Source organism: Bacillus paramobilis, assembly GCF_038096195.1.
GTDB lineage: Bacteria > Bacillota > Bacilli > Bacillales > Bacillaceae_G > Bacillus_A > Bacillus_A mobilis.
Window position 1 is genome coordinate 57672 of the sequence record NZ_CP151108.1, and the last position, 57671, is coordinate 115342.

Genomic DNA, 57671 nt, shown 5'->3' on the forward strand with positions numbered 1-57671 from the left:
TTAATACATTCATTCCTTCGTCTAATACAATTTCAGGATGTGTATGATTTAAGGCTTTGAACATATGGTACATTTTAGATAAGTGATTGTTTGATTCAAGCACACGGGAACGAAGTGTAATACGTGTTTCATCCAATTGTTTAATAACATATTTTAGCTCTTTATTTTCAGATTTGAGTTCAGTATTTACCATATGTATATCTTCATAACGTTCTTTTTGTGAAGTACTCATTAATCCGCAATATAAACTAATCACAAGCAAGAAAATCCAACTTATCCAATCATCTGATGAATAAAAGTAAAGTAGTACATCATCGCCTTTATATATACCCCTTATAAAAATATAAATTATTGATTCTAGAAATGTGAAAAGTGCGATCGATATACCGTATCGGCTAGAAATAATTAATGTAATAAATAAAAGTATGAAATATTCATGTGTAGATGTAAAAAAATCGGTTAATATTGAGAGAACAAATAGAGCAATAAAGAGAATAGTAGGTTCAATTAATTTCATAAATAAATTGGATTGCTTATAGTGCATAAATAGACCCCTTCTTTCATTTACCAATTTAGCTCCGAGGAATAATACATGAAGTAAAATAAACAGGTATTTTAAAATATATATTTTCTGCAGAATACAAATTATTTTATCAATAGGGATATAGTAAATTCAAGAGAAATAAATTCTAAATTTTGTTAATTCATGTTGCTTTTGAGAAATTTCTATAAAATAGAGATATTTCACTAAATTTTCAAGGTATAAAAAGTGAAAAGATTACTATAGTAGTATAGGAGGTAATACAATTATGAGTTGGAAACGTTCCATCTGTTTTTTTTCTATATTTTCTTTTATTTTTTCTTCAAATACAGCAGCGCAAGTAAATGCTGTGAATCCAGTTTTGAAAAATGTAAAAAGCTATAAAATTTATTATGGCGAAGCAAATGAGCAAGTAATTAAAAGACTTTCGAAGTATGACATGGTTATTATCGAGCCTTATGCATTTACAAGGGAGCAAGTTCAACAATTAAAAAAATCAGGAACTGTGGTTCTCGGCTATGTTAGTGTTTTAGAATTAGAAGTTTGGCATAAATCACAAGTAATGGAGTCAGATTATTATTATAGAGACAGCGAAAAAATGAAAATTGAAAAGTGGGATACATATATTATGAATTTAGCTGACAATCATTACCGGAGTATTATCATTAACAAAGTAAAACAGCAAATTGTTGGGAAAGGTATAGATGGGGTATTTTTAGACACTGTTGGTGATATTGATGATTATTTTTATGATCAGGCAGCCTTACAAGAAAAGTTTAGATTGGCTTATGTAAATTTATTAAAGGAAATTAAAAGTGTTGATTCTAATTTATTACTTGTACAGAATTGGGGATTTGAAACGATTAAAAGCGCAGCTTTAAATTTTATTCATGGTGTACTATGGGAAGATTTTAATAAACAAGTTATTGCAGAAGATCAATGGAGCCAAGGTTGGATGCGTTATTTTAAAAAACAGGGCAATAAAATTGTAACGTTTACTGTAACTCCAGATGATATATCAAAAAAATATAGTACTATAAATGGATTTATTCCTACAATAAATCCAAATGACATTTATAATAATTAAAATAGTACTGAATATGTCCCCTGAGATCAATAATACTCTTTTTTCTAGAGTAGGAAAAAGAGTATTATTGATTTAGCAGTTATCAGATTTACTATGGATGATAATATGGACGCGTAATATTTTCATTAATTTTAACAAGTTGTTTATGATACACAGTATTACCTTCTTGGCTTGTATAAGGTGGTAAGCTTCGTCCGAAACAATTTGCAATAATATTGGAGTGAGGAGGATAAGAAATACGAATTTCATACAAATTAATAGCTTCATCTAAATTTATAATGTTTATTACTGCTGAAACTGTTGCAGGCTCTCTTGCTAATACACCTGTTGAAAGAATAACAGATTGATGTGGATAATGAAGAGGTATAAATATCAGAACTTTCTAATTTAATATGATTGTACAATATTCTATGTAAATCATTAATAGAGTAAGATAGGGAGAATGCATTATTCTATCAATTTTTTATAGAGATAAAAAATGTAATATTGAATAATATTCCAATACTTGTATCATTGTTAAAGTACGTTTATAATCAAATAATCTTATTAGCCTTTTGATTGAATTACGTATTATTGAAAGCGTTTTTATTATGTGGTACATTTCGATTGACATCATTACTGTATGACATGTATGACACGGTTTTTTTATTGTTTTTTAAGGTAGGAAGTCTGACTTGTTTACAAAAAAACTTTGTATGTAGTTGTAAGTAAGAAGGAGAATAAGGAATAATATAACTTTTATAAGACGGGGAGGGTACAGTGTGAAAATGTAAGGTTTTCACATGAGGATATATGGGTTACGTAGGATTATTACTTTCGGGTGCAGCTTTATTTTTAAATAGTCTTGTTATATTAGGAAAAGCAGAGATGAAAAGTGCGGGTGTTTTTAATTTATTTGTGGGTGCACTACAAATTATTATTCCGTTCTATTTGATCATGATTTCTGACCAAAGCAATTGGACAGTGTATTCATATGCAGCTACTTTCTTATTTGGATTAACCTATTTATATGTAGGTGTTACCTTTATAAAAGGAATGGATAGTAGTGGTCTAGGATGGTTTTGTATGTGGGTAGCAATTATTGCTTTATTCTATATGGTTGTTTCATTTGTTCAATTCCACGATGTTGTTAATGCGTTAACATGGTTTATGTGGGCATTACTTTGGTATTTATTCTTTGTATTAAATACACAAAAGAAGAATATCAATCAATATCTTGGAAGAATTGCCTTCGTACAATCATGGGTAACATTGACGTTGCCTTCACTCTTTTATTTTATGGGAGTATGGGGAGAGGGATTCGTATATGAACTATGGGTTTATGTATCCGTAATTTCTATTTTATACTTCTGTTATTGTATTTATAAATATCGAGTACGTTAATATATTTTCTGTAGAAAAGCATGGAATCGTTAAACGAATTCCATGCTTTTTATATATTAGCATTTATAATAGAGAGGTAGTATTTTACAATTTATCAAAATGGGGATGATGAATTTGAAAAAAGTATTGGTGCTAGGGGGAACAAGATTTTTTGGTAAACATTTAGTAGAAGTGCTTTTGCAAGAGGGACACGATGTAACGATTGCGACGAGAGGGATTACAGAAGATCCTTTTGGACGTGCAGTAAAAAGGCTGATTGTCGATAGAGAAGATGAAAAACAACTAGCAGAGCGTCTAGAAGATAAAAGTTATGATATCGTATACGATAATTTATGTTATAGCTCGAATGCAGCGAAGGTAATATGTGAAGTGTTACGAGGAAAAACGAAGAAATACGTTATGACATCTTCAATGGCTGTTTACGAGCCAGCAATAGGCTTGTTAGAAGAGAACTTTAATCCGTATGAGTATGCCGTTACGTATGGGGATAGGAAGAATTTTAATTATGGTGAAGGCAAGCGATTAGCTGAAGCTACTGTATTTCAACAAGCAACATTCCCAGTTGTTGCAGTGCGTTTTCCAGTTGTTATTGGAGAAAACGATTATACGAAAAGGTTACAATTTTACGTTGAACATATTGTGAAGCAAGGGCCTATCGTGGTGAATCATTTAGATGGAGAGTTGTCGTTTATACATGAAGAAGAAGCAGGCCAATTTTTAGCTTGGTGCGGGGTGGAAAGTATAGAAGGGCCAATCAATGCTTGTAGTAATGGAGTAGTTTCTACTAGAGAAATCATTCATTTCATAGAAGAAAATACGGGAATAAAAGCACTCGTTCAAGAAGTAGGAGATAATGTAGCGCCTTACAATGAGGTAATTAATTGTACATTACACAATGGAAAAGCTAGTGAATTAGGATTCCCGTTCCGAGAGTTGAAAATAGACATAGAACAAGTATTATGTTATTACATACATACAATGAAATAATCATAAATCCCCCGGTGGCAATCCGGGGGATTCTGGAGGATTTCGACAATACTAATTTTACATTACCAAATTTACCTTATACGCACGACTAATGTTTTTGTGATTGAATTGCTTGTAAATACTTTTCGTTTACCCGGTCCCAGTTCACTGTATGCCACCAATTGGTAACAAATTCTGGACGCCGATTTTGATACTTTAAATAATAGGCGTGTTCCCATACATCGATAACGAGTAATGGAATTTTACCTTCTTGCAAAGGTGTATCTTGATTGGGTGTACTCATAACGGAAAGTTCCTCACCGTCCATAACAAGCCATCCATAGCCACTTCCAAAACGACTAATAGCTGCTTTGGAAAGTTGATCTTTTAAGTTGTCAAAGGTATTGAAATAATAATCAATTACTTTTGCAACGTCTCCATTAGGCTCACCGCCACCTCGCGGGCTCATTACTTCCCAAAAAAGACTATGACAATAGTGACCACCGCCGTTATTTCTGACAGCTGTAGCAATTTCCTTTGGTAAAATGTCTAAATTACATAGTAACTCTTCTAAAGACTTATTATGTAATTCCGTATAGTTTTCTAAAGCGGCATTCAAGTTATTTACGTATGTCGCATGATGTTTTCCGTGATGAATAGAAAGTGTGTCGCTATCGATATATGGCTCTAGTTCATCATAGTCATATGAAAGCTTTGGCAATTGAAATGAAGACATAACATTACCTCCTTTCTCTTTAAAAAGTTGGTCTAGGTAAAAATAATTTACCTGAGTCAAAAATACACCTATTTTTTATGCAAGTCAATAGTAATGTCTTTAATTTTCTGAAAAATATTACAATAAAAGTAACACTTCGACTTTCATTTGTGACTCTTATTCTTTTTGCTTATACTGTAAAGTAGAACGTTTTGTTGAAATAGAAGGAGATCGTTTATGAGTAAAACGAAACAATTAATAGAGGAAGCGAGTCAGTTTATTACGATTTGCTATAAAGAGCTTAATAAAGAGCAATTCATAGAAGAGCGTGTGAAAGAAATTCAAGTTGAGATAGAGAAGACGGGGACGTATGAGCATACATTTGAAGAACTTGTTCATGGATCGCGAATGGCATGGCGCAATAGTAATCGATGTATCGGAAGATTATTTTGGAGTAAGATGCACATATTAGATGCACGTGAAGTAAATGATGAGGAAGGTGTATACAATGCATTAATGCATCATATTAAATATGCAACGAACGATGGGAAAGTGAAACCGACAATTACAATTTTTAAGCAATATCAAGGTGAAGAAAATAATATACGAATTTATAATCACCAGTTGATTCGATATGCAGGATATAAAACAGAAATGGGAGTGATCGGTGACTCTCATTCCGCTGCGTTCACGGATTTTTGTCAGGAACTTGGCTGGCAAGGAGAAGGTACGAATTTCGATGTATTGCCACTTGTTTTTTCTGTCGATGGAAAAGAACCTGTATATAAAGAAATTCCTAAAAAAGAAGTGAAAGAGGTACCGATTGAACATCCAGAGTACCCAATCTCATCTTTAGGAGCAAAATGGTATGGGGTTCCAATGATTTCAGATATGCGCTTAGAAATTGGCGGTATTTCCTATACAGCGGCTCCGTTCAATGGATGGTATATGGGGACGGAGATTGGGGCTCGTAACTTAGCGGATCATGATCGTTATAATTTACTGCCGGCTGTTGCGGAGATGATGGAGTTAGATACATCTAGAAACGGTACGTTATGGAAAGACAAGGCACTAATTGAGTTGAATATTGCTGTATTATATTCCTTCAAAAAACAAGGAGTTAGTATTGTAGATCATCATACAGCTGCACAACAATTTCAACAATTTGAGAAGCAAGAAGCATCATGTGGACGGGTTGTCACTGGCAATTGGGTGTGGCTCATTCCACCGTTGTCGCCAGCTACCACTCATATTTATCATAAACCGTATCCGAATGAAATTTTGAAGCCGAATTTCTTTCATAAATGATATTTAGTATAGTTTTTTTATGCAAAATATAATTTTTTTTAATTACTGTTACGTAGCAAATGGAAGCCTTTACTATCGGTTATTTTTGGAAGGGGCTTTTTGAACCAAGGAGTTCCTTATGTTATAATCAAATTTCTGTTTCGAAGACCTTATAGAAATATAAGGTCTTTTGTTTTGCTTTTTTATGTAATAGGAATAGAAATTTTCTTTTAAATAAGGGATTTAGCATATTTTTAGGGACAACATAAGTGTGTAGAAAATCGATGAATTATTATGCTTATATAATCATTATGTTTTGGGTGTAAACAATAAAACATAATAAAGTTGTTTTTTTAGATTGCTGAGGAAGGAGGAAGTGTAAATGAGAATGAAGAGTCGAAAAACAGATTGGCCTGTATTTCTTATTAGTGGTGGCTCACTTTTATTATTTGTAATTGCAGTTATTTTAAATAAAAGTTACGTAGAGGGAGTCATTAATAGCAGTTTTGCGGCTTCAATTAAATATTTTGGTGCCTTTTGGCAGGTTTTATTAATTGGTACATTTGTTGTTGCAATGTGTATGGCGTTTTCGAAATATGGGAGAGTTAAACTTGGGGGGCTAGAAAAACCTGAGATTAGTACGACAAAGTGGCTCGCTATTATTATGTCTACATTACTTGCCGGAGGTGGCGTTTTTTGGGCAGCTGCAGAGCCGATGTACCACTTGATGACGGTGCCACCAATACATGAAGGTATATCTGCTGGAACGCAAGAAGCAGTCATGCCTGCTTTAGCACAAAGTTATATGCATTGGGGTTTCCTTGCTTGGACGATTTTAGGAACAATTAGTGCGGTAGTTATGATGTATGGACATTATCATAAAGGTATGCCGTTAAAACCTCGAACGCTTTTATATCCCATCTTTGGGGAGAAATTGCGAAAGAGTTGGCTTGGAACAACGATCGATGTGTTTGCAATTATTGCGGTAGCTGCAGGGACAATTGGTCCAATTGGATTTTTAGGACTACAAGCAAGTTATGGATTACAAGCATTGTTTGACATTCCTGATGTGTTTACTACTCAATTAGCCATTATTGTTTGTGTAGTAGCTGTTTCTACTATATCTGCGGTAACAGGAATTGATAAAGGGATTCAAATTATAAGTGACTTAAATGTTAGGTTAGCAGTTTTATTAATGGTATTCGTATTACTGTTTGGACCAGGTGGATTTATTATCGATTCATTTGTTTCTTCGTTTGGCTTTTATATAAATGAATTTATTCCAATGAGCACATATCGTGGGGATACAGGTTGGTTAGGATCGTGGACAATCTTTTTCTGGGGATGGTTTATTGGATACGGACCGATGATGGCAATTTTAGTGAGCCGTATTTCAAGAGGAAGAACAATCCGAGAAATCATCGTTGCAATTGGAATTATTGCACCTATTATTACAACGTTTTGGTTTACTATACTAGGGGGATCAGGTGTGTTTTATGAGTTAATGAATCCTGGTTCTATCTCGACCGCATTAAGTGAATCTGGTATGCCAGCGGCTATGATTGCAATTACAGAGCAACTACCACTATCTAATATTATTGGACCTGCATTTCTTTTATTAACAATTTTATTTGTAGTGACAACAGGAGATTCAATGGCTTATTCGATTTCAATGGCAGTGACTGGAGATGGAGATCCTAGAATTAGCTTGCGAGTGTTTTGGTCGCTTATTATGGGCGCAGTTGCAGCGATTCTTTTATACATGGGTGAGGGAAGTATTAACGCCTTACAATCATTCATCGTAGTAACAGCTGTCCCAGTATCCATTCTGTTATTCCCAATGCTATGGCTAGCGCCTAAAGTTGCAGGGGAATTAGCATTAAAACAAGGTATTGTAAAAGAAGAAGAGAAAACTTCCTTCTTGTTCCAAAAAGCTAGTAAATCAAAATAAAGAATTGTATTTATATAAAAAGAGGAAGCATTTCATTTGAGATGCTTCCTCTTTACTATTTATTTAACTACTTTTCTCGAAGGGGATAGTACTCTGTACAATTTCAATCTATTCTAATACTTTATCTTTCGTTTCTGGGACACATAATAGCATTGTAACTAAACCGATTGGATAGATAATGAAGATGAGAGACAACGCTCCCATTAAGTTACCACCTGTAGCAAGTAATCCGATAATAACAGGTCCAAATCCAGCTAAACCACGTCCTGTACCGAAAATAAAGTTCTCTGCTGTCGATCGAGCTTCAGCAGGATAGTTTTCAGCTAAAACTGCTCCGAATCCTCCCATCATGCCATTTGCAAAGAATCCAAGCAATGCACTTCCCCATAACAATAAGGTTGAGTCTGTGAATAAGAAGAAGTAAATGAGACAGTATATAGTACCACCGACATAATAGATTGTAAAAGTTTTACGGCGACCAATTTTATCGGCTAGAATGCCAAAAGTTGCAATTCCAATTAGCATGCCGATCGTAGAGATGAACATCCAACCGCTCGCTTTTGCTAATGTGTAGTTATATTTATTCGCTAAAATAGTTGGCATCCACGTAAAAATTCCATAATATCCGAAGTTCTGGATAAATGACATAATAATAAGACCAATGGTTGTTATCGTTACTTTTTTATTGGCGAATAACTTTCGAAGTGGGAACTTTTTCATTTGCTTTAGTTGTTCTGCCTCAGTAGTTGTTAAATTACCTTCAGCTTCTTTTTGTAACAACTCTTTTTTGTATCGTTGTTTTTGTTCCCATATTTTCGGTTCACTTAAACTTTTGCGTACATAGACAGCTAGTAGAGCGGGAATGAGTCCAAATAAGAAAACAGCTCTCCATCCGAAATGCGGGACGATAAATGCTGGAAGGAGTGAAGCGACTAGTACGCCAAATTGCCATCCCAGTGCAACAACGGATGTCGCCTTAGCGCGCATTTCTTTAGACCATGTTTCAGTTACGATGGCCATCCCAATCCCGAATTCACCACCAACTCCCATTCCAACTAAAAAGCGAAGAATTAATAATTGCCAATAATCTGTTGCGAAATAAATAAGTGCTGTTGCTAGTGAGAATAGTAAGATTGTGAAGGCCATCGTACGGATACGCCCAAATAAATCAGCAATAAATCCAAATAAATAAGACCCAATTAGCATTCCTATTGTGGTAGCTAATGTTAAGTTTCCACCTTCAACAGGGCTTAAATGAAATTCTTTTAAAATGTAGACGAGCACGAAAGATAAGAGCAACATATCTAAACCTTCTGCTGCATACCCTAGCGCAGAACCAAACAATGTTTTATATCTTTTCTCTTTCGTCTCCTCTGTTGTTGATTGTACATCAGTAGTGACGTTCATCATTACTCCTCCTTATTTTCTTCTACAGTCGCTATGGAAGAATAACAAAAGGCCTTCTCACCTGATATGATGAGAAGGCCAAAAAGTCATACGTATTCCTAAAAAAGGACATACGTATAGTATATTCCGACTTCCTTCTCAACCTCACGGGGTTGGGTTAAAGGACTGTATTATATTACTTTATTTTTAGCACTCTTCTATTACATTGTCAAATAAAGAGAGCGTTATTATGTGTGAAATATTTCAAAAGATATTTCATTCTCCTTGACGCACACTTCATTATTTTCCCATAATAAAAATAACTCATATAAAAAGGAATGAATCACAGATGCTAAATTTAGTACTTATGATGATTGAACGTGTCGGACTTATTGTTATTTTAGGATTTTTACTTTCTCATATTAAAACGTTCAGGCGCCTTCTTCATAGACAAGATGGGTATGTAGATAAGCTTAAGCTTATTTGTATTTTTTCAGTGTTTACAATTGTAAGCAATTACACAGGAATTGAAATTGCTGGGAATACAATTATGAAAGAAAATTGGCTACAAGGTGTTTCGTCATCTAGTACAATTGCGAATACACGTATTATGGGTGTTGGAATTAGTGGATTGCTTGGTGGTCCTATCGTCGGCATTGGAGTGGGATCGATTGCGGGTATTCACCGTTATATGCTTGGCGGGACGACAGCACTAAGTTGTGCAATTTCATCAATTTTAGCAGGTGTTATAACAGGGTATATTGGATACATTTTTAAAAAATATAATCGTGCAATTACGCCTAAATTTTCAGCGATTTTAAGTGTGTTTATCGTTTCTTTAGAGATGATTATGATCCTATTAATCGTAGAGGATGGGATTAGTATCGTGAAAACAATTGCGATACCAATGATACTTGTAAATAGTTTCGGGAGTTTTATTTTACTTTCTATGATACAAGCTATTTTGCGCCAGGAAGAAAATGCGAAAGCCTTGCAAACGCATAAAGTATTACGAATTGCTGATAAAACATTACCATATTTTCGCCGCGGACTAACAGAAGATTCTTGTAAACATGTGGCACAAATTATTCACCGCTTTACGGGAACAGATGCGGTATCCTTAACAGATACAGAGAAAATATTAGCTCACGTTGGATTAGCATCAGATCACCATATTCCTTCACATAGTTTAATAACGGGTTTATCAAAATCAGTCTTAAAAACAGGGAAAATAATGAAAGCGAAATCACGTGAAAGTATTAATTGTCAGCAGGAAAGATGTCCATTACAAGCGGCAGTTGTTATTCCACTAACTTCACATGGGAATACGATAGGAACATTAAAACTTTATTTTAAAAACTCTAATCAATTAAGTCGTGTGGAAGAAGAGCTAGCGGAAGGGCTAGCGAAAATATTCTCTACACAGCTTGAGTTAGGTGAAGCAGAGTTACAAAGTAAGTTATTGCAAGATGCCGAAATAAAAGCATTACAAGCACAAATAAATCCGCATTTTTTATTTAATGCAATTAATACTGTATCGGCTTTATGTCGAACAGATGTAGAAAAAGCGAGAAAATTATTATTGCAGCTTAGCGTGTATTTTCGTTGTAATTTGCAAGGGGCACGCCAATTGCTTATCCCATTAGAACAAGAGTTAAATCATGTACATGCATATTTATCGTTAGAACAAGCGAGGTTTCCGAATAAGTATGAAGTGAAGATGTACGTTGAGGAAGAGTTAAAGACGACCTTAGTTCCACCATTTGTACTGCAGCTATTAGTTGAAAATGCATTGCGCCATGCTTTTCCGAAAAAGCAGCCAGTGTGCGAAGTTGAGGTACATGTGTTTGAAAAGGAGGGGATGGTGCATTTTGAAGTCCAAGATAATGGACAAGGAATTGAGGATGAACGTCTTGGACAATTAGGGAAAATGGTAGTTCCATCAAAGAAAGGGACTGGAACAGCTTTATATAATATTAATGAACGACTTATCGGGTTATTCGGGAAAGAGACAATGCTTCAAATTGAAAGTAAATTAGAGCAAGGGACAAAGTTCCTCTTTGTAATTCCGAAAAAAGTAGGGGAGGAAAAACGGAGTGTTAAAAGTATTGGTAGTTGATGATGAAATGTTAGCGCGTGATGAATTGAAATATTTATTAGAGCAAACGAAAGAAGTAGAGATAATTGGTGAGGCGGATTGTGTAGAGGATGCATTAGAGGAATTAATGAAAAATAAACCAGATATTGTTTTCCTAGACATTCAGTTATCTGATGATAACGGATTTGAAATTGCAAATATATTAAAGAAGATGAAAAATCCCCCTGCAATTGTGTTTGCTACTGCCTATGATCAATATGCGCTGCAAGCATTTGAAGTAGATGCGTTAGACTACATTTTAAAGCCATTTGATGAAGAACGTATCGTACAGACATTAAAGAAATATAAAAAGCAAAAACAAATAAAATTAGAAACGAAACAAGAAGTAAAGAGTGTAGATGTAACGACCGAGATGCATAAATTAGCATTACCAATTGAAGAATCGATTGTGCTTGTGAATATTGAAGATATTATATATGTAGGACTTGTGGACGGAAAAGTGACAGTAAAAACGACGAGAGAGACATATGTAACACACGATACACTTGTCATTTTGGAAAAGAAGTTGCCGCAAGCAAGTTTTATGCGTGTCCATCGTAGTTTTATTGCAAATATTAATCATATTACAGAAATACAACCATGGTTCAATTCTACATATAATTTAATTATGAAAGAAGGATCAAAAGTACCTGTTAGCCGTACATATGCAAAAGAACTCAAAAAGCTACTTCGTATTTAAGAAGTAGCTTTTTGTATTTCATCTGCCTATTTCTGTAATTAATTTTGTATATTTGACGTTCTGTTATGTAAACGCTTACAGATTTATTTGTATCTTATACAATTAAGGTACCAAATCGAAAGAGGTGGCCAAAATGAGTACGAAAAAAGTATATAGTTTCTTATCACAAGCATTCATATTTTCAGCTATTATGTTAGTTTCTAATATTATTGCAACGCATTTACCAATTCCGATGCCTTCATCGGTGATCGGATTAGTCATTCTATTTAGCCTATTATGTTTGAAAGTTATTAAATTAGAACAAGTTGAATCACTTGGAACAGCTTTAACAGGTATTATCGGATTTCTTTTCGTCCCATCAGGTATTTCAGTTATTAATTCTCTCGGTGTAATGGGACAATATTTTGTACAAATTTTAACTGTAATTGTTGTAGCAACAATTATTTTACTCGCTGTAACAGGGTTATTTGCACAATTCATTTTAGGAAAAGATGACGAAGAAATAGAAGATACGAAAGAATTGAAAGTAGTAAATAAAGGACGCAAGCATGGAAAAGTTGCATAACCAATTTAGTATATATTGTTAGGAGGGAATGAACATGGCAAGCACAATGACTCCATATTTCGGAATCGTCGTTTCATTAATAGCATACGGAATCGGAACATTATTATTTAAGCATTCAAAAGGATTCTTCTTATTCACACCATTATTCGTAGCGATGGTGTTAGGGATTGTCTTTCTAAAAGTAGGTAATTTTACTTTTGAAGAATATAATACTGGCGGAAAAATGATTAGCTTCTTCTTAGAACCAGCAACAATCGCGTTTGCAATTCCATTATATAAACAAGTGGATAAGTTGAAAAAATATTGGTGGCAAATTTTATCGGCTATCGTAGTTGGGTCTATTTGTTCAGTAATTGTCGTGTTCATTGTTGCCAAAGCAATTGGTCTAGATACAGCGGTAATGAATTCCATGTTACCACAAGCAGCAACAACAGCAATCGCGTTACCGATCTCTGAAAGTATTGGTGGTATACCAGCAATTACATCGTTTGCAGTTATTTTTAACGCAGTTATTGTATACGCATTAGGAGCGTTATTCTTAAAAACATTTAGAGTAAAACATCCAATTGCAAAAGGTTTAGCACTTGGAACAGCAGGTCATGCATTAGGAGTGGCAGTAGGAATTGAAATGGGTGAAGTAGAGGCAGCTATGGCAAGTATTGCTGTAACAGTAGTGGGGGTTGTAACTGTAGTTGTCATACCGATGTTTATGCCATTCATTGGCTAGTAAAACTTACTTAAAAAAATGAGAAAAGCAAGCTATTTGTAGGACAGATTTCTACTGATAGCTTGCTTTTTATGTTACAGTAGTGGTAAGACCTATCTTAACAAAATGTAAGTTTCCTTAAATCTTCATTAATACTGTGTAGAATACGTTTTGAATTAGGTCATTGTATTGTAAAATAAGAAGTAAGCTACTATAGGATCTGCTAAGGGAGACATATAATAAGCTTATAAAAATCTTCATATGAATGAATAACTAAAAGTAGAAAAGAGAGAAAAATCTACTTATTAACGTTTTACTTTATAGGACAGGAGAGAGTACTCGTCGATTATGCAAATAAAAAACCTGTTTCAAAGCAAAGGATTTCAGAGGTTTCTCGTATTAGTAATACTTGCTCTCGTGTTATACGGGCTGCAAAGTATGTTGAATTTAATTTTAATTACGTTTATTCTCACGTATTTAATGGATCGATTTCAAAAGTTTATTTCTCGCAAATTAGATCATTTCATGCCCATTAACCGAAAAATTATTATAGCATTTCTATATGTCATGTTAATTGGTGGAATTGCTATTACGCTATTTAAATATTTACCGGTATTAACGATACAAATTTCACAATTGATTTATCAATTTAACGTATTTTTAAGAAACCCACCGGATAGTGAATTAATTAAGTATGCAGTGAATGCTGTCAATCATATGGAACTTTCGAAATATGTAGGACAAGGCGTTGACATTTTGTATAAATCGATTACGAATGTTGGGAAATTTGGCCTTCAAGTGTTACTTTCTTTAATATTAAGTTTATTTTTCTTATTGGAGAAGGCTCGTATTGTTGCTTTTACTGCAAAATTTAAAGAAAGCCGACTTGCAATTTTCTATACTGAAATTGAGTACTTCGGTAAGAAATTTGCACGTTCATTCGGAAAAGTAATCGAAGCACAATTTTTAATTGCAGTTGTTAACTGTGTTTTATCCGTTATTGCACTATGGATATTAGGATTCCCGCAATTATTAGGTTTAGCGTTAATGATTTTCTTGCTCGGTTTAATTCCAGTAGCTGGGGTTATCATTTCGTTATTCCCGCTTTGTATGATTGCTTACAATATCGGCGGTATTATGTACGTTGTTTATATTTTAATTATCGTAACAGTAATTCATGCGCTTGAAAGTTACGTGTTAAATCCGAAGTTTATGTCGCAAAAAACAAACTTACCGATTTTCTATACGTTTATGGTATTAATCTTCTCAGAACACTTCTTAGGTGTATGGGGACTAATTATCGGTATTCCAATCTTCATTTTCTTATTAGATGTCTTAGATGTGACAAGTGATGAAATGGAGAATGACGCCAGAAAAAATAAGGTGAAGTAAAGAAAAGCATCGATGTTCGATGCTTTTTCTTTTATAACATGATGTTTTTTATGACATACTGTAAGCAGAAGATAGGATAGGGGTGAAAGAATGGCTGTAAATGAAAAGGTAGAGTTAGCTACATTTGCTGGAGGGTGCTTTTGGTGTATGGTTTCGCCGTTTGAAGAGATGGAAGGAATTATAGAGGTTGTTTCTGGCTATACGGGTGGTCGTAAAGAGAATCCAACGTATAAAGAGGTATGTTCGGAAACGACGGGACATTATGAGGCAGTACAAATTACATTTGACGCAAATAAAATGCCGTATGAGGAGTTATTAAATATATATTGGAGACAAATTGATCCGACTGATGTAGGTGGACAATTCCACGACCGCGGACAGTCTTACGAAACAGTGATTTTTTATCATAATGAAGAACAGCATAAAAAAGCAGAGGCTTCAAAAGAAGAGCTTGCAAAGAGCGGGCGTTTTTCAAAACCAATTGCGACAAAAATATTGCCAGCTACGCCGTTTTATCTGGCTGAGGAATATCACCAAGGATATCATAAGAAAAATACATTCCGCTACGAGTTATACCGTAAAGGCTCAGGGCGAGATGCTTTTATTAAACAACATTGGCCAAAAGATAATGATCATTTAAAAGAAAAACTAAATGAGATGCAATTTTATGTAACGCAGGAAAATGGAACGGAACCACCATTTCAAAATGAGTATTGGAATCATAAAGAAGAAGGTCTTTATGTAGACATCGTTTCAGGAGAACCGTTATTTACTTCTTTAGATAAGTTTGATAGCGGGTGTGGATGGCCTAGTTTTACGAAGCCAGTTATGTCAGCTAGTGTGAAAGAAAAAATGGATGTGAGTCATAATATGACGCGAACAGAAGTGAGAAGTAAGGAAGGAGATTCACATCTGGGGCACGTATTTCCAGACGGTCCAGGACCAGATGGCCTTCGTTACTGTATTAACTCCGCAGCTCTTCGATTTATTCCAAAAGAGGAATTAGAAAAAGAAGGATATGGTGATTTCCTAATCGTATTTGGGAATAAAAAATAACCTCGCAGTTTGCGAGGTTATTTTTTTTATTTCACTTTTTTCTTTTTGAACTTGCTTACTACTTCATAAACGATTGGTACAATAAGAAGTGTTAGTAACGTTGAACTTGTTAATCCACCAATTACTGTTACACCAAGTCCTTTAGAAATTAAGCCGCTACCTTCAAATCCTAATGCAAGTGGGATAAGAGCGCCGATTGTTGCAATTGCAGTCATTAAAATCGGGCGAAGGCGTGTTGCACCAGCTTCTAATAAAGCTTCACGTGTTGATAGACCTTCATTTTCTTTATGAATAACGCGGTCGATAAGCACGATTGCGTTTGTTACAACGATACCGATTAACATAAGCGCACCAATCATCGCAGAGACACTTAACGTTTCGCCCGAGATTAATAAGGCAACAAGAGCTCCGATAATTGTAAATGGTAGCGAGAATAAAATTGCGAATGGTGCAAGGGCACCGCCAAATGTAACGACAAGAACGAAGTATACGATGGCAATCGCAGCTAACATCGCTAAGCCAAGTTGCTTGAATGATTCTTCAATATCTTTTGTAACGCCGCCCATAGAAACATCTACGCCCGAAGGCAGATCCATTTTATCTACTTCTTTTTGAACAGCGGCGGATGCTTTTGAAACGTCATCAGATGTTAGTTTTGCGCTTACTTCCGCATAAACACGGCCATCGCGGTGTTTTACTGTATTCGAAGTTTCACCTTCTTTTACAGTCATAACATCTTTCACAGCCACTTCAGTACCAAGTGGTGTTGTAATTTTTCGATTTGTTAAGTCATCGATTGTTTCATAATTTTGTTTTTCAGCTTCTACATATACATTGACATCTTTACCGTCTTTTTTAATTGTTGTCAGAACAGGGCGATCATGTGGATTAGAAAGTCCCATTCCAATTTGCGCAGCCGTTAGACCCATTTTACTTAGTTTTTCTTGATCTGCGACTAAAGTGTACTCTGCGTACGTTTTTGCAATACTAGAGTCTACATCTTTTAAGTCTTTACTTTTCTTCATGATATTTTGAATATCTTTTACGACAGGCTTAATGTCTTCCGAGCTATCTCCGTAAACGTATAGTTTAATTTCATTACTACCGCCACTCGCTCCGAAATCTTGGTTTTTCCATTCGCCTTTTCCAGACATCTTCTGTAAATCTTTAACGACTTGCTCTTTCTCTTTTTCAAAGTTTTTTGTGTCGTTATCATATTGTACGAAGAACATTGCTTGATTTGATTGACCAGGGCTCATTGGATTTTCTCCACCTAATGAGAACTGAATTGTTTTCACGTCTTTATTATCTTGGAAATGCTTCTCAGCTTTCGTTGCAATTTTTTCAACATCTTCTAACGTTTGCCCTGGTTCAGGATTGTACGTTGTAATGATCATTTTTTCTTCTTCGGCTGGTAAGAAACTTACACCGATAATTGGCACTAGTGCAAGACTACCAACTAATAGAAGGACAGCGATACTTGATGTAATAATTTTATGATTTAAAGCCCATGCAAGTATGCGTTTATACCAGTTCGCTAATTTACTTGGTTTTTCTTCATGATGTACTTCTTTTTCCCTCATGCTCTCTTTCTTAAATAAAGAGTGAGCTAGCATCGGTACGATTGTAACTGCTACTAGTAACGATGCTAATAAAGCGAAGACGATAGTTAAGGCAAATGGTAAGAACATTTCACCAATCATACCTTTTACTAGTCCAAGCGGTAAGAATACAGCAATCGTTACAATGGTAGAAGACATAATTGGGATGAACATTTCCTTCGTAGCTTCACGAATTAAATCTTTTCCGCGTAGTTTCTCTTCTGATAACGACATTCGTCGGTAAATATTTTCAATAACAACAATGGAGTCATCAACAACGCGTCCAATAGCGACTGTCATTGCTCCAAGTGTCATAATGTTAAGCGTAATATCCATTTGTTTTATGACTAATACAGCAATTAATAAAGAAAGTGGTATGGAAACGACAGAGATTAATGTTGTTCGGATATTTCGTAAGAACAGCATAATAATAACAATCGCAAAGATAGCACCAAAAATGGCTTTGCTCAGCATTGTTTCTACTGATTTCTCAATCGGTGCACCTTGGTCAAATGTTGAAATAATCTCTAAGTCTTTATATTTTTTCTCAAGGTCTTTTACTTTATCTTTCACTGCATTTACAACATCAACTGTATTCGCGTCAGCAGCCTTTACAATTTGAATTCCAATTGCTTCTTTTCCATTTGTTCGAGAAATAGATTCTGCTTTTCCGACTTCCTTAATTTCAGCAATTTCGTCTAATGTAACTGTCGGAATCCCGTTCATAGCGGCTGGATTCATTTGTGGTGTTTTTGCACCGGCACCGGCGTTTTGACTACCTTGGCCGCTTGGTGATGAAGGAACAGCTGGGATTTTTAATTCTTTCAATGCTTTAATTGTTGTAATATTTCCATCTACAACAACTGATTTTTCTGTGTCTTTAAATGTATATAAGCCAAGTGGCAACGATACGTCCGATCCTTTAATTACATTTTTTACAGTATCTTCACTTAAACCTAATTCTTTCATCTTATCTGTCTTGAAGACAAGTTGTACTTCATCTACTTGTTGACCTGAAATTTGAACAGATGCAACACCATCAAGTCCTTTTAATCCTGGCACAACATTCTTCTCTACATTTTCAGTTAAGGTAGCTAAAGATTCATTTTTACTTGCTACGCTTAACGAAATAACTGGAAAGGCATTGAAGTTTACACGTGAAACTTTCGGATCCTTTACGCCTTCTGGCAGTTTCACATTTGCGAGAGCTTCTTTAATTTCTGTTTCAGCCTTTTCCATATTTTTATCAAAATCATATTCTACCTGAATAGAAGATGCGTTTTGAAAAGACGATGAACTAACAACGTTTACACCACTTAAGTTTTGCAGTTGCTCTTCCATCGGTTTTGAAATTTTGTCAGCTACTTCTTCTGGTGTAGCACCAGGATAAACCGTAGTTACTGTTACAACAGGTGTTGTAATATCAGGAATTGTTTCCAGCTTCATATTCAGCCCAGAATAAATACCTGCAATGGTAACAATAATGGTTAGTAGCCAAACTGCGAACTTATTTTTTAACGAGAAATTAATAATTTTGTTCATGTTTGCGCTCCCTTTGTATTGTATTGACCAACTGGTCAGTCTAATACATAATATAACTGACTGATTGGTCAGTCGTCAATGAAAAGGGATGGTATAATAAAGTGAAACTTTAATCAGTGGGGATTTTTTCATTCCACTGATTATTAGTTGAACCAATCGGGCTTTTACGGGCAGCCCGCTCCCCACCGAACTTCTTTGTTTGCGCTGAATTTTGAGGCGGGGGCTTACTGCCCGGCGAATAGCAGGATAAATTCATAATAAGATGCGAGATTAAATTTAGGAGAGAAAATATGAAAGAAAAAGAACGTTTAATTATAGAGATGGCTATGAAGTTATTTGCGACTAAGGGTGTAAATGCGACATCAGTACAGGAAATTGTGACTGCTTGTGGCATATCTAAGGGAGCTTTCTATTTATACTTTAAATCGAAAGAGGAGCTTTTATTAGCAACACTTCGATATTACTATGACAAGATTCAAAATAAAATGATGGATATTGAAAAAGAATCGTTATTACCGCGTGAAAAATTTGCAAAACAATTGCATTGCCAGTTTAACGATATACAAAAGCATAAAGAATTTATTATTATGCACGCGAGGGAAAATGCTATACCTTTTAATAAAGAAGTAGAAGAGTTTATGATGCGGATGAAGTTAGAGTCTCATGCATTTTACCGGAATAGTTTACTGTCTATTTATGGTGAGAAGGTTATGCCTTATTTATTAGATTTAGTTATTATGGTAGAAGGCATATGCCGTGGATATTTAGAGTTAATTATTTTACAAGCGTCAGAAATTGACTTATCTTATGTTTCTGCTTTTATTTTGAAAAGAGTAGATGATTTAGTAGATGGATTGGTAGAATCTTCGGAAGAACCTGTGTTACATGAAGAAAAGCTGGGAGAATTCCTTTGCAAATCAGAGCTCATTAAGGAGCAGGTTAAGGAACACTTTTTAAAAGAAATTATCGTTTTTAAACGCACATTAGCTGATCAATTAGAAAATGAGGAATTGCTTGTTACATTAGATGTTTTGGAGGCAGAAATGAGATTGCAAAATCCAAGGATCCCGGTCATCCAAGGGATGTTATCTAATTTAGAGGTATATCAAAATTTAAAAGAATTTCGTTTGAGGCTTATGGGGTATTACAATATAAAAAGGTAACAATGATAGTTTTCATTGTTACCTTTATTATTATGCATTCACTTTTTCTTTTGTTTGTGTAGTCTCTTCTTGCTCGATATTGATTGTTTCTTTCACAATATAAATCGGACGGTTTTTACTCTCGTCATAAATACGAGCAATATATTGGCCAACGATTCCAAGACCAAGCAACTGAATACCGCTAAAGAATGTAATAGCGACCATAATAGATGCCCAACCTGTTTGTGTACCAGAGCCAATAATTTTCACAGTAATTGTATATAGTAAGACAATTATTGAAATAAGAACTGATAATAAGCCTAAAGTCATAACGATACGTAACGGTTTTGTTGAAAACGCAATAATGCCATCAGATGCAAATTTAATCATTTTCTTCAATGGATATTTTGTTTCACCAGCAAAGCGCTCATCGCGTTCATATTCAACGTACGTTTGGCGGAAGCCAACCCAAGACATCATCCCACGAATGAAACGATTGCGCTCAGTCATTTGATTGAAAACATCAGCTACTTTACGATCGATGATTCGGAAATCACCAGTATCTTTTGGGATATCGATATCAGACATGTAGTTTAAGAATTTATAGAAATATTTAGCTGTTAAAAGTTTAAACCAAGTTTCACCTTTACGTTGTTTACGTTTCGCATAAACAACTTCATATCCTTCTTCCCATTTTGCAATAAGTTCAGGAATAACTTCAGGTGGATCTTGTAAGTCTGCATCGATAATTACAATAGCGTCACCTTTTGCAGCAGCAATACCAGCTGTAACGGCTATTTGGTGCCCAAAATTACGTGCGAAATTGACGATTTTTGTACGGTAATCATTTGCTGCAATCTCAGATAAGATCTCCATTGTACGGTCTGTGCTACCGTCGTTTACAAAGACAAACTCGTAATTAATATCATTTTGAAGCATAACGGACTTTAAACGGTTATAACATTCCTGTGCTACTTCTTCCTCGAAGTACATAGGAACTACAACCGAAATTAATTTTTGCATGTTGTATCCTCCGTAGTTTTAATAAGTTGTTTAAGTTTAATTAGTAGCCTTTTCAGTTTGGTTGAATGTCCAAATTTTATTAAGGACAAAATTGATAACCATTCCGACACCAATTGCGAAAATCTGTGCAATTAACGCATTAAGGGTAAGTTTATCTACTAATATAAATAAACATAATGTATTAAAAGCAAATACAATTAAATTTACAGTTAGAAATTTAAAGAACATTGACGTGCTTTTATTATTAGGTTTAAACACCCAATTTTTATTCCAATAGTAGCTATTGGCAACACCAATTGAATAGGCAATGGTATTCGCAATAAGGTAGTTCACCCCAAATTTTAATAATATCCAAAAGCTAATAATTGTAATGAGCGTATTAAAGATTCCTACTAAACCAAACTTTAAGAGTTTCTCCATAATAGTATCCTCATCTTTATAAAATATATAAATAAAACAGGAAATGTAGAAAGGTTATTCGTACATAACAAATACTTATTATAGCATATTTTATGCTGAAACGTTATTTATTTTGATTAGAGTGATTTTTTGAGTAATTAGAAAAAATAGGGATTATATACAAAATATAGATAAATATATGATATGCTTTACGTACCACCGACAATTAAAAAGTATAGTGCGAACAAAAATAACATGTGTATTTTTGGTTTTGTGGTAAAAATGAATAGTCCTAAATTTTCATTATGTTTTTGTAATGGGGATAACGTTATTCTTAATACTAATCTTTAAAGGAGTAAATTGTTTTGAAATTATTTTTTAAAGGCATGTCTAATTTTTCTACACGTGCGGTATATGTTATATACGTTTTTTTTACTTTAGCATTACTTATTAATTATTTTTCAGATACTCAAAAGTATAATTATGTAACATTATTAGTGGGTGTTTTATTATTATCTATAGTGGGAAGTTTTATCCTTAGAAAAAGTTCGCTGTATCTAGAAAAATTAAGTGAAAAAAAATGCTTTTTTGTTTTAGTAATCGTTTGTTTTGCATTCAAATTAGCATGGGTGCTTAGGTACCAAATTCAACCATTGGTTGATTATGCTACATTTTATTATACTGCAGAAGCACTAAGTGAAAACTTTGTCATTGATAATAGATACATCGCATTATTTCCACATATTTTTGGATATGCTTCGTTTTTAAGTATTTTCATGAAAATCTTTGGATCTAGTTATATGATACCACCTATTTTAAATGTTATTTTAACTACAATATCAATGGGGTTAATATATGCTATATCTAGAAAAATTGGTGGGGTTAAAACGGCAATAACAGCAAGTGTTTTATGGATAGCGTTACCTTCTCAAACGATTTATAATATGTTTGCAATGTCAGAACCGCTCTATTGTACAGTACTGTTGTTGATTTGGCTTATTATGATAATGACTCATGAAAAAATCGCCAATATAAATATAAAACGATTACTTGTTTATTCCGTTTTAATAGCAGCGTTACTTGCATTTATGAATATGGTGCGACCAATTGCAGCAGTTCCAATTATTGCTCTATTGATATGGTTTTTTATTATAGATACAAAGCATGTAGGGAATAAAAAAATATGGCTAAATAAGATAACGTATGTAGGAGTTATTGTTGTAGGATACCTTATTTTTTCTTCCGCAATAAATCAGTATATAACAGTACGTTTAGGTGAAGAGATAGCGTCAACCCCAGGGTATAACATTTATGTAGGATTTAATGAAGAAAGCTCGGGGAAATGGAATCGACCCGATGCTGAACTATTGTTTCATTATAGTAATAAACCAGGATGGAATGCGAATGATGCTCAACAAAAAATGCTAGAAGAAGCAAAAGAGAGGGTAAAAAATGATAATATTGATTTTGTGAAATTATTCTCCAATAAATTCTTTGAGCTTTTAGGTGAGGATAGTGCAGCAGTTTCCTATGCTGATCCTGCATTAGATCATATAGTACGATATACAGTAGCATCTAATATGTTTTATTACTTCTTAATTGTTACTTCATTAGTAGGTGTATTGGTGGCTATTAAAAATAAAAACAAATCGTCTCTATTTATTATTTGCTTATACGCGATAGGATTAATAATGGCACAGTTGTTAGTAGAAGTGGCATCAAGATATCATTATTCAGCCACCATTTCAATGATCATTTTGGCTGCATTTGGTATAAATTATGCTTACAATAAAAAAGAAAATATAGATATACATGAAAAGGCATGAGCTCGGTATTGCACCGGGCTCATGCCTTTTTAATTCATTTTAATGTGTTTTGTTGATTAACTTTTCACTGGTTCAAGTTTAGTTTTGTGCTTTGGAGGTTTTTCTGTTTGATATAAATCGATAGCATAAATATAGTCCATAACTTTGAATGATTGTAAAGCTAGGAATGATAAAGTATCGATATCTTGTTTGGTATTCAATTAAGAAGTGAACAGTTACATAACCAATTATTAATAGTAAAAATATTGTGTAATGCGTGTTGTTTTGCTTAGTCAATATGAGATAAAGAAGTGCTAGCGTACCAAATAGCATAGCTGTCATATACATATACTTTTCATATTTCATAAGGTCGTTTTGTAAAGTAATCATATTATTATCTGTGTTCCCCAGTGTTAGTAGACTCCATGATGGGGCGGAGTCGTAATCTGCCCACATGAGCGTGAACTTATCACCGAATAAAGATAAAACCTTCTGTGGATCAGCTAGTCGCTCTTGAATCAGTTTCTTTTCAGCTGCTTTTCGTTCTTCACCAATCTCAAAGGACATCATATATTCTGCATCTGCTGTAGAGTAACCACCTTTTGTTTCATGATTAAGTCCTACTGTGAATTTCCAGAGAGGGTCACGGTTGGATAGTGGGTATTGTGTAATTCCGGCAGATATAAATGAATAACTTATAATGTAATGAACAAGGTAAAATACGATGAAAATCCCACAAAGTTTTTTAATAGAAGTGAAAATATCTCGTTTCGATTTCCCTAACATACCGTGTAAAAAGAAATAAATAGTTACTGCAATTAGGATGATGCCACCAAGTGGGCGCATGATGTCTCCTAAAGAAAGAGAGATCCCTATAAAAATCCACATATATTTATGACTTAAGCCTTTTGTAATTAATAAATAAAACCCAAGATAAAATAGGAATGTGGCAAGGTGTTGATTTGTTAGGACTGAGCTTAATACAATACTTGGGATATATAATGCATATATTAATCCCGCCACGCGTCCAGTCCACTCATTAAATATGTGAGAAGTTATTTTGTAAACTAATAATGTTGTTCCTGTGCAATATAACACATTTAAGAACTTTAGAAAGAAAGTCCCCTCACCGAATAAATTAATAATTAAAGCTTGATACATTGTAAATCCAAGCTGATAAACCCAAGAAGTATAATATATACTTTGAGCAAAACTAAAATCTCCTTTAGTTGCTTGCACGGCTCCATTGTACATCATAGCAAAATCTGATTCGATAGGAGTTTGGATATTAAGAAACCAGATGAATCGAATAGAGAAGGCTAAAATGATAAGTGCAATAGTAAATATTAGTTTTGACATATATTTATTGGTAATATAGCCAATGAGTATAAATAGAAAGCCTATTAAAATGATGCTTGGGATTATAATAAGTAAACGAGTGTCGGCCTGTGCTCTAACCACGGATACTGAGTCCCATGTAATAGCTGCAGAAATAATTAGACATAGCACTAATAAGCATTTCACAAAAAATGTATTGAGTTTTAGAAAAAATGTACTTTGCATTATATATAAAAACTCCTTATCAAACCTTATGGTATTTTAAAACGAAATCCCTTGACACGCTAAATAGCAGTGTAAAGGGATGTTTTTTAGGGGATTAAGAATTTTCTTGGGCCCATTTTTCTACATCCCAAGTTTTTGTTATCCAATCTTCATAAAAGTCTGGTTCGTGGCATACAAGAAGAATTGTTCCTTTGTATGCTTTCATCGCTTTTTTCAGCTCATCTTTTGCTGTAACATCAAGGTGGTTTGTTGGCTCATCAAAGAGTAGCCAGTTACTTTCTTCGCCCATTAGTTTACATAAACGAACTTTTGCTTGTTCGCCACCGCTTAATTGATTCAGTGGACGAGAGATATGTTCGTTTTTTAAACCGCATTTCGCTAACATTGCACGTACTTGATGTTGGTCTAAGCTAGGGAATGTATTCCAAACATCATCAATTGGTGTTATATTATCGGCTTTTACTTCTTGCTCGAAGTAGGATGGGTTTAAGAAGTCACCAAGACTTGTTTTCCCGCTTAATGGTTTGATTTTACCTAAAATCGTTTTTAATAGTGTTGACTTACCGACACCATTACATCCAACAATTGCAATTTTTTCACCGCGTTCAATTGTCATTGTTAATTTCGGTAATAATGGATGTGTATATCCAATCTCTACATTTTCTCCTTCAAAGACGAATCGACTACTTGCACGACTTTCTTTAAATGAGAATTCAGGTTTAATTGCTGTTTCAGGACGATCGATACGTTCCATACGATCGAGTTGTTTTTGACGACTCTTTGCACGACCTGTCGTTGAGTAACGAGCCTTATTTTTCGCAATAAAATCTTCTTGTTTTTTAATAAACTCTTTTTGTTTTTCGTAAGCATTAATATGTTGATTTTTATTAATTTCCGCTAGTTCTAGGAATTTTTCATATGTCGCTGTATAACGCGTCATTTTTGTAAACTCTAGATGGAAAATAACATCGACACATTTATTCATAAATTCCGTATCATGGGAAATTAATAGGAATGCATGTGGATATTCTTTTAAATAATTTGTTAACCAATGAATATGTTCAACGTCTAAATAGTTGGTAGGTTCATCTAATAGTAATACTTCTGGTTGTTCAAGTAGTAACTTTGCAAGTAATACTTTTGTACGTTGTCCACCACTTAACGCTGCAACATCACGATCTAGGCCAATTGCGTCGATTCCAAGACCACGTGCTGCTTCTTCAATTTTCATATCTAATAAATAGAAGCCACCAGCTTCAAGGGCATCTTGAATTTCTGCCATTTGCTCAAGAAGTTCCTCTAATTCTTCCGGTGTAGCAGTTCCCATTTTTTCTGTAACTTCATTTAAAGCTTTTTCTTTTTCAAATAAAGGTAAAAACGCATCTGCTAATACGTCACGAATCGTGCGACCGGGTGTTAAAATGGTATGTTGGTCTAAGTAACCATAATTTGTACCAGGTGTCCATTCTACACGACCTTCGTCATGGATAAGCTGACCAGTAATTATATTCATAAATGTTGATTTACCAACACCGTTTGCTCCAACTAATCCAACATGTTCTCCTGCGAGTAAGCGCATAGATACATCTTTAAATAATGTACGATCACCAAATGTATGACCTAATTTTTCAACAGTTAATAAGCTCATAATGTCCTCCGTTCATTTCTAAATAGTGTCTTGAATCATGATACTAAATTCTTTGATATAATGCTATCATTTCAAAAATATATAATGTAATTGACCAGCGGGGGATGCGATTATAAAAGAATAATGGGTTATTTTTCAAGAAATAAGCGATGCAAGAGAAATAAAAAAACAAGATGTAACCATTTAATAAAAGTGGTTACATCTTGTTTTTTATTTTAAATATCCACGAACAATACCGCGTAAGCGATTTGCGTGGAATTTACGCTTATCATTAGAAATGTTTTGTGTCATACGGAATGATGCGGCAGCGACAGCACGTAAGAAATAGGGGAATCCATAGTGTAAGCGAATAACCCTACCAAAACCACCAGCATAAGAAATAGCACGTTTTAATGATTGTTCATTAATAATTTCCTCTTTTACAGGATGGTATACGAACAGATCTTTTCTAAATAAACCAGTATAATTTTGTTTCATACCACGTAGTACAAAGTCAGTTTCTTCACCAGCTCCATAAATCGTTCCAGAACCAACACCTAAATCTTCATCAAATGTACCTACATCTCGTACAAATTGTTTTGTGAAGAATAGTGTGAAAGAAGGTCCCATGAATCCATATTTATTATTTAAAATAATATCTGAATTCGGTGCGTGTATTAAAGAACCTGTCCCTTCCACATTTGTAGTGTTTGTTGAGATGAAATGAACATCTTTATTAGAATTGAAAGTTTCTAATATACTCTCTAAAACATTTGTTTCATAAATACAATCATCATCTGGAAAAGCGATGAAATCACCATCTGCTACTTTTAAGCCTGCATTTCGAGCTCTCGATAGACCTTTAATAGGTGTGTAAATGTAATGAATAGAAAATTTATCTTTATATGCATCAAATAAATCAGAGATTGGCGTATCATTTTGATCTACTACGATAAGTTCAAAGTTTTTGTAAGTTTGTTGTTCAAGTGATTTTAGTAAGTCAAGAATATCATCACGTCTGCCACAAGTAGCCATGATTAAAGAAAATTTCAAGTTTAACAGCTCCTTTTAGAGATTACGATTAAGCTTTTTTGAATCGTGCTAATATCTTTTCAAGTAGTGAAAAGAGAATTTCATCCTTTGTTATAAAGAGGATAAGAGCATATGTTAATCCACACGTCATTATTACTAGGATAACTTGTAGTATTTGTCCAGATACGAGCATATCAATAACGAATGCTATCGGGACAAATGTTAGTGAATAAAATAGATATTTAAGTTTTTGTATATCGAATAACGTATAATTCACTTTTAATTTCTTTTTCACATAAATATATTCAAATGTGATTAAGAAACAATTCGCAATTGTTGTTGTGAAAATTGCGGTTGTTGGTGTAAGTACATGGAAATATATTAGTGCAATATTGGATGATAAGTTGATAAATCCACAAATGAATAAAAATCGCACTAAAATGCTTTCTTTCTTTTTTACATAAATAATTTGATTCGATAAAATGGACTCAATACCGACTGTAATCATATAAAAGGCGAAAACAATTAATGTATTACCAGCCTCAGCAAATTGTTGTCCACCGTAAATAACAACAGCTCCATGAGCAATGAGCATTAAACCAATTGAGGCGGGGAATAGGGTAATGAAATATACTTTTGAAATTTTGTTTAATAATGATTCGTATTCCATTTCAGATGCGTTCCCTGATAAGTAAGACAGTCTTGGAACGGTTACTTGTACAACACTTAACATAAGTGTATTAATAATCATCATAATTTGAAAAGCCATTACGTAATATGCAACTTCTTCTTTTCCAACATATACACCTAAAACAAGACGATCTAATTGAGTATATAAAATATTAGCATTTGAAAAAATCAAGACTAATAGTAACGGTTTTAAATGAGGAATAATCGTTAAGTCGGAAAAATCAAATTTCACTTGGCGTTTCACATATATAAAGCTAATAGAGTGGTTTAAAAATGTCGATAATACTAATAAACCAGCATATGTTTTGTAATCGTCGACCCCATGAATGAAAGAGAAAAGAAGTACGACATAGATTAAGCGAACGATAACTGTTTTTTTAGTGATGAAGTCATAATTTTCATATGCCTCATTGAACCATTCCACATAAAACATATTAGATATAAAATTAAAACCGAAAATAAGAAGAACAGGAAATAGACTTTCATGTCCGTATCCAATATAACTAAAGAGCACAAAGCCTGATAAAGCCAAAATACTAGTTGTGAAATTAATTACATAGAGACTTGTAAATAATTTAGAAACTTTCTTTTTATCGTTTTTAATTAAGCTAATTTCACGTAAACCATATTGATATACACCAAATACGGCGAACACGAAGAAGTAATTGAAAAAAGTTTCAGCAACGTTAACGGTTCCGATTGAATTGGCTCCTAATGTTCGATATGCGTAAGGACCAACTAAAATTGGAAGTATAATATTAAACGTGTTGAGCAGTATTTTATAAAAAATATTTGAAGCAATTGATTTCTGCATAATTTCACCTTTCCATTAAAATAATCCAGTTTCATTAAAATACTTGCTATGTCATAGTAAGGTTTTTTAACCACAGTTAATTCTTTCAATATAATGAAGTGTAAGGTGTTTTCTACACAGTTTACAAATCCTTAAATTGTTTTGTTGACCACCCGTATAAGTGTACCCTACATAAACTTTGTAAAGCAACTGTTGATGGCATAGAACCGTGTTATAAATGGGTTTTTATTCATAAAAAAAGCTAAGGCTGAGCAGGTATGTATAAAAATATTACATAATATGTGTGAAAAGGGGTAATGGTTGTATGAAGGTGTGGAATTGCTTATAAAAATGAGCGAATACATGATAGGTATTCGCTCAGAAGATGTTTTAATGGTGAAGGTCTATATACTCCAAGGTTTACTTAAAGTTAGAACTTCAGCCATTTCCTTGCTTTTTACACGTCCTTTTTTTCTACTTTCAGCACGCTCAGAACCAGTTGTGTGTAGCCAATGTTCTTCTTCCGTTTCAGGTAGCACTTGTGGAACAGAAGAAGGTTTTCCATCTTTTAATGCAACGAATGTAATGAAACATGTTGCAGCTATTCTACGTTCGCCTGCTAATAAATTCTCTGCAATTACTTTTACGAACACTTCCATTGAAGATTTTCCTGTATAACATACGAATGCTTCGTAACAAACAGAATCTGCTTGGTGAATGGGAGTTAAAAAATCAACCGAATCGATAGATGCTGTTACGCAATGTTTACGGCTATGTCTTGCAGCTGCAATTGAAGCGATACTATCAATTTCTGCTAATAATTTTCCTCCGAAAAGTGTTTGATGATTATTTAAATCATTCGGAAAAACACGTGTTGTTTTAATTGCTTTGGATTCTCGCATGAATTTCTTTTCCATATGGTCAGCCCCTATTTTCTGTTTTCAATCAGAATGACATGTATTGTAAGTGGAGTACAAATAAAAATCGATAGATATTTAATGAAGTAAAGTAAAGAATTCCAGAAGAGGGTTAGTAAAACTTCTGTATTTGTATTCATGTAACTGAAAGAAAATTTATTACTATATAAAGTGTAGTGTAAAAGAGGATTCGCTTACATTGCAAGTGAAAAAATCAGGACCCTGTATTTGTCATAGAAATTCCCTATCAGCTGTGTACCTATTCATGATAGAATCGTTTTGTTATGAATGGAAATAGAGGTGCAATGGACATATGAATCATATACAAACAAATTTTTCGTCTTTTTTCAGTAAAATAATGATTGGTGCGATGCTCGCATTTTTTGTTTATAGTTGTTGGTCAGCGTTTGAAACAAGTAAACAATTTTTTGGCGACAGTACAACAAGTGTAACAATCGTATTGGTTATTTTTGTTATTCTCATGCTGTTAGTGGCATCGATTTTACAGTATCGTTTTACAGATAAACAATTTCTTGTTTTCCTTATAAGTACATCTATAATTGTGAGACTTAGCATGGTTCTATTTGTAGATGTTCCGATAATTGGCGATATGAAAGCTATGTTTGAGTCTGCAAAGCAGATTGCAATCGGTAATAACGTAGAGAACATAGCGCAGTTACCTTTTATTATTTATGAATCAATTATTATTCGTGTATTTGGTGATACAGTATTCGCATTGCAGTTATTTAATATTTTATTTTGCACAGGGACTGCATTTTTCATTTATCGTATTGCAGCAATGGTTTTTGGAGAAGAATGCGGCCGTATTGCGTCTGTATTTTACGCTTTATATATTCCGAATATATTTATGAGTTCCTTATTAACATCAGAATCGCTCGCGATATTTTTATTTTATTTGGCTTGCTACATACTTTTATATAAAGGTTTAGATCATCCTTATATGTGGGTACTTTCAGCAATTTTATTTGCATGCAGTAATATGATTTTCCCAATGGGATTATTTCTTCCTATTTTTATTGCTGTATATGTGTTGTTAATTGAATTCTTTCAATCAGCAATGAAGCAAAAAGTACTATTAAAGATGATAGGGATACTTATTCTATTTTATAGTGCCCATTTTGGTGTGAGTTATGGAATTCAAACGATGGGAATGTCACAATATACAATTTCAAATGAGACATATGTACAATCTGTTTTAATTGGAAAAAGTAAAAATGAGGAAAAAATAACAAAGAACCAAAGCGTAACAGAGCATATTGATCAAAGGCTAAAAGAGATTGAAGAAGAAAGATTTAAACTTTTAAAGCCAGTAATTAATCAATTCTCAGGTGAGGGAATACATTCTATTCTATTTAAATGTGAAAAACTTATATATATAGCGGTAACGTTATTTATGTCTATAGCTTTATTACACTTTCTTATTAAGAAACAACAAAACGAAGGGTATATGTTGTTCGTTTTGTTAATTAGCGGATACGTATTGTTAAGGCTCTTCCAAGTAGATATGGCATATTACAACCTTATGGTGCCAGCTTTGTTTATTTTACAAAGCTTTGGTGTTTATATGAGTTATGTGTATTGTCAAAAAATATTCTTCAGAAAATAAAAAGAATCCAGTTTGGATTCTTTTTTGTATGAATGGAAGATGAGGAATAAGAGTCAGCAGAGATGAAGAACCTCTACTGACATAAGCTTCACCCTATCGATTCAGTTCTAGTTGTAAACTATCAGCTGTTAGAGCCATTTTTGAGGAATCGTCTTGAATTCCTTTCATTACTTGTGAAATGGTTTCTAGCTCATTTTCAATTTTTTTATTCTGTTCTTTCGAGTTAGACATGTCTTTTACAATCTCTTGGAAGTATTGATCTGTTGCAGACATACTATCCGTTCCTTCAGATACGAGGGAGCTAATCTGTTTCACTGAAGAAGAGACACGAATAATTTGTTCATTTGTTTTTTCAACGAGCTTCGTAACGTTGAATATAGATTCTTTCGTTTGCTCCGATAACTTTCGAATCTCTCCAGCTACAACAGAAAAACCTTTGCCAAATTCCCCAGCACGCGCAGATTCAATTGCAGCGTTTAGTGCGAGCAAATTTGTTTGCTCTGCAATTGATTTGACAATATCTATAATCTCGTTAATTTTGTTAGAAATGTCGAGAAGTTCATGAGTATCTGTAATAATCGTTTCCATGTTTGTTTGAATGTATTCCATTCGTTTATTTTGCTGATTTAATTGTTCTTTCCCTTTATTCGCTTTTTCTTCTGATGTTGTAGCTAATGATGTACCTGTTTTGGCAATTTCTACAATAGTTTCAGATTTAGTGGTTAACTGTTGAATAGAAGCGCTCGTTTTTTCAGATACAGATGCTAATTCTGTTGCAATATGTGTAATGGTCATAGTTGTTAGTTCTTTTTCTTTTTCATGCTCTTTTTGTATTCTTTCATATTCAGATTCATAAGCTGCAATAACGAGTTCTTGTTCAAGTGTGAACAATTTGTTTATTACGTTTATAGAATAAGAGAAATCATCAATTGTTGTAATTTTTGTTTGCAAAATCTTCATGATAGAGCGGAATAATTCTTGATAAGCGGCTGTATACCATTTTCTATGTAAACCAATTTGTACATGTCTTTTGGCAATTCTAACGCGTTGTTCAATAAAATCTTCATGCATATCTCCGCTGAATAACTCTTTTATATGTGTTTTTAAAGTTTGCTTTAGTTTTGGAATAGAGCTATAACGTTCAATAATAGTAGTTAAATTAGGCTGCTTTGTAATATTTGCATAGAATTTTTCCGTAATCCAATCAATTTCTTCATAAATAAAGGGCTGTAGTACCTTTACGATTTGTAAATCTTCTTTTGAAATATGCAGCATATCCATTTGAATTTTTAGTTCAGAATTAGTAGGCACGTTAAAAGTGATTTGTTGATCCTTACTTAATTCAAGTATACTGGCGTTTGTTTTATTTGTATGTTTTTTAAAAACCCCAAGCATCGTTCTTCCCCCTGTGTATAAAGCGTTTTCATTTTTTAGTTCTAATATAATTATATATTTTTATATACAATTACTCTATATTAGTGTGTAGAATAGTATATAAATTAAGAGAATTCTATGCAGAATTCTCTTAATGGCCTTTATTAATTTTAGCATGTGTTTTAAAGAAAACTGGGAAATGTACATTATATATTACAGTGACAACACGAATAATGAATGTTACTAATAAACAGACATAGAAGGCTAATACGTGTGCCCCCATTGCATATGTGATTAGGAAACTAATTGCTCCTAAAATAGAAGCGATTGCGTAAATCTCTTTTCGGAATACGTAGGGGATATCTTGAGCACAAATGTCACGCAAAATACCGCCGCCAATACCTGTAATGACTCCCATTGAAACAACTAAAAATGAGGCGTCAACATGATGTGACATTGCCGCATTTGCACCAATAGCTGTAAAAACACCTAAGCCAACAGCATCAGAAAGCATAATGACGACTTGCAGTTTATTGATACGCTCAAAAAACATACAAGTAAATAATGCTGATAATACACTTACGAAAAAGTAAATGGGTTTAACAAATGCGACAGGAGGCAGGTTACCGATCATAATATCACGAATAATACCGCCGCCGAGCGCTGTAGCTACAGCTAAACAAAGGACACCGAATAAATCTAAATCTTTTTTTAAACCAACTAATGTACCAGAAATAGCAGCGGCGATAATGCCAAGAAACGTAAATATGTCGATTAATAACATTGCTGTAATCCCTTCCTCCTAAAGATGTTCCAGAGAAAAAATATACACTAAAGTTATGTAAATAACAATGCATTTTCTTTACATGTAGAAAAAAAGAAAAAATGAGGAAAGAAAGCGCTTGAAAATGCAAATGTGCTTTTTTCTATAAGGTAAGGTTGGGGAGAAATGTGAGACGTTTAATTAAAAAATATATGTTATAATAAATATTTGAGATAAGAAAAAATATTAACAGTATAGATTGAAATTAGGTAATAGTTATGGAGGTTCTAGATGTTAAGCGAAAATAGTAAAAGTAATAAATTTGAAAATTTCCTATTAATCTTTATTTTGTTGCAACCAATTTTAGATTTGCTCACGGCATTCTGTATAATGGTTTTAAAAATTGATACGACCATTGGAGTTATTACACGCTTATTCGTTATGTTCCTAAGCGGAATATATATTTTAATTCAAACGAAGAAACAAGGAAATATAAAATATATATTGTATATAATTTTAGTAGGAATAGTCTTCACCATCGGATTGGTAAATAATAAACTTACAAAAGATCCTATGGTACTTTCAGAGGAAATTAAATTTATAGCAAAAGCATTATATCCGTTTGTTATGCTTACTTGTTATGTGTTTGTATTTAAGTCTTTAAAAGAAAAAAGCCATTCAAATTCAAAAATGCGTGACTATATTACGTATGCATCGCTAATTATAGGGGTAGTCATGGTAGCTTCGATTACTACTGGAACAGATTATAATAGTTATGAATGGGTAAAGTTAGGATCACGCGGCTGGTTTTATGCAGGTAACGAGCTAGGATCTATTTTAGCCATCATGTGTCCAATTGTTATTTTGTATTCAATTGAAAAAACAAAAAGTATAGGTAAAGCGTACTATTGGATTCCTTCCATTTTAGTTGTTTATTCATTATTTGCAATTGGGACAAAGGTTGGCGTAGGAGCAATCTTTGGATCAATGGCTATCGCAGTTGTTATGTGCTTTATTCAAGCATTTACACAGCGTAAAGATGGAAAGAAACATGCCTATTTATTAAATGGTTTCCTTGCAATAACTGTATTAGTAGGCATATTGGCATATACACCTTTTTCACCATTTATGAAAAATATGGGATTCCATTTCCAATTAATTGAACAAGAACAGAGTGCGAAAAAGGAAGAGAAAAAGAAGGAGGAAGCTAAAGAGCACAAACCTCCTGTGACAGAGCAAGAAAAAGAGAAAGAGAAAGCAAAAGAAAAAGTAGCAGAGAAAAAAGAAGAAACGCAAGCTCTTATTTTTAGTGGGCGTCAATTATTTGAACAGATGTATAAAGATTTCTATAATGAAGCCCCAATGTCTCAAAAATTATTAGGGATGGGTTATGCTGGTAACTATAAAGAACAGCCGAAATTAATTGAACGTGACTTCCACGATTGGTTCTATTCTTTCGGAATCATAGGGTTCGTTTTACTTGTAATTCCATTCTTATACTTCGGTATTAAATTTATTGCATGTATATTTACTAAATTTAAACAAATCTTCACAGTGAAATATGCAATGGTGATTGCAGCGATACTTCTAGGATTAGGTATCTCATTTATGGCTGGTCATATTTTAATTGCACCTGGAGTGAGTTTCTACTTAGTATTAATCATGGCATATTTAATAGTTGACTTGGAAATTGAATGATAGAAAAATAAAAGCTAGCATATGTTAGCTTTTATTTTGTTATAGTAAATAAAAAGAAAAAATGGGGGATGTAAGAAATGAAAGTGTTGCATATGAATGCTGGTGCAGAAGAAGGTGGGGGAAAAACACATATTATTTCACTTTTATCTCAATTTTCAAAGGAAGAAGTGGAATTAATGGTATTTGAAGAAGGTGCGATTGCTAGAGAGGCGAGAAACCTTGGTATTCAAGTGCATGTTTTTACCCAATCATCTCGGTACGACCTATCAATTCTTTCAAAAATAAAAGCATTTATTAATGAAAATCAATTTGACATTGTGCATACACATGGCGCACGAGCAAATTTCTATCTCTCCCTCTTGAAAAAAGGTATAAAAGCGAAATGGATAATGACTGTCCACAGTGATCCAACTTTGGATTTTATGAAGAGGGGATTAAAAGGATGGGTATTTACAAAGTTAAATTTACGTTCTTTCAGGAAGGTAGATTTATTCTTTGCAATTACGGAAAACTTTAAGAGAAACATAATAAAACTAGGTGTACCAGAAGAGAAAATTTGTACGGTTTATAATGGAATTGAGTATGATAGTACTCCAGCAAAACCTTATGATAAGAGTGAATTTGGCATCGATGAAGGAGTATTTACAGCCATTCAAGTAGCGCGTCTTCATCCTGTTAAAGGTCATGATATTTTATTTGAAGCATTACAAAAAATTAAGATTCCAAATATAAAGGTGCTTTTGCTTGGTGATGGTCCTATAGAAGCAGAATTAAAAGAGATGGTGAAACAAAAGGGCTTAGAGGATAAGGTGATGTTTCTAGGTTTTCGTACAGATTCAAAAGAATTATATGCATCTGCACACATTAATTTGTTAACCTCTTATAGCGAAAGCTTCCCTCTTGTTTTATTAGAAGCGGCTAACCAGCGCTTAACATCTATTGCAACAAATGTAGGTGATATGAAAAAGTTAATAGTTGATGATACGTATGGATGGATTGTACCGATTGGTGATGCAGATTCGTTAGCAAACGCGTTAGAAAATGCTTATGAGAAATGGTTGAATGGTGAATTAGAAGCGATGGGAAATCGTTTATATAATCACGCATCTACTCATTTTTCGCTAAAGAATTTGTATGAAGATACTTATAATGCATATAAAAAACTTTTACTGAAATAGAGAGGATAGTTAATCATGGAAGTAAAAACGGTTGATATTCTAGGTGTTCCCTTTTCTACAATGACAATGGATGAAACGATTCAATATTTGAAGGGACAACTAGAATTGGAGCGAACTCATACTTTTCAGGTCGTAACAGCGAATCCTGAAATTGTTATGTGTGCAAAAAAGGATGAGGCATTCCATAAAACATTATTAAATACAGATTTAATTACACCTGATGGTATTGGAGTTGTAAAAGCAAGTGGTATGTTAGGTACACCTGTAAAGGAACGTGTAGCAGGTTTTGATTTAATGTGTAATTTATTTGCCAAGTTATCAGAGGAGAATAAACCTGTATCTGTTTTCTTACTTGGTGCAAAACCGCATGTTGTACAAGCTGCAGCAGATCATTTAACGAAGACGTATTCAGCTGTATCTATTGTGGGTATACAAGATGGGTATTTTAAACAAGAAGAAGAAGAGAATATCGTTTCTCGTATTCAAGAAGCAAAACCAGATTTATTACTTGTCGCACTGGGTTTTCCGAGACAAGAAAACTTTATCCAAACTAATAAGCATCGTTTAGAAACGAAGATGGCTGTTGGAGTGGGCGGAAGTTTAGACGTATGGGCTGGAGAGGTAAAACGTGCACCGAAATGGATTCAAACGATTAACTTAGAGTGGTTTTATAGATTATGTAGTAACCCAACGCGCTGGCGTCGTCAGTTAGTATTAGCGGAATTTTTAAAAGAAGTAATGCGTTCGAAAAAGTAGCGGAATATCGCTACTTTTTTATTTGGCCATTTTTAATAAAGAGAGGTTTTGTTCATCCGCCACTGATTGTTAGTTCTCACTAATCGGACGTTTAATGGCAGTTGGTCTTCAATTTAACCTCTTTGCTTCAGCTGAATTTTGAGGTGGAAGTCTTACAGCCCTCAAATAGTGTGATAAGTATTTTACTTTTGGGGAATGATGAAGGAGAATTTTTTGAACGAAAGTATTTTACTTATACAATTCACACATGTAAAATGATGTGTAAAGACAGCTGTGTAAGGAGGACTTCTTATGGGCAAGGTGAAAGAAATTTCGAAGCGAAAGCTACTTGGTATAGCAGGGCTTGGGTGGTTATTTGATGCAATGGATGTTGGAATGCTTTCATTTGTAATGGTAGCATTGCAAAAAGATTGGGGATTAAGTACACAGGAAATGGGCTGGATAGGCAGCATTAATTCAATTGGTATGGCAGTCGGAGCGCTCGTTTTTGGAATACTATCAGATAAAATAGGGCGGAAATCAGTCTTTATTATTACATTATTACTATTTTCTATCGGTAGTGGTTTGACTGCTTTAACGACGACACTTGCGATGTTCCTTGTGTTACGATTTTTAATTGGTATGGGGCTTGGTGGAGAGCTTCCAGTTGCTTCTACATTAGTATCAGAGAGCGTTGAAGCACATGAACGCGGCAAAATAGTTGTGCTATTAGAAAGCTTTTGGGCAGGTGGATGGCTAATTGCAGCTCTTATCTCGTATTTTGTAATTCCGAAATATGGTTGGGAAGTTGCAATGGTATTGAGCGCGGTTCCGGCACTATATGCTTTATATTTAAGATGGAATTTACCAGATTCTCCGAGATTCCAAAAGGTTGAAAAAAGGCCGTCCATTATTGAAAATATAAAGTCAGTTTGGTCTGGGGAATATCGTAAGGCCACAATTATGTTATGGATTCTATGGTTTTGTGTTGTCTTTTCCTATTATGGAATGTTCCTTTGGTTACCTAGTGTAATGGTATTAAAAGGATTTAGTTTAATAAAAAGTTTCCAGTACGTACTTATTATGACGTTAGCTCAATTGCCAGGATATTTCACGGCCGCTTGGTTTATTGAACGACTTGGTCGTAAGTTTGTTTTAGTTACGTATTTAATCGGTACAGCGTGTAGTGCTTATTTGTTTGGTGTGGCGGAGTCATTAACAGTATTAATTATAGCAGGCATGTTACTATCCTTCTTTAATTTAGGTGCTTGGGGTGCATTATATGCTTATACACCGGAACAGTATCCAACGGCTATTCGTGGTACAGGTGCAGGGATGGCAGCGGCATTCGGTCGTATTGGTGGTATTCTTGGGCCGCTATTAGTAGGATATTTAGTTGCTTCACAGGCTTCTTTATCACTAATATTTACGATTTTCTGTGGATCAATTTTAATTGGCGTAGTTGCTGTAATTGTACTTGGGCAAGAAACGAAGCAGCGAGAATTAGTATAGGGTGAGGGGTTTATCTATCACTGATTATTAGCCAGCACCAATTGTGTTTTTGGGGCAGTAAAACTCCGCCTGCATTTCTTCGCATTCAGCGAGTTTTACTACCTACAAATAATGGAATAAAAGGGCAGGGGGAACCGTCGTGGTTTCCTTTTTTCTGTTTTTTTAGATAAATAATGGTATAGTAAGAAAAAGGGAATGTTTCTTATAAAAGCGAATGTATACAACAGGACATATGGACAAAAGAATTAGGTGGTTGAAGAAATGAAAATTTTACTGATCATGGAAGAAGTAGATGAGCGAAGAAGTTTAGCTGAAAAATTCACTGAAAATATAAAGAATGTAGAATGTTTTGAAGCGAATACAGGAACAGAATCATTATTTATCATGAAAAAGCATACACCAGATTTTGTTTTCTTGAATTCAAAATTACTAGATGGAACTGGTTTTGAATATGCGAGTTTATTACGGGAAGTAAATTGTTATACGAAATTGATTTTTATGGGTGAAGATATAGAAGAGTCGATTACGGCATTTCGTTTTCAAGCATTCTATTATTTACTACGCCCATTTCGTGAGGAAGATTTGCAATTCCTTTTATATAGAATGTGTAAAGAGCAAGGCGAGAAAGCAAAGAGTTATTTGCGAAAACTACCGATAGAAGGTCAAGAGGGGATTAGATATATTTTCCCTGAAGATATTGTATATATAAGCAAAAATAAGGAAAACAAAACGGTTTCAATTTATACAACGAATAATCAGTATATTTCAACATATACACTTCAGGAGCTGGAAAATAAGTTAAATACATATGATTTTTTACGCGTACATAAAAGTTATTTAATTAATATGTCATATGTACAAGAACTAAAACCTTATTATAATGGCACATATAATCTGTATTTAGATAAATATGATGAGCAACCGATTCCAGTTAGTCGTAATTACGTGAAACGACTTCGAAATAAAATTGAATTATAGCAGATAATGCGAAATTTTTAACATGATAAACTAAAAATCCTTCATGATAGGGAGGATTCAAATTAAATATTCAGAAAATTTAGTACAATCCCACTAAGCAATAGTATTGGGGGGATTGTATGTGAAAACATTGAAGTCGATTTTACTTTGGGGAGTTATTGCAGCAGTAGGAGCAGGTGCTTTTGGTGTAATAGCTTTATCACAAGGTGAAACTATTAATGCCGTGTGGCTCTTAGTAGCTGCGGTATGTGTGTATGCAGTTGCTTATCGCTTTTATAGTAGATTTATAGCGAGAAAGGTATTCGGTTTAGATAATAATCGGCAAACGCCAGCCCATACATTAAACGATGGAAAAGATTATGTTCCGACAAATAAGTGGGTATTATTTGGACATCATTTTGCAGCTATTGCTGGGGCAGGCCCTTTAGTAGGACCGATTTTGGCGGCACAAATGGGGTATTTACCAGGGACAATATGGATTATTGTTGGGGTAGTTGTCGCTGGGGCTGTGCAAGATTTTGTAATTTTATTTGCTTCAATGAGACGGAATGGTAAATCTTTAGGGGAAATGATTAAAGATGAGATTGGTCCTGTTACAGGGCTTATTGCAATGATAGGTATTTTAGGCATTATGATTATTTTATTAGCGGTATTAGCATTAGTAGTAGTAAAGGCACTTGTAGGAAGTCCTTGGGGAATGTTTACGATAGCAGCAACAATTCCTATCGCTATTTTAATGGGAGTGTACATGCGCTACATTAGGCCTGGCCGGGTTGGTGAAGGATCAGTAATCGGAATTATTCTACTTATACTGTCTCTTATTGGAGGACAGTATGTGGCAGAACATCCAACGCTTGCAAGTATGTTCACGTTTAGTGGTGAAACGATTGCTATTATGCTTATTGTATATGGATTTATCGCATCGGCATTACCAGTTTGGATGCTATTAGCACCACGTGATTATTTAAGCACATTTTTAAAAGTCGGAACAATTGTTGGATTAGCAATAGGTATTTTAATTGTAGCACCAGATTTACAAATGCCAGCAGTTTCGAAATTTATCGATGGAACAGGTCCTGTTTTCTCTGGAAACTTATTCCCATTCTTATTTATTACAATTGCTTGTGGTGCGGTGTCTGGATTCCATGCTCTCGTTTCATCAGGCACGACACCAAAAATGATTGAACAAGAGGGACACGCACAGCCGATCGGTTATGGGGCAATGTTAATGGAGTCATTTGTAGCGGCGATGGCGATGATTGCAGCTTGTGTATTAACACCAGGAACTTATTTTGCGATTAATAGTCCCGCAGCACTTATCGGTACGGATGTCTCGCAGGCAGCTCAAGTTATTTCTTCATGGGGATTTGCTATTACACCAAATGAACTAAAAGATCTCGCTGTAAACGTTGGAGAGCAAACGATTTTATCACGTACAGGTGGCGCACCAACGTTAGCGATAGGTATGGCATATATTTTCTCACAAGTAATAGGTGGAACGGCCATGATGGCCTTTTGGTATCATTTTGCGATCCTCTTTGAAGCGCTATTCATTTTAACAACGATTGATGCTGGAACGCGTGTAGGCCGATTTATGATTCAAGATATTTTAGGGCATGTATATAAGCCATTTGGGAAAACGGATTCTACATTAGCGAATGTAATAGCTACAACATTATGTGTATTAGGATGGGGTTATTTCTTATACCAAGGGGTAGTAGATCCGCTTGGTGGAATTAATACATTATGGCCACTCTTCGGTATTGCAAACCAAATGTTAGCAGGTATTGCATTATTACTTGGAACGACCATTTTGTTCAAAATGGGGAAAAAGGCATATGTTTGGGTGACACTTATTCCAACTGTCGGATTGCTTATTGTAACGATGACGGCGGGTTATCAAAAGCTATTTCATGAAAATCCTAAAATAGGATTTCTATCTCATGCAAAGGTGTTTCAGGGAGCATTAGATGAGGGGAAAGTGTTAGCACCAGCTAAAAACGTCGCTCAAATGAAGCAAATTATTTTCAATGATTATATTGATGCAGCGCTTTGCGGGATTTTTATGATAGTTGTAATTGCTGTATTAATTTCTGCAATTCGAATTTGGATTCAAGTATTAAGAAATAAGCCAATGCCGCTAAAAGAGGCACCATATATACCTAGAGACGAAAGTGAGTCGAGGAACTATGCTTAAACGATTACGACAAGTATGGGGACAAAGAAAACACTTTATTAGTTTACTTGTTGGGGTACCAAGCTATGAAACATATGTAGAGCATATGAAAAAGCATCATCCAGAGGAAGAAGTTTTATGCCAAAAACAGTTTTTTGCAGAAGCGCAAGAAGCTAGGTTTAACGCAAAGGGTGGGAAGATATCACGGTGTTGTTAATAAAAAGGGCGAATTTTCGCCCTTTTTATTTTTTGCTGTTTCACGTGGAACAGCAAAAAATAAATAAAAAGCTTTGGGAATTATAGGTATCTCGTATACAATAAAATAAGGAAAGAGATAGATAGAAAAGTAGGGAGATTATTTTATGTTCAGGGATTTATTTGTAAACACAACAATTATTCTTTCCTTTATTTTTGTTGGAGGTCAGATTTTAAGAGATAGGCCGTTAAAAGAAGAGTTTTCTCTTTGGCAGAAATGTGTAGTAGGTATGCTTACTGGAATATTAAGTGTACTATTGATGCATTTTGGTGTACATATTGAGGATATTATGTTGGATCTACGTTATTTGGCTGTTATTTTAGCAATTATAATCGGAGGTCCGATAGCTAGTAGTATAACAGTTACTATTATTTTAATTACCCGATTATTTTTTACCGAGTACTCTTTAGCCTCTGAATTGGCTTGCTATAGTATTGTATTAATAGGTGTTGGAGTTGTTTTTATTTGGCGGATGAAAGCTTCTATATTTACAAGATGGATCTGGTTTAATGTATATAGTTTATCTATTTTAGTAGTGCCACTTTCTATTTTATTTAAGGATATGTCTATCGTATCATTATATGTAGTTTGTAGTGGTGTTGCAGCATATATCACATTTATAAGCGCAAATTATGTATTGCAATCCAATGGGTTATTTCAAACGATGAAGCAATATGCAACGATAGATGCGCTGACAGGTTTAGGAAACGTAAGACAGTTTGATTTAGAAATGAATCGTCATATTGGGAGTAAGCGTATGAAAAATGATTCACTTTGTTTACTACTTATAGATATTGATCACTTTAAGTGTGTAAATGATACGTTTGGGCATCCTGCAGGAGACGAAGTGTTAAAACAAATGGGATGTATTTTAAGAGAAATTTCACCGTTTCCAGACTTTGCCTTTCGAAAGGGTGGAGAGGAGTTCGCACTTTTGATACCAAAGAAGGGATTAGCTTATGGAATGCGTACAGGGGAACAAGTTCGCACAGCTGTTGAAAACCATCCATTTCAATTGTTAAATGGAACAAAAATAAAAATTACAGTTTCAGTAGGTATTTCAGTGTATGAAGAATCACCAGAGCAATTTATTCAAGCTGCTGATGATGCATTATATTACTCCAAAAGAAATGGTAGAAATCAAGTTAGTTCTGCATCTTAAAGATAAGATGACCAGAAGATCTTATAAAAAAACCCACAGAGAGGGAATATATAAACTCTGTGGTTTTTTTTATTTATAGATTAGACAAGTTCTTTTGATGCAACGAATTTACGATATGCACCGTGATGTGTTGGGCCTACGTATTCGTTGATCTTGAATGAATAACGGATAGCAGCTGTAATAAACTCTTTCGCAGTTTTTACTGCTTCTTTCACAGGTTTTCCTTTTGCAAGTTCTGCTGTAATTGCAGCAGAATATGTACAACCTGCGCCGTGTGTATTTGTTGTATCGATTTTTTCTGATTCTAAAAGATCGAATGTTTCTCCATCATATAGGACGTCGATTGCAGTTTCCGTACCAAGCTTGCTACCGCCTTTAATTAGGACGTATTTCGCACCTAAAGCGTGGATTTTTTTCGCCGCTTCTTTCATGTCTTCAAGAGAATTAATCTTTACGCCACTTAATTGGTAAGCTTCAAATAAGTTTGGTGTTACAACTAATGCCTTTGGAACAAGAACGTCACGTAAGCAATCGTTCGTTTCAGGATGTAATGCTTCATCAGCACCTTTACATACCATAACTGGATCAACTACTACATTTTTGAAATTATGTTTTTCGATTGTTTCTGCAACCATTTCAATAATTTCTACTGATCCCAGCATACCTGTTTTTAAAGCATCTACGCCAACACCTTCAATTGTTGTTTCTAACTGTGGTTTTAATGTAGAAGCCGGGATTGGGAATACGTTATGTGCCCAACCGTTATGTGGATCCATCGTTACGATTGTCGTAAGAGATGTCATTCCGTATACACCAAGTTCCTGGAATGTTTTTAAATCTGCTTGTATACCAGCACCGCCACTTGTGTCAGAACCAGCGATAGTAAGTGCTTTATTTAATGTCATTATGAAAGCCCCCTCAAGTGATATAATGAAAACTATGTTTTCACCATTATATCAATGTTACGAATAAGTACAAAGTGAAAAGTAGATGATTTATTTTAGGAGCTATTGAAAATCTTGTATGTAGGAGACGAATTATGTTTCAAGAGAATCGTACAAATGAATTAGTTATATTAAAAGAGATTGCAGAGACGTTGAACACTTCAAATGATACATATCATGTGCTGCAAGCTGTGTTGGAAAAACTATTGAATGTAACGGGTTTAACGACAGGATGGATATTTCTTGCGGATGAAAATGGTAGATATACAAAATTAATTGATTATCAATTACCAGAGGGATTGAGATTTGAAAATAAACGACCGATGTGTGAGGGAAATTGCTGGTGTTTACACCGATTTGTGGAAGGTAAACTAGAGAAAGCCGTTAATATTATTGAATGTAAGAGAATTAATAATGCGATTGAATATAACTGGGGAGATACAGAAGGGATTGTGCATCATGCTACAGTGCCGCTAAAAGCAGGGGGAGATGAATTTGGCGTATTAAATGTGGCTAGCCCAGGTAAAACGTATTTTTCTGAAGAAGAATTAGTGTTATTACAATCAGTTGCTTTCCAAATTGGAACAGCATTAAAACGTACAAAATTGTATGAGAATGAAAAGAGAAGGGCTCATTATTATGTAAAGTTAGAACGTTTTATTCAAGCTTTAAGGACGATTCATAAATTTAATGCATTGCCTGAGGCGATTGTAAAACAAATAGGGAAGTTATTTCTATGGGAGCAAGTTGTATTTTTTATTAGAGAAGAAAATGAACTTGCTGTAAGAGCTTCGTATAAGATAGATGAGTTGCAAGAGGATTTGAAGTCAGCGGCACAGGAAGCACTGAAAAAGGAAGAACCTGTTCTGTTAAAGAGTCAGGTTGGGAATATCGTACATCCTAATCGTGCAGTTATTGCCATTCCCATACATATTCAAGATCATATATTTGGCGTGTTAAGTGTAAGTTCGAATAATGGAGAATTTGATATAAATACGATAGATGTAGTACAGGCGTTAGCAAACCATATATCTTTAATGATAGAGAACTTAAGGTTAAACGAAAAGCGCCGAGAACTTGTACGAATGGAAGAACGTAATCGTTTAGCTAGAGATTTGCATGATTCTGTTTCACAAAAGTTATTTTCATTAACCTTTATGACGAAAGGTGCCGAAGCTGTCTTAAAGGGGAAAAATGAAAAGGTAGATCAATCTTTGCATGAGATACGTGAGTTATCGCAAGGTGCTTTAAAAGAAATGAGGACGTTAATTTGGCAACTACGTCCAGCGGGATTAGAGAAAGGATTATTACCAGCTTTAAAGCAATATGGCGAAAGTTTGGGATTGAAAATTCGGGAACAAGTTACAGGTGTTCGAGATTTGCCGCGCGTAGTAGAGGAAGCACTATGGCGAATTGGACAAGAAGCGTTAAATAACGTAAGTAAACATGCGAATGTCAGAGAAGCGGCGATTTATTTCAAAGTGACGGAGAAGAATGTATCATTAGAAATAGTCGATCAAGGAAACGGCTTTGTAGAAAAGAATATAAAAGAGAAGAAATCACTCGGTATGACTACGATGCGTGAAAGAGTAGAATTAGTTGGTGGAACAATTAAAATCGTAAGTGATAAGAAAAGAACAAGTGTAAAAGTAAACGTACCATTATGATGTGAAAATGAGGGAAGTTTGTGAAAATAAAAGTATTGTTAGTTGATGATCATACAGTCGTTTTAAAAGGGTTAGCATTTTTCTTGAGTACACAGGAGGATTTAGCGTTAGTTGGAGAAGCAAATAACGGGAAAGAAGCATTAGTGAAAGTAGGGGAGACAAATCCTGATGTGGTACTAATGGATTTATATATGCCCGAAATGGATGGTGTCGAGGCGACGGCGTGCATCAAAAAAGAATATCCAAATGTGAAAGTAATTGTATTAACCAGCTTTTCTGATCAAGCGCATGTTTTACCAGCGTTAAGGGCGGGAGCAAGCGGCTATATTTTAAAAGATGTAGAACCGGATCAGCTTGTTGAAGCTATTCGAAGCGCATATAAAGGTAATATTCAATTACATCCGGATATAGCAAATGCTCTTCTCTCTCAAACATTACCTATGGAAGAAAAAGAAGAAGAACCTTCTATTCAAGTGGATGTGTTAACAGCGAGAGAAAATGAAGTGTTGCAGCTATTAGCGAAAGGGATGAGTAATAAAGAGATCGCTTCCGTTTTAGTTATTACAGAAAAAACGGTAAAAGCTCATGTAAGTAGTATTTTGAGTAAGTTGAATTTATCTGATCGCACGCAAGCGGCATTATATGCAGTGAAAAACGGAATTGTATAAGACAAAAGTCGTAAGACCTAGTTCGCCTTTAGAAGGTGGACTTTTTTTATGGAAAAATACGTCTATGTGAGGACGAAATTGTCTTGATATAAAGATAAAATATGTTTGTAAGCAACAAAACAACAATTACAAGGGATACCTTTTTTGAAAGCATATAACAACAGAAGAGTGAGTACTAGGAGGAAAAACAATGGCAACAGTTTTATTTGTAAAAGCAAACAACCGCCCAGCGGAACAAGCAGTTAGTGTGAAATTATACGAGGCATTTTTAGCAAACTATAAAGAAGCACATCCAAATGATACAGTAGTAGAACTTGATTTATATAAAGAAGAATTACCATATGTAGGCGTAGATATGATTAATGGTACATTCAAAGCAGGTAAAGGATTTGATTTAACTGAAGAGGAAGCAAAAGCAGTAGCAGTTGCTGATAAGTATTTAAATCAATTTTTAGAAGCTGATAAAGTCGTTTTCGGTTTCCCATTATGGAACTTAACAATCCCAGCAGTATTGCACACATATATTGATTATTTAAACCGTGCTGGCAAAACGTTTAAATATACGCCAGAAGGTCCAGTTGGTCTAATTGGAGATAAGAAGATTGCATTATTAAACGCGCGCGGTGGCGTATATTCTGAAGGTCCAGCAGCTGAAGTAGAAATGGCTGTTAAATATGTAGCAAGTATGATGGGCTTCTTCGGTGCAAAAAACATGGAAACAGTAGTTATTGAAGGGCATAATCAATTCCCAGATAAAGCAGAAGAGATCATTACAACGGGTCTTGAAGAAGCAGCTAAAGTAGCAAGCAAATTTTAATTGAAAATAGAATCGTCACTCGAAAAAAGCAGCATTAACATATAAACGTTAATGCTGCTTTTTTTATATTTTAAGTTCGTCAGCCAGTTTTTCTAATTGGATTCGATCTTGTATGTAATAGGTTCTTCCGTCTTTTTTTAAGTAATTTTGCTGACAAAAATGGTTTAATACATATAAGAGGTGGCGGTAGCTGACATTTAAATATTCCGAAGCCTCGGTATGCTTTTCTATATAACTGTTATTCTGTTCTGTTAATAGAATAAATGCTGCTAATCGATTTTCGAACGGATAACTATTATTTTTGGCGTAACTTTCTGTTCGGGTAATTGTTTTTTCGCCGATAAATTTGCATAGTTTCTGTAGAAAGATAGCATCTTGCAATAAAAGATGCTGACAATCTTTAAGAGGGAGCGCCAAGCAAATACAATCTTCAATCACTTCCACCGTTTTCGTAACGGATTCTACGCCGATTAACCCTAATTCCCCAATGAACGAAGGTGCTTTAATAAAGTTAATTAAGGAAATCCTCCCATTTTTGTGACTCATATATATTTTCGCTTTCCCGGAAATTAAGTAATAAAGATAAGGAACATCAACGCCTTCATTACATATCCTTTCTTTCTTTTGAAAGGAATGTAGTTCAGCATATGGTAAGACATCAAAAGAAAAAAGAGTATGGAAGTTGTAAGTTTGCACGTAATGAGAGATTTCTTCGCTATTTTTGCTGACTTTCATATTTTCACCTCCTGTTTAGTATGAGATATCTCCTATTATTTTTACAAGAAAGAATGATACGATTTATGTAAATTTATTTTTGTAGAAAAGAGAGTGTGAGGGGTTTATGAAAAAATATAAAACACTGCTATTTGATGTAGATGATACATTGTTAGATTTTCAGAAGGCGGAGAAAATGGCATTACGTATGCTGTTTGAAGAGAACGGTATCCCTCTAACTAGTGAGGTGCAAGGGCGGTATAAAAAAATTAATAAAAGTCTTTGGGATGCTTTTGAAGAAGGTAAAATAAACCGTGATGAAGTCGTAAATACACGGTTTTCAATTTTGTTTAAAGAATACGGGGAAGAAGTAGATGGGATATTATTCGAAAATAATTATCGTAGCTACTTAGAAGAAGGAGACCAACTTATGCAAGGTGCGTTTGAATTTATAAATCGAATTCACAGTGAGTATGATTTATATATAGTGACAAACGGTATTTCTAAGACGCAAGATAAACGTTTACGTAATGCAGGATTACACGCCTTGTTTCAAGATATTTTTGTTTCAGAAGATACAGGATTCCAAAAGCCGATGAAAGAGTATTTTGATTATGTTTTCGAACGAATTCCTAATTTTGCTCCTGAAGAAGGGCTCATTATTGGAGATTCGTTAAGTGCTGATATGAAAGGTGGATATGTAGCCGGAATTGATACTTGTTGGTTTAATCCAGAAAAGAAATTAAATGATAGCGGGATTGTGCCGACATATGAAGTGGGAAATTTTGAAGATTTATACGCACTATTGAAGCAACGTGTGTAATAAAAATAGGCAGTGGAAGTTTTGTCCCTACTGCCTATTTTTATTAGCTTGTAGCTTCGTTATTTTTAGGAAGTGGAAATGCATTACCAATCGCTGCCGCTCCAAGCATCGGTAATAGTAAATTGAGCGGGAAAAACATGAGTAATAGTAATGTTATTGCAATTGGTTTTCTTAATGCATAGCTTGAAATTGCTGTTGTGACGATGGCTACCGAAGCAATTGGATCTATAGGGATAATGGACGCTATAGCATATCCGATACTAGATCCAGCAAATATAATTGGGAAAATGTGTCCACCGCGCCAACCTGTATTTAAACAAACGGCAGTAATACATAATTTTAAAACTCCTGAAAGAAGTAATACCCAGAAGGATAAGTGGGTCCATTCCACGACTAAATCTTTTAATTGGTGTTCTCCTGAAAATAACGTGTACGGGAGGAAAGTTCCTGTAATTCCTAATAAAATACCACCGATAATACCAAGTGATAGTTTGTATTCTTTTAAGGGATGGATTAATTTCTCTAATGTGAACTCTAATTTGAAATAAAAGAATCCAACTATAGCACCAATACTGGCAAGTGGGAGAAAGGCAATCCATTCATTAAGAGAAAGAGAACCTTTTCCGAAATCAACGATAAAGGATCCGCGATTATCGAATTTACTAAGTAATAAATAAATGGAAAAACCAGCGAAAGTAGTAGCTAAATATACAATTGCTTTTTTTCCTTTGGAAAATTCGTTAATTTGGTCACCCTCATTTTCATTTGGAGCTAAATAACCGAATAGCGGCGCGTTAAAAATTACACTTAAAGTAGCGCCAATTCCAATCTCTGTTAGTTCATTCATTCCTTTTAAGGCGAATGTAAAGCGATCCCCTACCCATGTACAAAGTCCACCGATAATTCCAACAAGTGCTGCTTCGGGACCTAAGCTAGCACCAAATATTAAAACGATAATTGCAGTTAAAGTAGCTTTATGTACAAAACGGTATTCAATTCTACCTGTTTTTTTATATTCACCCATTACTTCCGGCATAAGACGTGGATATGTGCCGAAGTATTTTTGGGTTAAACCAACGAGAATACCACCGATAGTTGTTACACAAATAGTGTAATACGGGGGAGAAGAGAAGATTGTAGGTAAGTATCCCCAAATAAAGTGAATGCCGATATTTATTGTAACTAAAAATAGCCAGACTGTTGCTCCTACTATAGAGCCTAAAAGAATGCCGTATAGGACGAGTATATAGTGCATGTCCTTTGTGTTTGTCATGTTATACCTCCGTTATGTAAGTGTTAATGTCGAAAGAATTAAATATGCTACTGTGAAATGAATATGTATAGTATCTTTTTGAGGGGTTGGTTTATTCAATATATTGAGGTATCGTGAGAATTTGAAATCTATACGGTTAAACCACGTATTTAATTTTATATAGTAATCGTGGGTTTTAAAAGGTCTTTTTCAAATGGATATGGAATATATTTCTTTTGTTATGCATGTCAAATTCTTTGTAGTTAATTTAGAACATTCAGAAAAACTGATTGACATTAGGAAATTATTGCTATAAAATCAACGGTAATTGCATAGTCTTATCAAGAAAAGGTGGAGGGACAGGCCCGATGAAACCTTGGCAACAGCCGTATAACGGAATTGTGCCAAATCCTGCAGGTAATAATCCTGAAAGATAAGAAAGAGCCTTTAGAGCGTGTTTTCAAACTGCTCCTTTCTTGTTTTCAGGAAAGGAGCAGTTTTTTTATTTTGTATAAGAAGAAAGGAGAATGAGAGATGGGAGAATCATGGGGAAAAGGAACAATTTGTGTGCAAGGTGGCTATACGCCAAAGAATGGTGAACCGCGTGTTTTACCGCTTTATCAAAGTACAACGTATAAATACGATACTTCGGATGATTTAGCGGCCTTATTTAACTTAGAGGCAGAAGGATATATATACACGCGTATTGGAAATCCTACTTTAGCTGCATTTGAGCAAAAGCTAGCGGATTTAGAGGGTGGTGTAGGAGCTGTTGCAACGGCTTCTGGCCAGGCTGCTATTATGCTTGCTGTTTTAAATATTTGTAGTAGTGGAGACCACTTGCTTTGTTCTTCCACAGTTTATGGCGGGACGTTTAATTTATTTGGAGTGAGTTTGCGTAAGCTTGGTATTGATGTTACGTTCTTTAATCCGAATTTAACTGCTGATGAAATTGTGGCCCTTGCTAATGATAAGACGAAACTTGTTTATGCAGAATCGTTAGGAAATCCAGCAATGAACGTTTTAAATTTCAAAGAGTTTTCAGATGCAGCGAAAGAGTTAGAAGTACCTTTTATCGTGGATAATACATTAGCAACTCCTTATTTATGCCAAGCATTCGAGCACGGGGCAAATATTATCGTTCATTCTACGACGAAATATATCGATGGTCATGCAAGCTCTTTAGGCGGCATTGTCATTGATGGAGGGAACTTCGATTGGACAAATGGGAAATATCCTGAACTTGTTGAACCGGATCCAAGTTATCACGGCGTAAGTTACGTTCAAAATTTTGGTGCAGCAGCTTATATTGTGAAGGCGCGTGTTCAATTATTAAGAGACTACGGAAACTGTATGAGCCCATTCAATGCGTATATTAGCAATATCGGCTTAGAAACGTTGCATTTACGAATGGAGCGTCATAGTGAAAATGCCCTCGCAGTTGCTAAGTGGCTTGCTAACCATGAACGTATTGAATGGGTGAATTATCCGGGATTAGATAGCAATGAAAATTACTCGTTAGCACAAAAGTATTTGAAAAAAGGTGCTAGTGGTGTTTTAACATTCGGCATTAAGGGAGGACTAGAAGCAGCGAAAGAATTTATCGCAAATGTAAAACTAGCAACTCTCGTAACGCATGTAGCTGATGCACGAACTTGCGTTATACATCCTGCTAGCACAACGCATAGACAATTAAGTGCAGAAGATCAGCGTTTAGCTGGCGTTACATCAGATTTAATTCGTTTATCAGTCGGTATAGAAGATGTTTCTGATATTATTGCAGATTTAGAAGCAGCGCTAGTCGGAGGCAAAGAACATGCCAATCATAATTGATAAAGATTTACCGGCTCGCAAAGTGTTGCAGAAGGAAAATATTTTTGTAATGACGAAGGAGCGAGCAGAAACACAAGATATCCGGGCATTGAAAATTGCTATATTAAATTTAATGCCTACAAAGCAAGAAACAGAGGCGCAATTACTTCGTTTAATTGGCAACACACCGTTGCAATTAGATGTTCATTTACTTCACATGGAATCACATTTGTCCCGTAATGTAGCACAGGACCATTTAACGAGTTTCTATAAAACATTCCGTGATATTGAGAATGAGAAATTTGATGGACTTATTATTACAGGAGCACCAGTTGAAACTCTTTCTTTTGAAGAGGTAGATTATTGGGAAGAGCTTAAACATATTATGGAGTATTCAAAAAAGAATGTAACATCTACGCTTCATATTTGCTGGGGGGCACAGGCTGGTTTGTATCATCATTATGGCGTTCCAAAGTATCCGCTTAAGGAAAAAATGTTCGGTGTATTTGAACATGAAGTCCGTGAGCAACATGTGAAATTATTACAAGGGTTTGATGAATTGTTCTTTGCCCCGCATTCTCGTCATACAGAAGTAAGAGAGAGTGATATTAGAGAGGTGAAAGAATTAACATTATTAGCAAACTCTGAGGAAGCGGGTGTTCACCTTGTTATTGGGCAAGAAGGAAGGCAAGTGTTTGCGCTCGGGCATAGTGAATATAGTTGTGATACGTTAAAAGAAGAATACGAACGAGACCGCGACAAAGGGTTAAATATTGATGTGCCGAAAAATTATTTTAAGCATAATAACCCAAATGAGAAACCGCTTGTAAGGTGGAGAAGTCATGGGAATCTATTATTCTCTAATTGGCTGAATTATTACGTGTATCAAGAAACCCCTTATGTATTATAAAAAAAGATTGTGTAACACGTGGCAACGTTTTCTTTGTAAAGATTAACTTATATTTTTCCGAATGTTCAAAAAACATTGTTTTTCAGATTTTTTACTCATATAATTTCATCTAAACACAATTTTTAAGGGGTGGACAGTATTATGAAGGAAATTCAAGTTGGCTTATTAGGTCTTGGGACAGTTGGTAGCGGTGTAGTTCGTATTATTACAGATCATCAAGAGCGACTCATACACCAAGTAGGTTGTCCTGTGAAAGTAACGAAAGTACTAGTACAAAATATTGAAAAAGAGAGAGAAGTAGAGGTACCTTCTACTCTATTAACACAAGATGCAAATGAAATTTTAGATAATCCAAATATTGACGTTGTCATCGAAGTGATGGGTGGCATTGATGATGCAAAAGCATATATTTTGCAAGCTTTACAAAGTGGGAAGCATGTTGTAACTGCCAATAAAGATTTAATGGCGTTACATGGGGCGGAACTCTTGGCAGTAGCAAAAGATAATAAAGCAGACCTGTTTTATGAAGCAAGTGTAGCCGGAGGGATCCCGATTTTACGAAGTATCGTAGAAGGACTTTCTTCAGATCTTATTACGAAAGTAATGGGAATTGTAAATGGAACGACAAATTTTATTTTGACGAAAATGTCAGATGAAGGGAGAGCATATAACGACGTGTTAAAAGAAGCCCAACAACTTGGATTTGCAGAAGCAGATCCAACATCAGATGTGGAAGGTTTAGATGCAGCAAGAAAAATGACGATTTTGGCTACCCTTGGTTTCTCTACAAATGTAGAGCTTGGAGATGTGAAAGTAAAAGGAATTACTTCTATTACAGAAGAAGATATTGAATACAGTAAAAGTTTAGGCTACACGATTAAATTAATTGGTCTTGCGAAGCGAGATGGTGAAAAATTAGAAGTTACAGTTGAACCAACGTTACTTCCAAATACACATCCCCTTGCGGCCGTACAAAACGAATATAACGCTGTATATGTGTACGGTGAAGCGGTTGGAGAAACGATGTTTTATGGACCAGGTGCAGGAAGTTTACCAACAGCGACAGCTGTCGTTTCAGATTTAGTAGCTGTCATGCAAAATATTCGATTAGGTGTAAACGGAAATAGTGCGGTATCCCCGCAGTATAAAAAGGTATTAAAAGAGCCAGACGAAATTGTTGTGAAGAAATTTTTAAGACTTCATGTAAAAGATGAAATTGGTGTATTTGCAAAAATTACTTCATTGTTCTCTGAGCGTGGTGTTAGCTTTGAAAAGATTATTCAAATGCCACTTGAAGAGAAAGGAAAAGCTGAAATTGTAATTGTAACGCATCGTGCATCTCTTGCTGATTATGATTATATTCTACATACGTTGCAAGGGTATGAAGAAATAGATTGTTTGAAAGCAAATTACCGAATTGAAGGAGATGCAAAGTAGCATCTCCTCTAATAAAAAACCTATTAAGCGGCCTGCTTAATAGGTTTTTTTCTATTTAAAATCTGCGTACCAACTTGAATAAATGCTTGGATAATCCAGCCTGTTGTAAAAGATAAGATGATTGTTCCAAAATAGATAGGTCCATTTAATAGGAAGCTTAATGTTAAAAATAAAAACGCTAACGAAATTTCTGTTCTTCTAAATGTCCACTTCTTTTTCTCAGCAACCGTTAAAACGAAAGCTTCCTGAGGTGCTGCGCAAAGGTTGGTAGAGACGTAAAGACCAATCCCAGCTCCAACGAATAGATTTCCACAAATAAGTGTTATATATTTTGGAAGAGAACGGATAGCGTCCATAATAGTTGTAATGGAACCAATCCAATCAACAAAAAGAGAAATAAGAACCATCGTTACAATTGTACCGATCGTAATTTGTTTTTTATTCCAAAAGAGTACGATAAGAGTAAAAGCAAAATTAATCATGAAAATCCAAAAACCGATACTTATCCCGAAATTTTGATATAGTGCAATAAAGAAGGAATCATAAGGGCTAAGTCCAAAGGAAGTAATTGTTGTCATCATATTAATACCGATGGCGAGAGTGAGTAGACCGCCAATGAAAAATATATATTCTAATTTGAATCGAAGCATAGTTGTATATCCTTTCAAAATGTATTTGCTAGGAAAGGATATATTGTGGAAAGCTTACCAGGTCAAGGGAGAATTTTTGCAGAGAAGGGGAAAATGAGATGACGAATATAAGAAAGATTGCTGAACTTGCTGGGGTATCTGTTTCAACTGTTTCACGTGTACTGAATAATCATCCATATGTGAATGAACAGAAACGAAAAGAAATTTTAGCAATTATAGAAGAGTTAAATTATACGCAAAATGTGAATGCAATTCATTTAGTGAAAGGAAAAACGAATGTCATTGGCGTGTTATTACCGCACGTAAATGATCAATATTATAGTGCTATTATCGAGGGAATATCAAAGGAAACAGCAAAGAATAATTATAATATGATGCTTTGTCAGACGAATTATAGTGAGGAAAGAGAACTAGAAATTTTGAATATGTTAAAAATGAAAAAGCTTGATGGGGTTATTATATGTTCTCGAGCGAATAGTAAGGAAAAGCTTGAAGAATATACGAAATTTGGTCCAATTGTTATGTGTGAAGAAATAGACTCGAATTCCATTTCGAGTGTGCATATTGATTACTATAAAGTCTTTTCGCGCGGGATGAAGAGCTTAATAGATGTCGGACATACAAATATTGGATATTGCATTGGGAGAAGTAATAGCATTAATAGTCAGAGAAGAAAACAAGCATATGAGGATTCGCTTCAACAGATTGCTGTAACACCGATAGAGGCCTGGAAGTTTAAAGGCTGTTTTACAGTGGAAGATGGGCGTAATGTGATTAGGGAATGGGCCCATATGTCAGTAAAACCAACAGCATTTCTTGTATCTTGCAACCATATTGCAGCTGGAATGGTAACGGAAGCGAAAAAACAAGGCATTCGTATTCCAGAAGATATTACGATTATCGGTTGTGATGATCAAGATGTGGCAGATATTTTAGGCATTACGACGATTTCATATTGTAGTAAAAATGTTGGTGTGAAGGCATTTGAATTATTATATGAAAAGATTAATGATGAGAAAATAGATGTAAAGCACGTAGAGTTATTGTCAGAATTAGTACATAGGGAAACAACATAATAGATAAGGTGTGAAAATCGCTTTTCAAAATTGCGTTTGGTATAATTATGGACAATCTATGAGGGCTAAAAGGGGTTTTGATATGAGATCAAAAGTAGTAAAAGTAATTCTACTCATTACAATTGCATCTTTCTGTTTATTTGCATATGGCTTTGTTTCAGGTGTAAATGATGTGTTAAATCCGAAAGCTTCAAATTTAATTAAAAAGACCGATGTAGTGGCAAAAGAGAAAAAGAAAACGGGAACGTTACAAATCGTTAGTCTAGGTGATTCATTAACACGCGGTGTTGGTGATAAAGAAGGAATTGGCTATATTGGACGGATGAAAGAAGATTTACAAAAAGATTATAAGCAAAAGGTTGCTTTAACTAACTTAGCTGTTAGTGGTGCAAAAATGCCTGACTTATTAAAACAAATGGAGAGTAGTGGCGCTCAATATTCAATTAAGCAAGCAGATGTAATCGTTTTAACGATAGGAGGAAATGATTTATTTCCAGGTTGGGAATCGCTCGGAAAAATAGATTTGGAAACATACCGTCCTGATACAGAAACATTCCAGAATGAAGCGAAGAAAATTATAGAGGGAATTCGTAAGTTAAATACAGATAGCCCTATTTTTTGGCTTGGTTTATACAATCCTTTTGAAGATGTGGAAGATTTAAAAGGGTCTTCAAATATTGTTGTAGACTGGAATGCATCTTTAGAAAAATTAGCGCTAAATGATAAAAATGTTTATATTACACCGACATTTGATTTATTCCAAAACCGCGGGAAAGATTTATTATACTCCGATCATTTCCATCCGAATGAAGTAGGGTATACATATATGGCAGACCGATTAGTTCAAAATGTTGCGAGTAAATTAAAACTAGAACAAGGAGGGGTAAAATGACGACGATACTTTCTGTACGAGACGTGAAGAAGGTAATTGGAAAGAAGACTATTGTAGAGAATATTTCCTTCGATGTAAAACAAGGAGAAGTGTTTGGCTTCCTAGGACCGAATGGCGCCGGAAAAACAACTACCATTCGAATGTTAGTTGGGTTGATTAAAGAAACAGAAGGTACAATTTCTATCGGTGGTTATTCTATTAAGGAAAATTTCAGAGAAGCGATGCGTCAAATTGGGAGTATCGTTGAAAACCCAGAACTGTATACATATTTAACGGGATGGGAAAATTTAAAACAATTTGCCCGTATGCTAGGTGATATATCAGATGAACGTATTATTGAAATTGCTCAAATGGTTCATTTAGATGAAAGAATTCACGATAAAGTAAAAACGTACTCACTTGGTATGAAACAGCGCCTTGGCATTGCGCAAGCGCTTCTTGGAAATCCAAAATTGCTCATTTTAGATGAGCCAACAAATGGTTTAGACCCAGCTGGAATTAGAGAACTTAGGGAATTTATACATAAGCTTGTGAAAGAAGAAAA

Annotated in this window: 50 protein-coding genes, 1 pseudogene and 1 riboswitch (2 of these 52 cut by a window edge); of the genes and pseudogenes, 32 read left to right on the plus strand and 19 right to left on the minus strand. The window is 34.6% G+C overall.

Annotation, left to right across the window (positions count from 1 at the left end; all coding sequences use genetic code 11):
• Window positions 1-544, minus strand: the 5' portion of a protein-coding gene (locus AABL52_RS00290) for a GAF domain-containing protein (RefSeq protein ID WP_000559009.1). Its footprint begins 680 nt before the window's first position; the window shows 544 of its 1224 coding nt (coding positions 1-544); its start codon is at window positions 542-544; the stop codon falls past the left edge of the window.
• A 265-nt stretch (window positions 545-809) separates the two neighbouring features.
• Between AABL52_RS00290 and AABL52_RS00295 the strand changes: the two genes are divergently transcribed.
• A complete protein-coding gene (locus AABL52_RS00295) occupies window positions 810-1628 on the plus strand; it encodes an endo alpha-1,4 polygalactosaminidase (protein ID WP_097845628.1) in 819 nt (272 codons plus the stop codon).
• A gap of 91 nt (window positions 1629-1719) precedes the next feature.
• Here the strand turns inward: AABL52_RS00295 and AABL52_RS00300 are convergent, their stop codons facing one another.
• A complete protein-coding gene (locus AABL52_RS00300) occupies window positions 1720-1995 on the minus strand; it encodes a hypothetical protein (protein ID WP_341519754.1) in 276 nt (91 codons plus the stop codon).
• A 425-nt stretch (window positions 1996-2420) separates the two neighbouring features.
• On the opposite strand from AABL52_RS00300, the gene AABL52_RS00305 reads away from it, so the two are divergent.
• Window positions 2421-3011, plus strand: a complete 591-nt coding sequence (locus tag AABL52_RS00305) for an AmiS/UreI family transporter (RefSeq protein ID WP_000542574.1) — start codon at window positions 2421-2423, stop codon at window positions 3009-3011.
• 99 nt (window positions 3012-3110) lie between these two features.
• Entirely contained in the window at window positions 3111-3998 is an 888-nt protein-coding gene (locus tag AABL52_RS00310) for an NAD-dependent epimerase/dehydratase family protein (protein WP_341518729.1), read from the plus strand.
• A gap of 88 nt (window positions 3999-4086) precedes the next feature.
• On the opposite strand, the gene sodA is transcribed toward AABL52_RS00310, so the two are convergent.
• The gene (gene sodA, locus AABL52_RS00315) at window positions 4087-4713 is read right to left on the minus strand and encodes a superoxide dismutase [Mn] (RefSeq protein ID WP_341518730.1); all 627 of its coding nucleotides are present in this window, start codon (window positions 4711-4713) and stop codon (window positions 4087-4089) included.
• 216 nt (window positions 4714-4929) lie between these two features.
• Here sodA and AABL52_RS00320 point away from each other — a divergent pair, with 216 nt between their 5' ends.
• Window positions 4930-6000 carry a nitric oxide synthase oxygenase gene (locus tag AABL52_RS00320; protein WP_341518731.1) on the plus strand — a complete coding sequence of 357 codons (1071 nt, stop codon included), beginning with the start codon at window positions 4930-4932 and terminating at the stop codon, window positions 5998-6000.
• A gap of 361 nt (window positions 6001-6361) precedes the next feature.
• Window positions 6362-7930, plus strand: coding sequence for a BCCT family transporter (locus AABL52_RS00325; protein ID WP_098238061.1), 1569 nt, complete (start codon window positions 6362-6364; stop codon window positions 7928-7930).
• A 108-nt stretch (window positions 7931-8038) separates the two neighbouring features.
• Here the strand turns inward: AABL52_RS00325 and AABL52_RS00330 are convergent, their stop codons facing one another.
• Complete coding sequence (locus AABL52_RS00330; protein ID WP_048560485.1) at window positions 8039-9337, minus strand: MFS transporter; 1299 nt, start codon at window positions 9335-9337, stop codon at window positions 8039-8041.
• A gap of 328 nt (window positions 9338-9665) precedes the next feature.
• Here AABL52_RS00330 and lytS point away from each other — a divergent pair, with 328 nt between their 5' ends.
• From lytS to msrB, 6 genes are all read left to right on the plus strand, one after another.
• Window positions 9666-11435: a two-component system sensor histidine kinase LytS gene (lytS, locus tag AABL52_RS00335; protein ID WP_000933596.1), complete on the plus strand. Its 1770-nt coding sequence runs from the start codon at window positions 9666-9668 to the stop codon at window positions 11433-11435.
• Complete coding sequence (locus AABL52_RS00340) at window positions 11413-12153, plus strand: LytR/AlgR family response regulator transcription factor (protein WP_000921825.1); 741 nt, start codon at window positions 11413-11415, stop codon at window positions 12151-12153. The genes lytS and AABL52_RS00340 overlap by 23 nt, the downstream gene beginning before the upstream one ends.
• A 133-nt stretch (window positions 12154-12286) precedes the next feature.
• Window positions 12287-12718, plus strand: coding sequence for an antiholin-like murein hydrolase modulator LrgA (lrgA, locus tag AABL52_RS00345; RefSeq protein WP_000104907.1), 432 nt, complete (start codon window positions 12287-12289; stop codon window positions 12716-12718).
• A gap of 34 nt (window positions 12719-12752) precedes the next feature.
• Complete coding sequence (gene lrgB / locus AABL52_RS00350; RefSeq protein WP_000168869.1) at window positions 12753-13445, plus strand: antiholin-like protein LrgB; 693 nt, start codon at window positions 12753-12755, stop codon at window positions 13443-13445.
• Window positions 13446-13772: 327 nt separating this feature from the next.
• On the plus strand, window positions 13773-14816 hold the full coding sequence (locus AABL52_RS00355; RefSeq protein WP_001165998.1) for an AI-2E family transporter: 1044 nt from the start codon (window positions 13773-13775) through the stop codon (window positions 14814-14816).
• Between the two features lie 90 nt (window positions 14817-14906).
• Window positions 14907-15872 (plus strand): peptide-methionine (R)-S-oxide reductase MsrB, encoded by a 966-nt coding sequence (gene msrB / locus AABL52_RS00360; RefSeq protein WP_000290149.1) that lies wholly within the window; start codon window positions 14907-14909, stop codon window positions 15870-15872.
• Window positions 15873-15898: 26 nt separating this feature from the next.
• Here the strand turns inward: msrB and AABL52_RS00365 are convergent, their stop codons facing one another.
• Window positions 15899-19015 carry an efflux RND transporter permease subunit gene (locus AABL52_RS00365; protein WP_341518732.1) on the minus strand — a complete coding sequence of 1039 codons (3117 nt, stop codon included), beginning with the start codon at window positions 19013-19015 and terminating at the stop codon, window positions 15899-15901.
• Between the two features lie 290 nt (window positions 19016-19305).
• On the opposite strand from AABL52_RS00365, the gene AABL52_RS00370 reads away from it, so the two are divergent.
• Entirely contained in the window at window positions 19306-20178 is an 873-nt protein-coding gene (locus AABL52_RS00370; protein ID WP_098872546.1) for a TetR/AcrR family transcriptional regulator, read from the plus strand.
• 30 nt (window positions 20179-20208) lie between these two features.
• On the opposite strand, the gene AABL52_RS00375 is transcribed toward AABL52_RS00370, so the two are convergent.
• Window positions 20209-21180: a glycosyltransferase family 2 protein gene (locus AABL52_RS00375; RefSeq protein ID WP_001170706.1), complete on the minus strand. Its 972-nt coding sequence runs from the start codon at window positions 21178-21180 to the stop codon at window positions 20209-20211.
• Between the two features lie 36 nt (window positions 21181-21216).
• Window positions 21217-21600 carry a GtrA family protein gene (locus tag AABL52_RS00380; protein ID WP_073517690.1) on the minus strand — a complete coding sequence of 128 codons (384 nt, stop codon included), beginning with the start codon at window positions 21598-21600 and terminating at the stop codon, window positions 21217-21219.
• A 344-nt stretch (window positions 21601-21944) separates the two neighbouring features.
• Between AABL52_RS00380 and AABL52_RS00385 the strand changes: the two genes are divergently transcribed.
• A complete protein-coding gene (locus AABL52_RS00385) occupies window positions 21945-23405 on the plus strand; it encodes a glycosyltransferase family 39 protein (protein WP_341518733.1) in 1461 nt (486 codons plus the stop codon).
• 78 nt (window positions 23406-23483) lie between these two features.
• On the opposite strand, the gene AABL52_RS00390 is transcribed toward AABL52_RS00385, so the two are convergent.
• From AABL52_RS00390 to AABL52_RS00410, 5 genes are all read right to left on the minus strand, one after another.
• Window positions 23484-24947: an ArnT family glycosyltransferase gene (locus AABL52_RS00390; RefSeq protein WP_341518734.1), complete on the minus strand. Its 1464-nt coding sequence runs from the start codon at window positions 24945-24947 to the stop codon at window positions 23484-23486.
• 94 nt (window positions 24948-25041) lie between these two features.
• A complete protein-coding gene (locus AABL52_RS00395) occupies window positions 25042-26595 on the minus strand; it encodes an ABC-F family ATP-binding cassette domain-containing protein (protein WP_000055398.1) in 1554 nt (517 codons plus the stop codon).
• Between the two features lie 210 nt (window positions 26596-26805).
• A complete protein-coding gene (locus AABL52_RS00400; RefSeq protein WP_097845616.1) occupies window positions 26806-27627 on the minus strand; it encodes a glycosyltransferase family 2 protein in 822 nt (273 codons plus the stop codon).
• Window positions 27628-27655: 28 nt separating this feature from the next.
• On the minus strand, window positions 27656-29110 hold the full coding sequence (locus AABL52_RS00405; RefSeq protein ID WP_098257971.1) for an oligosaccharide flippase family protein: 1455 nt from the start codon (window positions 29108-29110) through the stop codon (window positions 27656-27658).
• A gap of 383 nt (window positions 29111-29493) precedes the next feature.
• Window positions 29494-30006: an acyl-CoA thioesterase gene (locus AABL52_RS00410; protein ID WP_000412135.1), complete on the minus strand. Its 513-nt coding sequence runs from the start codon at window positions 30004-30006 to the stop codon at window positions 29494-29496.
• Window positions 30007-30319: 313 nt separating this feature from the next.
• Here AABL52_RS00410 and AABL52_RS00415 point away from each other — a divergent pair, with 313 nt between their 5' ends.
• Window positions 30320-31633 (plus strand): ArnT family glycosyltransferase, encoded by a 1314-nt coding sequence (locus tag AABL52_RS00415; protein ID WP_097845614.1) that lies wholly within the window; start codon window positions 30320-30322, stop codon window positions 31631-31633.
• Between the two features lie 93 nt (window positions 31634-31726).
• Here AABL52_RS00415 and AABL52_RS27075 read toward each other — a convergent pair whose 3' ends face one another.
• From AABL52_RS27075 to AABL52_RS00425, 3 genes and pseudogenes are all read right to left on the minus strand, one after another.
• Entirely contained in the window at window positions 31727-32428 is a 702-nt protein-coding gene (locus tag AABL52_RS27075) for a methyl-accepting chemotaxis protein (protein WP_406517116.1), read from the minus strand.
• A gap of 102 nt (window positions 32429-32530) precedes the next feature.
• A pseudogene (locus AABL52_RS27080) lies at window positions 32531-33028 on the minus strand (protoglobin family protein); the annotation flags it as partial.
• 130 nt (window positions 33029-33158) lie between these two features.
• Entirely contained in the window at window positions 33159-33791 is a 633-nt protein-coding gene (locus AABL52_RS00425; RefSeq protein ID WP_000924376.1) for a trimeric intracellular cation channel family protein, read from the minus strand.
• A gap of 270 nt (window positions 33792-34061) precedes the next feature.
• Here AABL52_RS00425 and AABL52_RS00430 point away from each other — a divergent pair, with 270 nt between their 5' ends.
• The 8 genes from AABL52_RS00430 (at window position 34062) to AABL52_RS00465 (ending at window position 43465) form a co-directional block, all read left to right on the plus strand.
• Window positions 34062-35468 carry an O-antigen ligase family protein gene (locus AABL52_RS00430; protein WP_000947788.1) on the plus strand — a complete coding sequence of 469 codons (1407 nt, stop codon included), beginning with the start codon at window positions 34062-34064 and terminating at the stop codon, window positions 35466-35468.
• Between the two features lie 77 nt (window positions 35469-35545).
• Window positions 35546-36646 (plus strand): glycosyltransferase family 4 protein, encoded by a 1101-nt coding sequence (locus AABL52_RS00435; RefSeq protein WP_000865950.1) that lies wholly within the window; start codon window positions 35546-35548, stop codon window positions 36644-36646.
• A 15-nt stretch (window positions 36647-36661) separates the two neighbouring features.
• Window positions 36662-37402 carry a WecB/TagA/CpsF family glycosyltransferase gene (locus tag AABL52_RS00440; RefSeq protein WP_097845612.1) on the plus strand — a complete coding sequence of 247 codons (741 nt, stop codon included), beginning with the start codon at window positions 36662-36664 and terminating at the stop codon, window positions 37400-37402.
• 291 nt (window positions 37403-37693) lie between these two features.
• The gene (locus AABL52_RS00445) at window positions 37694-38893 is read left to right on the plus strand and encodes an MFS transporter (protein ID WP_000521100.1); all 1200 of its coding nucleotides are present in this window, start codon (window positions 37694-37696) and stop codon (window positions 38891-38893) included.
• 261 nt (window positions 38894-39154) lie between these two features.
• Window positions 39155-39871: a LytR/AlgR family response regulator transcription factor gene (locus tag AABL52_RS00450; RefSeq protein ID WP_000698277.1), complete on the plus strand. Its 717-nt coding sequence runs from the start codon at window positions 39155-39157 to the stop codon at window positions 39869-39871.
• A 121-nt stretch (window positions 39872-39992) separates the two neighbouring features.
• On the plus strand, window positions 39993-42068 hold the full coding sequence (gene cstA / locus AABL52_RS00455) for a carbon starvation protein CstA (protein ID WP_000854301.1): 2076 nt from the start codon (window positions 39993-39995) through the stop codon (window positions 42066-42068).
• The gene (locus AABL52_RS00460; protein WP_000919823.1) at window positions 42061-42264 is read left to right on the plus strand and encodes a YbdD/YjiX family protein; all 204 of its coding nucleotides are present in this window, start codon (window positions 42061-42063) and stop codon (window positions 42262-42264) included. The genes cstA and AABL52_RS00460 overlap by 8 nt, the downstream gene beginning before the upstream one ends.
• A 145-nt stretch (window positions 42265-42409) precedes the next feature.
• The gene (locus AABL52_RS00465) at window positions 42410-43465 is read left to right on the plus strand and encodes a GGDEF domain-containing protein (protein ID WP_341518736.1); all 1056 of its coding nucleotides are present in this window, start codon (window positions 42410-42412) and stop codon (window positions 43463-43465) included.
• Window positions 43466-43545: 80 nt separating this feature from the next.
• On the opposite strand, the gene pdxK is transcribed toward AABL52_RS00465, so the two are convergent.
• Complete coding sequence (gene pdxK / locus AABL52_RS00470; RefSeq protein ID WP_000174251.1) at window positions 43546-44370, minus strand: pyridoxine/pyridoxal/pyridoxamine kinase; 825 nt, start codon at window positions 44368-44370, stop codon at window positions 43546-43548.
• Window positions 44371-44504: 134 nt separating this feature from the next.
• Between pdxK and AABL52_RS00475 the strand changes: the two genes are divergently transcribed.
• The 3 genes from AABL52_RS00475 (at window position 44505) to AABL52_RS00485 (ending at window position 47561) form a co-directional block, all read left to right on the plus strand.
• Window positions 44505-46076, plus strand: coding sequence for a GAF domain-containing sensor histidine kinase (locus AABL52_RS00475; protein WP_341518737.1), 1572 nt, complete (start codon window positions 44505-44507; stop codon window positions 46074-46076).
• Window positions 46077-46096: 20 nt separating this feature from the next.
• Window positions 46097-46744 (plus strand): response regulator, encoded by a 648-nt coding sequence (locus AABL52_RS00480; RefSeq protein WP_061680080.1) that lies wholly within the window; start codon window positions 46097-46099, stop codon window positions 46742-46744.
• Between the two features lie 190 nt (window positions 46745-46934).
• The gene (locus AABL52_RS00485; RefSeq protein ID WP_341518738.1) at window positions 46935-47561 is read left to right on the plus strand and encodes an FMN-dependent NADH-azoreductase; all 627 of its coding nucleotides are present in this window, start codon (window positions 46935-46937) and stop codon (window positions 47559-47561) included.
• Window positions 47562-47624: 63 nt separating this feature from the next.
• Here AABL52_RS00485 and AABL52_RS00490 read toward each other — a convergent pair whose 3' ends face one another.
• A complete protein-coding gene (locus AABL52_RS00490) occupies window positions 47625-48296 on the minus strand; it encodes a transcriptional regulator YeiL (RefSeq protein ID WP_341518739.1) in 672 nt (223 codons plus the stop codon).
• A gap of 106 nt (window positions 48297-48402) precedes the next feature.
• Between AABL52_RS00490 and AABL52_RS00495 the strand changes: the two genes are divergently transcribed.
• Window positions 48403-49098: a YjjG family noncanonical pyrimidine nucleotidase gene (locus AABL52_RS00495; protein WP_120451055.1), complete on the plus strand. Its 696-nt coding sequence runs from the start codon at window positions 48403-48405 to the stop codon at window positions 49096-49098.
• Window positions 49099-49141: 43 nt separating this feature from the next.
• Here the strand turns inward: AABL52_RS00495 and AABL52_RS00500 are convergent, their stop codons facing one another.
• Window positions 49142-50371 carry a chloride channel protein gene (locus tag AABL52_RS00500; RefSeq protein ID WP_120451054.1) on the minus strand — a complete coding sequence of 410 codons (1230 nt, stop codon included), beginning with the start codon at window positions 50369-50371 and terminating at the stop codon, window positions 49142-49144.
• 314 nt (window positions 50372-50685) lie between these two features.
• Window positions 50686-50790, plus strand: a riboswitch (SAM riboswitch).
• Between the two features lie 94 nt (window positions 50791-50884).
• Here AABL52_RS00500 and AABL52_RS00505 point away from each other — a divergent pair.
• The 3 genes from AABL52_RS00505 (at window position 50885) to AABL52_RS00515 (ending at window position 54509) form a co-directional block, all read left to right on the plus strand.
• The gene (locus AABL52_RS00505) at window positions 50885-52183 is read left to right on the plus strand and encodes a bifunctional O-acetylhomoserine aminocarboxypropyltransferase/cysteine synthase (protein ID WP_341518740.1); all 1299 of its coding nucleotides are present in this window, start codon (window positions 50885-50887) and stop codon (window positions 52181-52183) included.
• Window positions 52167-53072 carry a homoserine O-acetyltransferase MetA gene (gene metA, locus AABL52_RS00510; protein ID WP_001121545.1) on the plus strand — a complete coding sequence of 302 codons (906 nt, stop codon included), beginning with the start codon at window positions 52167-52169 and terminating at the stop codon, window positions 53070-53072. Before AABL52_RS00505 ends, metA begins: the two co-directional genes overlap by 17 nt.
• 141 nt (window positions 53073-53213) lie before the next feature.
• Window positions 53214-54509, plus strand: a complete 1296-nt coding sequence (locus AABL52_RS00515) for a homoserine dehydrogenase (RefSeq protein ID WP_000659102.1) — start codon at window positions 53214-53216, stop codon at window positions 54507-54509.
• Between the two features lie 23 nt (window positions 54510-54532).
• Here AABL52_RS00515 and AABL52_RS00520 read toward each other — a convergent pair whose 3' ends face one another.
• Window positions 54533-55159, minus strand: a complete 627-nt coding sequence (locus AABL52_RS00520; RefSeq protein WP_098872557.1) for a YczE/YyaS/YitT family protein — start codon at window positions 55157-55159, stop codon at window positions 54533-54535.
• 98 nt (window positions 55160-55257) lie between these two features.
• Here AABL52_RS00520 and AABL52_RS00525 point away from each other — a divergent pair, with 98 nt between their 5' ends.
• The 3 genes in view from AABL52_RS00525 to AABL52_RS00535 are tightly spaced (at most 10 nt apart) and all read left to right on the plus strand, a layout consistent with a single transcriptional unit that may run on beyond the window.
• Window positions 55258-56235: a LacI family DNA-binding transcriptional regulator gene (locus AABL52_RS00525; RefSeq protein ID WP_341518741.1), complete on the plus strand. Its 978-nt coding sequence runs from the start codon at window positions 55258-55260 to the stop codon at window positions 56233-56235.
• A gap of 10 nt (window positions 56236-56245) precedes the next feature.
• Window positions 56246-57127, plus strand: coding sequence for a GDSL-type esterase/lipase family protein (locus tag AABL52_RS00530; RefSeq protein ID WP_141524245.1), 882 nt, complete (start codon window positions 56246-56248; stop codon window positions 57125-57127).
• Window positions 57124-57671, plus strand: the 5' portion of a protein-coding gene (locus tag AABL52_RS00535; protein WP_000207735.1) for an ABC transporter ATP-binding protein. 370 nt of this gene lie beyond the right edge of the window; only the first 548 of its 918 coding nucleotides appear in the window; the start codon lies at window positions 57124-57126; the stop codon falls past the right edge of the window. Before AABL52_RS00530 ends, AABL52_RS00535 begins: the two co-directional genes overlap by 4 nt.

What these genes read in the sequence shown, in the direction of transcription:
- AABL52_RS00295 (WP_097845628.1), top strand. Translation starts at nt 810, where the DNA reads ATGAGTTGGAAACGTTCCATCTGTTTTTTTTCTATATTTTCTTTTATT.
- AABL52_RS00305 (WP_000542574.1), top strand. Translation starts at nt 2,421, where the DNA reads ATGGGTTACGTAGGATTATTACTTTCGGGTGCAGCTTTATTTTTAAAT.
- AABL52_RS00310 (WP_341518729.1), top strand. Translation starts at nt 3,111, where the DNA reads ATGGGGATGATGAATTTGAAAAAAGTATTGGTGCTAGGGGGAACAAGA.
- sodA (WP_341518730.1), bottom strand. Translation starts at nt 4,713, where the DNA reads ATGTCTTCATTTCAATTGCCAAAGCTTTCATATGACTATGATGAACTA.
- AABL52_RS00320 (WP_341518731.1), top strand. Translation starts at nt 4,930, where the DNA reads ATGAGTAAAACGAAACAATTAATAGAGGAAGCGAGTCAGTTTATTACG.
- AABL52_RS00325 (WP_098238061.1), top strand. Translation starts at nt 6,362, where the DNA reads ATGAGAATGAAGAGTCGAAAAACAGATTGGCCTGTATTTCTTATTAGT.
- AABL52_RS00330 (WP_048560485.1), bottom strand. Translation starts at nt 9,337, where the DNA reads ATGAACGTCACTACTGATGTACAATCAACAACAGAGGAGACGAAAGAG.
- lytS (WP_000933596.1), top strand. Translation starts at nt 9,666, where the DNA reads ATGCTAAATTTAGTACTTATGATGATTGAACGTGTCGGACTTATTGTT.
- lrgA (WP_000104907.1), top strand. Translation starts at nt 12,287, where the DNA reads ATGAGTACGAAAAAAGTATATAGTTTCTTATCACAAGCATTCATATTT.
- lrgB (WP_000168869.1), top strand. Translation starts at nt 12,753, where the DNA reads ATGGCAAGCACAATGACTCCATATTTCGGAATCGTCGTTTCATTAATA.
- AABL52_RS00355 (WP_001165998.1), top strand. Translation starts at nt 13,773, where the DNA reads ATGCAAATAAAAAACCTGTTTCAAAGCAAAGGATTTCAGAGGTTTCTC.
- msrB (WP_000290149.1), top strand. Translation starts at nt 14,907, where the DNA reads ATGGCTGTAAATGAAAAGGTAGAGTTAGCTACATTTGCTGGAGGGTGC.
- AABL52_RS00365 (WP_341518732.1), bottom strand. Translation starts at nt 19,015, where the DNA reads ATGAACAAAATTATTAATTTCTCGTTAAAAAATAAGTTCGCAGTTTGG.
- AABL52_RS00370 (WP_098872546.1), top strand. Translation starts at nt 19,306, where the DNA reads ATGAAAGAAAAAGAACGTTTAATTATAGAGATGGCTATGAAGTTATTT.
- AABL52_RS00375 (WP_001170706.1), bottom strand. Translation starts at nt 21,180, where the DNA reads ATGCAAAAATTAATTTCGGTTGTAGTTCCTATGTACTTCGAGGAAGAA.
- AABL52_RS00380 (WP_073517690.1), bottom strand. Translation starts at nt 21,600, where the DNA reads ATGGAGAAACTCTTAAAGTTTGGTTTAGTAGGAATCTTTAATACGCTC.
- AABL52_RS00390 (WP_341518734.1), bottom strand. Translation starts at nt 24,947, where the DNA reads ATGCAAAGTACATTTTTTCTAAAACTCAATACATTTTTTGTGAAATGC.
- AABL52_RS00395 (WP_000055398.1), bottom strand. Translation starts at nt 26,595, where the DNA reads ATGAGCTTATTAACTGTTGAAAAATTAGGTCATACATTTGGTGATCGT.
- AABL52_RS00405 (WP_098257971.1), bottom strand. Translation starts at nt 29,110, where the DNA reads ATGCAGAAATCAATTGCTTCAAATATTTTTTATAAAATACTGCTCAAC.
- AABL52_RS00410 (WP_000412135.1), bottom strand. Translation starts at nt 30,006, where the DNA reads ATGGAAAAGAAATTCATGCGAGAATCCAAAGCAATTAAAACAACACGT.
- AABL52_RS00415 (WP_097845614.1), top strand. Translation starts at nt 30,320, where the DNA reads ATGAATCATATACAAACAAATTTTTCGTCTTTTTTCAGTAAAATAATG.
- AABL52_RS27075 (WP_406517116.1), bottom strand. Translation starts at nt 32,428, where the DNA reads ATGACCATTACACATATTGCAACAGAATTAGCATCTGTATCTGAAAAA.
- AABL52_RS00425 (WP_000924376.1), bottom strand. Translation starts at nt 33,791, where the DNA reads ATGTTATTAATCGACATATTTACGTTTCTTGGCATTATCGCCGCTGCT.
- AABL52_RS00430 (WP_000947788.1), top strand. Translation starts at nt 34,062, where the DNA reads ATGTTAAGCGAAAATAGTAAAAGTAATAAATTTGAAAATTTCCTATTA.
- AABL52_RS00435 (WP_000865950.1), top strand. Translation starts at nt 35,546, where the DNA reads ATGAAAGTGTTGCATATGAATGCTGGTGCAGAAGAAGGTGGGGGAAAA.
- AABL52_RS00440 (WP_097845612.1), top strand. Translation starts at nt 36,662, where the DNA reads ATGGAAGTAAAAACGGTTGATATTCTAGGTGTTCCCTTTTCTACAATG.
- AABL52_RS00445 (WP_000521100.1), top strand. Translation starts at nt 37,694, where the DNA reads ATGGGCAAGGTGAAAGAAATTTCGAAGCGAAAGCTACTTGGTATAGCA.
- AABL52_RS00450 (WP_000698277.1), top strand. Translation starts at nt 39,155, where the DNA reads ATGAAAATTTTACTGATCATGGAAGAAGTAGATGAGCGAAGAAGTTTA.
- AABL52_RS00460 (WP_000919823.1), top strand. Translation starts at nt 42,061, where the DNA reads ATGCTTAAACGATTACGACAAGTATGGGGACAAAGAAAACACTTTATT.
- AABL52_RS00465 (WP_341518736.1), top strand. Translation starts at nt 42,410, where the DNA reads ATGTTCAGGGATTTATTTGTAAACACAACAATTATTCTTTCCTTTATT.
- pdxK (WP_000174251.1), bottom strand. Translation starts at nt 44,370, where the DNA reads ATGACATTAAATAAAGCACTTACTATCGCTGGTTCTGACACAAGTGGC.
- AABL52_RS00475 (WP_341518737.1), top strand. Translation starts at nt 44,505, where the DNA reads ATGTTTCAAGAGAATCGTACAAATGAATTAGTTATATTAAAAGAGATT.
- AABL52_RS00485 (WP_341518738.1), top strand. Translation starts at nt 46,935, where the DNA reads ATGGCAACAGTTTTATTTGTAAAAGCAAACAACCGCCCAGCGGAACAA.
- AABL52_RS00490 (WP_341518739.1), bottom strand. Translation starts at nt 48,296, where the DNA reads ATGAAAGTCAGCAAAAATAGCGAAGAAATCTCTCATTACGTGCAAACT.
- AABL52_RS00495 (WP_120451055.1), top strand. Translation starts at nt 48,403, where the DNA reads ATGAAAAAATATAAAACACTGCTATTTGATGTAGATGATACATTGTTA.
- AABL52_RS00500 (WP_120451054.1), bottom strand. Translation starts at nt 50,371, where the DNA reads ATGACAAACACAAAGGACATGCACTATATACTCGTCCTATACGGCATT.
- AABL52_RS00505 (WP_341518740.1), top strand. Translation starts at nt 50,885, where the DNA reads ATGGGAGAATCATGGGGAAAAGGAACAATTTGTGTGCAAGGTGGCTAT.
- metA (WP_001121545.1), top strand. Translation starts at nt 52,167, where the DNA reads ATGCCAATCATAATTGATAAAGATTTACCGGCTCGCAAAGTGTTGCAG.
- AABL52_RS00515 (WP_000659102.1), top strand. Translation starts at nt 53,214, where the DNA reads ATGAAGGAAATTCAAGTTGGCTTATTAGGTCTTGGGACAGTTGGTAGC.
- AABL52_RS00520 (WP_098872557.1), bottom strand. Translation starts at nt 55,159, where the DNA reads ATGCTTCGATTCAAATTAGAATATATATTTTTCATTGGCGGTCTACTC.
- AABL52_RS00525 (WP_341518741.1), top strand. Translation starts at nt 55,258, where the DNA reads ATGACGAATATAAGAAAGATTGCTGAACTTGCTGGGGTATCTGTTTCA.